Origin of the sequence: Mesorhizobium sp. B3-1-7, from assembly GCF_006439385.1 — a bacterium.
Lineage (GTDB): Bacteria > Pseudomonadota > Alphaproteobacteria > Rhizobiales > Rhizobiaceae > Mesorhizobium.
In genome coordinates, this window is the sequence record NZ_VFTL01000028.1 from 1 (window position 1) to 56,553 (window position 56,553).

52 protein-coding genes (1 of these 52 only partly in view) are annotated in these 56,553 nt (G+C 63.9%); 32 read left to right on the top strand and 20 right to left on the bottom strand.

Annotated features, from left to right (window positions below; all coding sequences use genetic code 11):
• Positions 1 to 74: 74 nt before the first annotated feature.
• Genes FJ417_RS22190 through FJ417_RS22200 form a run of 3 tightly spaced genes read left to right on the top strand, consistent with a single transcriptional unit; the run spans position 75 to position 3,691 of the window.
• A complete protein-coding gene (locus FJ417_RS22190; RefSeq protein WP_140784916.1) occupies positions 75 to 1,451 on the top strand; it encodes an aspartate aminotransferase family protein in 1,377 nt (458 codons plus the stop codon).
• Positions 1,452 to 1,462: 11 nt separating this feature from the next.
• Complete coding sequence (locus FJ417_RS22195; protein WP_140784917.1) at positions 1,463 to 2,869, top strand: glutamine synthetase family protein; 1,407 nt, start codon at positions 1,463 to 1,465, stop codon at positions 2,867 to 2,869.
• A gap of 48 nt (positions 2,870 to 2,917) precedes the next feature.
• Positions 2,918 to 3,691 (top strand): UdgX family uracil-DNA binding protein, encoded by a 774-nt coding sequence (locus FJ417_RS22200; RefSeq protein ID WP_181183274.1) that lies wholly within the window; start codon positions 2,918 to 2,920, stop codon positions 3,689 to 3,691.
• Between the two features lie 279 nt (positions 3,692 to 3,970).
• Here the strand turns inward: FJ417_RS22200 and FJ417_RS22205 are convergent, their stop codons facing one another.
• The 4 genes from FJ417_RS22205 to FJ417_RS22220 all read right to left on the bottom strand — a co-directional run bounded on the left by FJ417_RS22205 (position 3,971) and on the right by FJ417_RS22220 (position 8,348).
• The gene (locus FJ417_RS22205; protein ID WP_140784919.1) at positions 3,971 to 5,230 is read right to left on the bottom strand and encodes a glycerate kinase; all 1,260 of its coding nucleotides are present in this window, start codon (positions 5,228 to 5,230) and stop codon (positions 3,971 to 3,973) included.
• The gene (locus FJ417_RS22210; RefSeq protein WP_140650681.1) at positions 5,227 to 5,730 is read right to left on the bottom strand and encodes a heme-degrading domain-containing protein; all 504 of its coding nucleotides are present in this window, start codon (positions 5,728 to 5,730) and stop codon (positions 5,227 to 5,229) included. Before FJ417_RS22210 ends, FJ417_RS22205 begins: the two co-directional genes overlap by 4 nt.
• Before the next feature lie 75 nt (positions 5,731 to 5,805).
• Complete coding sequence (gene guaD, locus FJ417_RS22215; RefSeq protein WP_140784920.1) at positions 5,806 to 7,119, bottom strand: guanine deaminase; 1,314 nt, start codon at positions 7,117 to 7,119, stop codon at positions 5,806 to 5,808.
• A 2-nt stretch (positions 7,120 to 7,121) separates the two neighbouring features.
• Positions 7,122 to 8,348: a urate hydroxylase PuuD gene (locus tag FJ417_RS22220; protein WP_140784921.1), complete on the bottom strand. Its 1,227-nt coding sequence runs from the start codon at positions 8,346 to 8,348 to the stop codon at positions 7,122 to 7,124.
• A gap of 155 nt (positions 8,349 to 8,503) precedes the next feature.
• Here FJ417_RS22220 and FJ417_RS22225 point away from each other — a divergent pair, with 155 nt between their 5' ends.
• The 3 genes from FJ417_RS22225 to FJ417_RS22235 all read left to right on the top strand — a co-directional run bounded on the left by FJ417_RS22225 (position 8,504) and on the right by FJ417_RS22235 (position 12,025).
• Complete coding sequence (locus tag FJ417_RS22225) at positions 8,504 to 9,424, top strand: LysR family transcriptional regulator (protein WP_140784922.1); 921 nt, start codon at positions 8,504 to 8,506, stop codon at positions 9,422 to 9,424.
• A gap of 394 nt (positions 9,425 to 9,818) precedes the next feature.
• Positions 9,819 to 10,778, top strand: coding sequence for an LLM class flavin-dependent oxidoreductase (locus tag FJ417_RS22230; RefSeq protein WP_140784923.1), 960 nt, complete (start codon positions 9,819 to 9,821; stop codon positions 10,776 to 10,778).
• Complete coding sequence (locus tag FJ417_RS22235; protein WP_140784924.1) at positions 10,775 to 12,025, top strand: LLM class flavin-dependent oxidoreductase; 1,251 nt, start codon at positions 10,775 to 10,777, stop codon at positions 12,023 to 12,025. The genes FJ417_RS22230 and FJ417_RS22235 overlap by 4 nt, the downstream gene beginning before the upstream one ends.
• Positions 12,026 to 12,031: 6 nt before the next feature.
• Here FJ417_RS22235 and FJ417_RS22240 read toward each other — a convergent pair whose 3' ends face one another.
• Complete coding sequence (locus FJ417_RS22240) at positions 12,032 to 12,862, bottom strand: PhzF family phenazine biosynthesis protein (RefSeq protein WP_140784925.1); 831 nt, start codon at positions 12,860 to 12,862, stop codon at positions 12,032 to 12,034.
• 222 nt (positions 12,863 to 13,084) lie between these two features.
• On the opposite strand from FJ417_RS22240, the gene dps reads away from it, so the two are divergent.
• The gene (gene dps / locus FJ417_RS22245) at positions 13,085 to 13,573 is read left to right on the top strand and encodes a DNA starvation/stationary phase protection protein Dps (RefSeq protein WP_140784926.1); all 489 of its coding nucleotides are present in this window, start codon (positions 13,085 to 13,087) and stop codon (positions 13,571 to 13,573) included.
• A 30-nt stretch (positions 13,574 to 13,603) separates the two neighbouring features.
• Here the strand turns inward: dps and xdhC are convergent, their stop codons facing one another.
• The 4 genes from xdhC to uraH form a co-directional block, all read right to left on the bottom strand.
• Positions 13,604 to 14,506: a xanthine dehydrogenase accessory protein XdhC gene (gene xdhC, locus FJ417_RS22250; RefSeq protein WP_140784927.1), complete on the bottom strand. Its 903-nt coding sequence runs from the start codon at positions 14,504 to 14,506 to the stop codon at positions 13,604 to 13,606.
• Positions 14,507 to 14,660: 154 nt separating this feature from the next.
• Complete coding sequence (xdhB, locus tag FJ417_RS22255) at positions 14,661 to 17,024, bottom strand: xanthine dehydrogenase molybdopterin binding subunit (protein ID WP_140784928.1); 2,364 nt, start codon at positions 17,022 to 17,024, stop codon at positions 14,661 to 14,663.
• A gap of 211 nt (positions 17,025 to 17,235) precedes the next feature.
• Positions 17,236 to 18,711, bottom strand: a complete 1,476-nt coding sequence (gene xdhA, locus FJ417_RS22260) for a xanthine dehydrogenase small subunit (protein ID WP_140784929.1) — start codon at positions 18,709 to 18,711, stop codon at positions 17,236 to 17,238.
• A gap of 3 nt (positions 18,712 to 18,714) precedes the next feature.
• Positions 18,715 to 19,089, bottom strand: a complete 375-nt coding sequence (gene uraH, locus FJ417_RS22265; RefSeq protein WP_140647132.1) for a hydroxyisourate hydrolase — start codon at positions 19,087 to 19,089, stop codon at positions 18,715 to 18,717.
• A gap of 168 nt (positions 19,090 to 19,257) precedes the next feature.
• Here uraH and puuE point away from each other — a divergent pair, with 168 nt between their 5' ends.
• Genes puuE through FJ417_RS22285 form a run of 4 tightly spaced genes read left to right on the top strand, consistent with a single transcriptional unit; the run spans position 19,258 to position 22,661 of the window.
• Entirely contained in the window at positions 19,258 to 20,682 is a 1,425-nt protein-coding gene (puuE, locus tag FJ417_RS22270) for an allantoinase PuuE (RefSeq protein WP_140784930.1), read from the top strand.
• 21 nt (positions 20,683 to 20,703) lie between these two features.
• Positions 20,704 to 21,564 carry a bifunctional allantoicase/(S)-ureidoglycine aminohydrolase gene (locus FJ417_RS22275; protein WP_140784931.1) on the top strand — a complete coding sequence of 287 codons (861 nt, stop codon included), beginning with the start codon at positions 20,704 to 20,706 and terminating at the stop codon, positions 21,562 to 21,564.
• Positions 21,561 to 22,052, top strand: a complete 492-nt coding sequence (locus FJ417_RS22280; protein ID WP_140650709.1) for an ureidoglycolate lyase — start codon at positions 21,561 to 21,563, stop codon at positions 22,050 to 22,052. The genes FJ417_RS22275 and FJ417_RS22280 overlap by 4 nt, the downstream gene beginning before the upstream one ends.
• A gap of 15 nt (positions 22,053 to 22,067) precedes the next feature.
• Positions 22,068 to 22,661 carry a nucleoside deaminase gene (locus FJ417_RS22285; protein ID WP_140784932.1) on the top strand — a complete coding sequence of 198 codons (594 nt, stop codon included), beginning with the start codon at positions 22,068 to 22,070 and terminating at the stop codon, positions 22,659 to 22,661.
• 10 nt (positions 22,662 to 22,671) lie between these two features.
• Here the strand turns inward: FJ417_RS22285 and FJ417_RS22290 are convergent, their stop codons facing one another.
• Complete coding sequence (locus FJ417_RS22290) at positions 22,672 to 22,983, bottom strand: BrnA antitoxin family protein (protein ID WP_140647137.1); 312 nt, start codon at positions 22,981 to 22,983, stop codon at positions 22,672 to 22,674.
• On the bottom strand, positions 22,970 to 23,224 hold the full coding sequence (locus tag FJ417_RS22295) for a BrnT family toxin (protein WP_140784933.1): 255 nt from the start codon (positions 23,222 to 23,224) through the stop codon (positions 22,970 to 22,972). The genes FJ417_RS22290 and FJ417_RS22295 overlap by 14 nt, the downstream gene beginning before the upstream one ends.
• A gap of 185 nt (positions 23,225 to 23,409) precedes the next feature.
• On the opposite strand from FJ417_RS22295, the gene FJ417_RS22300 reads away from it, so the two are divergent.
• The 10 genes from FJ417_RS22300 to FJ417_RS22345 all read left to right on the top strand — a co-directional run bounded on the left by FJ417_RS22300 (position 23,410) and on the right by FJ417_RS22345 (position 36,457).
• On the top strand, positions 23,410 to 25,395 hold the full coding sequence (locus FJ417_RS22300; protein ID WP_140784934.1) for a CocE/NonD family hydrolase: 1,986 nt from the start codon (positions 23,410 to 23,412) through the stop codon (positions 25,393 to 25,395).
• Between the two features lie 147 nt (positions 25,396 to 25,542).
• Complete coding sequence (locus FJ417_RS22305; RefSeq protein ID WP_140784935.1) at positions 25,543 to 27,132, top strand: ABC transporter substrate-binding protein; 1,590 nt, start codon at positions 25,543 to 25,545, stop codon at positions 27,130 to 27,132.
• A 100-nt stretch (positions 27,133 to 27,232) separates the two neighbouring features.
• Positions 27,233 to 28,192, top strand: coding sequence for an ABC transporter permease (locus FJ417_RS22310; RefSeq protein WP_140647141.1), 960 nt, complete (start codon positions 27,233 to 27,235; stop codon positions 28,190 to 28,192).
• A gap of 58 nt (positions 28,193 to 28,250) precedes the next feature.
• Positions 28,251 to 29,072, top strand: coding sequence for an ABC transporter permease (locus FJ417_RS22315; protein ID WP_140647142.1), 822 nt, complete (start codon positions 28,251 to 28,253; stop codon positions 29,070 to 29,072).
• Complete coding sequence (locus FJ417_RS22320; protein WP_140647143.1) at positions 29,072 to 30,757, top strand: ABC transporter ATP-binding protein; 1,686 nt, start codon at positions 29,072 to 29,074, stop codon at positions 30,755 to 30,757. Before FJ417_RS22315 ends, FJ417_RS22320 begins: the two co-directional genes overlap by 1 nt.
• 115 nt (positions 30,758 to 30,872) lie before the next feature.
• Entirely contained in the window at positions 30,873 to 32,462 is a 1,590-nt protein-coding gene (locus FJ417_RS22325) for an ABC transporter substrate-binding protein (RefSeq protein ID WP_140784936.1), read from the top strand.
• Between the two features lie 81 nt (positions 32,463 to 32,543).
• Positions 32,544 to 33,383 carry an alkaline phosphatase family protein gene (locus tag FJ417_RS22330; protein ID WP_140784937.1) on the top strand — a complete coding sequence of 280 codons (840 nt, stop codon included), beginning with the start codon at positions 32,544 to 32,546 and terminating at the stop codon, positions 33,381 to 33,383.
• A 395-nt stretch (positions 33,384 to 33,778) separates the two neighbouring features.
• Positions 33,779 to 34,345: a sigma-70 family RNA polymerase sigma factor gene (locus tag FJ417_RS22335; RefSeq protein ID WP_140647146.1), complete on the top strand. Its 567-nt coding sequence runs from the start codon at positions 33,779 to 33,781 to the stop codon at positions 34,343 to 34,345.
• The gene (locus tag FJ417_RS22340; protein WP_140784938.1) at positions 34,342 to 35,010 is read left to right on the top strand and encodes an anti-sigma factor; all 669 of its coding nucleotides are present in this window, start codon (positions 34,342 to 34,344) and stop codon (positions 35,008 to 35,010) included. Before FJ417_RS22335 ends, FJ417_RS22340 begins: the two co-directional genes overlap by 4 nt.
• Positions 35,000 to 36,457 (top strand): S8 family serine peptidase, encoded by a 1,458-nt coding sequence (locus tag FJ417_RS22345; protein ID WP_140784939.1) that lies wholly within the window; start codon positions 35,000 to 35,002, stop codon positions 36,455 to 36,457. The genes FJ417_RS22340 and FJ417_RS22345 overlap by 11 nt, the downstream gene beginning before the upstream one ends.
• 46 nt (positions 36,458 to 36,503) lie before the next feature.
• Here the strand turns inward: FJ417_RS22345 and FJ417_RS22350 are convergent, their stop codons facing one another.
• The 3 genes from FJ417_RS22350 to FJ417_RS22360 form a co-directional block, all read right to left on the bottom strand.
• Positions 36,504 to 37,850, bottom strand: a complete 1,347-nt coding sequence (locus tag FJ417_RS22350; protein ID WP_140784940.1) for an FAD-binding oxidoreductase — start codon at positions 37,848 to 37,850, stop codon at positions 36,504 to 36,506.
• Positions 37,851 to 38,086: 236 nt separating this feature from the next.
• Complete coding sequence (locus tag FJ417_RS22355) at positions 38,087 to 38,581, bottom strand: DUF417 family protein (protein WP_140784941.1); 495 nt, start codon at positions 38,579 to 38,581, stop codon at positions 38,087 to 38,089.
• A gap of 347 nt (positions 38,582 to 38,928) precedes the next feature.
• Positions 38,929 to 39,951, bottom strand: a complete 1,023-nt coding sequence (locus FJ417_RS22360) for a substrate-binding domain-containing protein (protein WP_140784942.1) — start codon at positions 39,949 to 39,951, stop codon at positions 38,929 to 38,931.
• A gap of 358 nt (positions 39,952 to 40,309) precedes the next feature.
• Between FJ417_RS22360 and FJ417_RS22365 the strand changes: the two genes are divergently transcribed.
• The 5 genes from FJ417_RS22365 (at position 40,310) to ugpC (ending at position 46,813) form a co-directional block, all read left to right on the top strand.
• Positions 40,310 to 41,662: an ABC transporter substrate-binding protein gene (locus tag FJ417_RS22365; protein ID WP_140784943.1), complete on the top strand. Its 1,353-nt coding sequence runs from the start codon at positions 40,310 to 40,312 to the stop codon at positions 41,660 to 41,662.
• 166 nt (positions 41,663 to 41,828) lie between these two features.
• On the top strand, positions 41,829 to 42,842 hold the full coding sequence (locus tag FJ417_RS22370) for a sugar ABC transporter permease (protein ID WP_140647153.1): 1,014 nt from the start codon (positions 41,829 to 41,831) through the stop codon (positions 42,840 to 42,842).
• A 1-nt stretch (position 42,843) separates the two neighbouring features.
• The gene (locus FJ417_RS22375) at positions 42,844 to 43,998 is read left to right on the top strand and encodes a carbohydrate ABC transporter permease (protein WP_140650738.1); all 1,155 of its coding nucleotides are present in this window, start codon (positions 42,844 to 42,846) and stop codon (positions 43,996 to 43,998) included.
• A gap of 4 nt (positions 43,999 to 44,002) precedes the next feature.
• Positions 44,003 to 45,667, top strand: a complete 1,665-nt coding sequence (locus FJ417_RS22380) for an alpha-glucosidase (RefSeq protein ID WP_140702209.1) — start codon at positions 44,003 to 44,005, stop codon at positions 45,665 to 45,667.
• Positions 45,668 to 45,700: 33 nt separating this feature from the next.
• Entirely contained in the window at positions 45,701 to 46,813 is a 1,113-nt protein-coding gene (ugpC, locus tag FJ417_RS22385; protein WP_140784944.1) for a sn-glycerol-3-phosphate ABC transporter ATP-binding protein UgpC, read from the top strand.
• Between the two features lie 94 nt (positions 46,814 to 46,907).
• On the opposite strand, the gene FJ417_RS22390 is transcribed toward ugpC, so the two are convergent.
• Entirely contained in the window at positions 46,908 to 47,141 is a 234-nt protein-coding gene (locus tag FJ417_RS22390; protein WP_140784945.1) for a DUF680 domain-containing protein, read from the bottom strand.
• Positions 47,142 to 47,211: 70 nt separating this feature from the next.
• On the bottom strand, positions 47,212 to 47,418 hold the full coding sequence (locus FJ417_RS22395) for a DUF680 domain-containing protein (protein ID WP_140650748.1): 207 nt from the start codon (positions 47,416 to 47,418) through the stop codon (positions 47,212 to 47,214).
• Positions 47,419 to 47,964: 546 nt separating this feature from the next.
• Here FJ417_RS22395 and FJ417_RS22400 point away from each other — a divergent pair.
• The 6 genes from FJ417_RS22400 to FJ417_RS22425 are packed head-to-tail and all read left to right on the top strand — an operon-like array spanning position 47,965 to position 53,256.
• Complete coding sequence (locus FJ417_RS22400; protein ID WP_246687516.1) at positions 47,965 to 48,474, top strand: PqqD family peptide modification chaperone; 510 nt, start codon at positions 47,965 to 47,967, stop codon at positions 48,472 to 48,474.
• A gap of 36 nt (positions 48,475 to 48,510) precedes the next feature.
• The gene (locus FJ417_RS22405; protein WP_140784947.1) at positions 48,511 to 49,587 is read left to right on the top strand and encodes a serine kinase; all 1,077 of its coding nucleotides are present in this window, start codon (positions 48,511 to 48,513) and stop codon (positions 49,585 to 49,587) included.
• On the top strand, positions 49,556 to 50,308 hold the full coding sequence (locus tag FJ417_RS22410) for a glycosyltransferase (protein ID WP_181183276.1): 753 nt from the start codon (positions 49,556 to 49,558) through the stop codon (positions 50,306 to 50,308). Before FJ417_RS22405 ends, FJ417_RS22410 begins: the two co-directional genes overlap by 32 nt.
• Before the next feature lie 46 nt (positions 50,309 to 50,354).
• Positions 50,355 to 51,107 (top strand): glycosyltransferase family A protein, encoded by a 753-nt coding sequence (locus FJ417_RS22415; protein ID WP_140784948.1) that lies wholly within the window; start codon positions 50,355 to 50,357, stop codon positions 51,105 to 51,107.
• Positions 51,107 to 51,784 carry a glycosyltransferase family A protein gene (locus FJ417_RS22420; RefSeq protein ID WP_140784949.1) on the top strand — a complete coding sequence of 226 codons (678 nt, stop codon included), beginning with the start codon at positions 51,107 to 51,109 and terminating at the stop codon, positions 51,782 to 51,784. The genes FJ417_RS22415 and FJ417_RS22420 overlap by 1 nt, the downstream gene beginning before the upstream one ends.
• Positions 51,784 to 53,256, top strand: a complete 1,473-nt coding sequence (locus FJ417_RS22425; RefSeq protein WP_140784950.1) for a nucleotidyltransferase family protein — start codon at positions 51,784 to 51,786, stop codon at positions 53,254 to 53,256. Before FJ417_RS22420 ends, FJ417_RS22425 begins: the two co-directional genes overlap by 1 nt.
• A gap of 13 nt (positions 53,257 to 53,269) precedes the next feature.
• Here FJ417_RS22425 and FJ417_RS22430 read toward each other — a convergent pair whose 3' ends face one another.
• From FJ417_RS22430 to FJ417_RS22445, 4 genes are all read right to left on the bottom strand, one after another.
• The gene (locus FJ417_RS22430; protein ID WP_140784951.1) at positions 53,270 to 54,016 is read right to left on the bottom strand and encodes a ferredoxin reductase; all 747 of its coding nucleotides are present in this window, start codon (positions 54,014 to 54,016) and stop codon (positions 53,270 to 53,272) included.
• 24 nt (positions 54,017 to 54,040) lie between these two features.
• Positions 54,041 to 54,652: a molybdopterin-dependent oxidoreductase gene (locus tag FJ417_RS22435; RefSeq protein ID WP_140784952.1), complete on the bottom strand. Its 612-nt coding sequence runs from the start codon at positions 54,650 to 54,652 to the stop codon at positions 54,041 to 54,043.
• Positions 54,653 to 54,764: 112 nt separating this feature from the next.
• Complete coding sequence (locus FJ417_RS22440; protein WP_140784953.1) at positions 54,765 to 56,303, bottom strand: DegQ family serine endoprotease; 1,539 nt, start codon at positions 56,301 to 56,303, stop codon at positions 54,765 to 54,767.
• 186 nt (positions 56,304 to 56,489) lie between these two features.
• On the bottom strand, positions 56,490 to 56,553 hold the 3' portion of the coding sequence (locus FJ417_RS22445; protein WP_140784985.1) for an MBL fold metallo-hydrolase. 668 nt of this gene lie beyond the right edge of the window; the window shows 64 of its 732 coding nt (coding positions 669-732); the start codon falls outside the window, past its right edge — the gene reads right to left on this strand; its stop codon occupies positions 56,490 to 56,492.

Below are 56,553 nucleotides of genomic sequence, written 5' to 3' on the forward strand. Positions count from 1 at the left end.
GCCTACTGCCTACTGCCTACTGCCTACTGCCTACTGCCTACTGCCTACTGCCTACTGCCTACTGAGGGGGCTTCATGCATTCAATCGACCAAACTTCCATCGGCGGCATCGACGTCGCCCGCATCGCCGAATTGCGCGAGACAGAGGCGGCCGCCTTCCGTAAGGCACGGCCGAAATCCGAGGCGAAGCTGGGCAACGGCATCGCCGGATTTCTCGGCGGCGTGCCGATGCACTGGATGACCGACTGGCCGACGCCGTTCCCGATCCTGGTCGAGGGCGCGAAAGGCGCCACCATCACCGACATCGACGGCAACAAGCTCGACGATTTCTGCCTCGGCGACACCGGTTCGATGCTCGGCCATTCGCCGCCGGCGGTCGCCCGCGCCATCCGCAGGCAGTCCGGGCGCGGGCTGACCTATATGCTGCCGAGCGAGGATGCGCTGGCGATTGGCGCGCTGCTGCAGCAGCGCTTCGGCCTGCCCTACTGGCAGATCGCCACGACCGCCACCGACGCCAATCGCTTCGCGCTGCGCGTCGCCCGTGCCGTGACCGGGCGGGAGAAGATCCTGGTCTTCAACGGCTGCTATCACGGCTCGGTCGACGAGACGATGGTGCGGCTGATCGACGGCAAGCCTGTGAACCGGCCGGGCCTGGCCGGCGAATTCCGCGACCTGACACGGGCAACGAAGGTTGTCGAATTCAACGATGTTGCCGCATTGGAAGCAGCACTGGCTGACCGCGACGTCGCCTGCGTCATCGCCGAGCCGGTGCTGACCAATTCCTGCATGGTGCTGCCGGAACCCGGCTTTCACGACGCGCTGCGACGTTTGACCCGTGATGCCGGCACTCTGCTTCTGATCGACGAGACGCACACGATTTCGACCGGCCCCGGCGGCTATACGCGCAAGCACGGGCTGGAGCCGGACCTGTTCGTGCTCGGCAAGCCGGTGGCGGGCGGCGTGCCGGCGAGCATCTGGGGCATGAGCGAGGAGGTCGCCACGCGCTACGGTGCCTACAACCGGGTGAAGGAGCCCGGCTATTCCGGCATGGGCACGACGCTGTCGGCGAACCCGCTGCAATTCGCGGCGATGCGGGCGACGCTGGAAGAGGTGATGACCGAGGAGGCCTATGCGCATATGGACCGGCTGGCGCGCCGCCTCGACGCTGGACTGACCTCCGTCATCGCGCGCAACAAGCTGCCCTGGCATGTGGCGCGTGTCGGCGCCCGCGTCGAGTTCATCTGCGCGCCCGGGCCGCTCGGGAACGGTGACGAGGCGGAAAAGGCGCATGCGCCGGAGCTGGAAGCCGCCATCCATGTGGCGCTGGTCAACCGCGGCGTGCTGATCGCGCCGTTCCACAACATGATGCTTATCTCGCCGGCAACGACTTCAGTGCAAGTGAGCCGGCTGATCGCCGCCTTCGCCGCGGTTGCGGCAAGGCTTACGGCGTGAGAAAAGCGGCGATGGACAATCCGAACGCCGTAACAACTTCGCCCTCCGGCTCGACGCCCGCCGAGGCGAAAGCCTTTCTCGACGCGCATCCCGAGATCGAGGCTTTCGACATCGTGCTTACCGACGCCAACGGCATCGGTCGCGGCAAGATCGTGCGCCGGCACGAGCTGATGGGCATTTTCGAGAGCGGCCGGCATCTTCCGATCTCGATCCTCGGCCTCGACATCACCGGCGAGGACGTGCACGAAACCGGGCTGGTCTGGGACACCGGCGACGGCGACCTGCGCGCATGGCCGATCCCAGGCACGTTGGCGCCGCTCTTCGGCACCAACCCGCCGCGCGGCCAGGTGCTGATGTCGATGCACCACCTCGACGGCGAGCCGATGACCTCAGACCCACGGCTGGTGCTGGCAAGGCAGGTGGAACTGCTGGCGGCACGCGGCCTGCACCCGGCCGGCGCCTTCGAACTCGAATTTTTTCTCCTTGCCAACGAACGCGACGCGGACGGCAAGGTGCAAGCCGCCCGCGCGGTGCTCGACGGCCGCCGTTCGGCCAAGACCGAGGTCTATTCGGTCGACCATCTGCACGGCATGGAGCCGCTGTTTTCCGACATCTACGCGGCCGCCAAAGCGCAAGGCATTCCGGCCGAAACCGTCATTTCCGAATACGCGCCCGGCCAGTACGAGCTGACGCTCAACTACCGCAAGAACGTGATGCGGGCAGCCGACGACCTCGTCATGCTGAAGCGGCTGGTCAGGGCACAGGCGCGCCGGCACGGCGTCACCGCCTGCTTCATGGCCAAGCCGATCGAGGCCTATGCCGGCTCGGGCATGCATTTCCATGTCTCGCTGCAGGACGATGCGGGCCGGAACGTCTTCACTGAGGCCGCCGGTGAAAAGTGGTCGCCAACACTGCTCAATGCGCTTGGCGGCCTCATCCACACCATGGCGGAATCGATGCTGGTGTTTGCCCCGCATGCCAATTCATGGCGGCGCTTCGTCGCTCAATCCTACGCGCCGGTGGCGCCGACATGGGGCGTCAACAACCGCTCGGTGGCGCTGCGCGTGCCGGCGGGCGACGCCAAGAACCGCCGCATCGAGCACCGGCCGTCGGGCGTCGACGCCAATCCCTACCTGATCGCCGCAACGGTGCTGGCCGGCATCGTCAAAGGCCTGGGTGAGGGTCTGGACCCCGGCCCCGAGACGACCGGGAATGGCTACGAGCAGGCCCCGGAGAAGTCGACCATGCCGGCCGACTGGCGCGCCGCGATCGAGGCGGCCAGGGGCTCCGATTTCCTGAAATCAGCGCTCGGCGCCGACCTGCATCGCACCTTCGTGGCGATCAAGCAGGCGGAATATCTGCGTGTCGCCCGCACCGTCAGCGAGCTGGATTATCATCTCTATCTGCACGAGGTGTGAGCACAGGGCCTGACAGGCGCGGCGATCGCGCTTTGGCGACGGCAGGAGATGCCGAAGAAATATTGGCGGAACCTTCCCGTGGCCTCGCTCATTCCAGATTTGATAGCAGGAGCAGACAGAGCCGCGTCAGAGATGATCGCCCGGATGCCAACCACTCCAGCACCGCACCATGCCAAGGTGAAGGTCAAGCATTGGCCGACGCCCGAGCCGGCCGATGTGGTGGCGCCTGAAGCCGAAGACATTCCGGAGTTGCGCGAAGAGGCGAAAGGCTGCCGCCGCTGCCCGCTTTGGCATGACGCAACGCAGACCGTGTTCGGCGAAGGACCGGAAAGCGCGGACGTGGTCTTCGTCGGCGAACAGCCCGGCGATCAGGAGGATCTGGCCGGCAAGCCATTTGTCGGCCCGGCCGGCAGAATATTCGACAGCACCCTGGACGACGCCGAAATCGATCGCCGCAAGGTCTATGTGACCAATGCGGTGAAGCACTTCAAATTCGAACCGCGCGGCAAGAGGCGCATCCATTCGAAGCCCAATGCCGGCGAAATCCAGGCCTGCCGCTGGTGGCTGGACAAGGAGCTCGACCTCGTCAAGCCGAGCCTCGTGGTGGCGCTCGGCGCGACGGCGGCGCAGTCGCTGCTCGGCAAGGCCGTGCCGATCACCAAGATGCGCGGCGATGTGATCGAGCGCGAGGATGGCTTGCGCGTGTTTGTGACCATCCACCCCTCCTTCATCCTGCGCATCCGCGATCGGGAGGACAAGGAGGCCGAGAGGGACCGCTTTCTGCAGGATATGCGGAAGGTGAAAGGGCTGATGAGAGCGTGATCAATTTAGGCGCCCGAACGAGCCTCGCGTAGACGCACGTATCCTGCGACTTAGGAGATTGGCCGAAACGCTCGTCGCTTCGTCATCCACGGGCGGAGCAAGGAGCGTAGCGACGCGCGCAGACCCGAGGATCCATTCCGTGACGCATGAACGCCGCAACGGTGCAGAGTTCTGCTCCGCTGCATCCTACGGCTCAGGTCACGGAATGGATTCCAGGGTCTTCGCGACGGAGCTTCGCTCCTGCTTCGCCCTGGAATGACGACCTTTGAAGCTTTGCCGCTAGCGGATAAGAATCGCCCTCAGATCATTCACGTTCGTCCCGGTCGGACCCGGGACAAACAGATCCCCAACCGCGTTGAACGCCGTCCAGGCGTTGTTGCCGGCAAGCATTGCCTTGGCGTCGACACCTGCCGCGCGCATGCGCGCCACTGTCGAGCCGTCCGCGAAGGCGCCGGCATTGTTCTCGGAGCCGTCGATGCCGTCGGTGTCGGCGGCCAACGCATGTATGCCGTTCACGCCGTCGATGCCGATAGCGAAGGCAAGCAGGAATTCCGAGTTGCGGCCACCCTTGCCCTTGGCGCGCAAGGTCACAGTGGTCTCGCCGCCGGACAGGATCAGCACCGGCTTGGCGAAGGGGCGGTTGCGGGTCGCCACCTCGCGCGCGATCGCGGCATGCACGCCGCCGACCTCACGCGCCTCGCCTTCGATCGAATCCGAGAGGATGACGGCCTCGATGCCTTGCCGCTTCGCTTCGGCGGCAGCCGCTTCCAGCGACACGCCGGCAGAGCCGGTCAGGTGCACCTCGTTGCCGGCGAAGCGCGGATCGTCGGGACGCGGCGCGTCAGCGGCCGGCGACTGAATGTGCGCCATCACCGAAGCCGGCAGCTTCATGCCATAGGTGGCGATCGACGCCAGCGCATCCTCGCGGCTGCCTGTATCGGGAATGGTCGGTCCCGAAGCAACCAGCGCCGGGTTGTCGCCCGGGATGTCGGAGACGACCAGCGACACCACGCGCGCCGGATGAGCGGCCGCGGCCAGGCGTCCGCCCTTGATGGTCGAGACATGCTTGCGGATGGTGTTCATCGCCGCGATCGGCGCGCCGGAGGCAAGCAGCGCCTCGTTGACGGCGATCTCGTCGGCAAGCGTCAATCCGGCAGCGGGCGACGGCAGCAGGGCCGAGCCGCCGCCGGAGATCAGCGCCACCACCAGATCATCAGCGGTTAAGCCCTGTACCTTCTCAAGCAGCCGGCGCGAGGCTTCCAGGCCGGCGGCATCCGGCACCGGATGCGCCGCCTCGATGATTTCGATACGCTCGCATCTGGCACCGTAACCGTAGCGGGTGACGACAAGGCCGTCGATGGGACTGTCCCAGACCTTCTCGAAGGCTGCCGCCATCTGCGCCGAGCCTTTTCCCGCGCCGATGACGATGGTGCGGCCCCTCGGCTTCGCCGGCAAATGACTGCGGATCGTCCTTTCCGGGTCGGCGGCGGCGACGGCGGCGTTGAAGATCGACGTCAGGAAGCTTTTCGGGTCGGTCATTTTTCTTCCGGCGGCAGCGCGAGCCCGCTCGCATCGATGCCAAGATGAGCGCAAAGCGCGTCGACCACGACGCCATGATCCTCGCGTTCCGGCAGGCCCGAGACCGCGATGACACCGATGACGCCGGCGCCTTTCACCGTGACCGGGAAGCCGCCGCCGGCCAACACATAGTCCGCGATATCCAAGCCTTCACCGATTTTGAAGGTGCGGTCCGGTCGCTGCTGCTCCAGCACCAGGCGATAGGTGCTTCTCAGATAGCGCTTCACGACGTTGATCTTGCGCCGCGCCCAGTCGGGATTGGAAGCATTCGAGCCGGGCATCGCGGCGTAGAAGAGCGGCCGGTCGAAGGTCCTGATGTCGACGATAACAGGCAGGTTTTCCTTTAGCGCCCGATCCCTGATGGCAGAGCCGATCTTGAAAGCGACGGCCTCGTCGAAGGCCGGGAAGACCAGCGTGGCTTCCTGTTTCTTGATCAGAGCGATGTCGTCGGCGGTGGCCATGGCGTTCCCCTGTCAGCGTCGAGGCACGCTTTGGCCGATGACTGACGCCGGGTCAAGCCGAGAGCGCATCAAAGCTCACGCCGCAATGGCGCTCTTCGCCGGCCGCCCCGCCACATAGACCTCGCGCACGGCGCGGTCGTCGCCCAGCGTCTGCAGCAGGAAGAGTTCTTCCGCCAGCGTTTCCACCGTCTCCATCCTGAGCCGCATGCCCGGCGTGGCGTGAGCGTCGAGCACGACGAGATCGGCATCGGTGCCTTCGTCCAGCGTGCCGACCTTGTCGGCCACCGACAGCGCCTCGGCATTGCCGCGCGTCAGCTGCCAGAAGGACTGGAAAGGGTTGAGCTTCTCACCGTTCAGCGCGATGACCTTGTAGCCTTCATCCATGGTGCGCAGCATCGAATAGTTGGTGCCGCCGCCGACATCGGTGGCGGCCGCGATCCTGAGCGGTGCCTCGCGCCGACGATAACGCTGATAGTCGAACAGGCCGGAACCGAGGAAGAGATTGGAGGTCGGGCAGAACACGGCGATCGAGCCCGATCGCGACAGCGCATCGGCCTCACGCTCGGAAAGATGGATGCAGTGGCCGAACAGGCTCTTCTTACCGAGCAGGCCGTAATGCTCATAGACGTCGGTGTAGTCGCGCGACCAGGGATAGAGCTCCTGGGTGAAGGCGATCTCGGCGTGGTTTTCCGACAGATGCGTCTGCATGTGGAGATCGGGATATTCGCGGCACAGCGCGCCGGCCATCTCCATCTGCTCGGGCGAGGAGGTGATGGCGAAGCGGGGCGTGATGGCATAGAGCTGGCGGCCCTTGCCGTGCCATTCGGCGATCAGCGCCTTGGTATCGTCATAGCCGGTCCGAGGCGTGTCGAGCACGCCGTCCGGCGCGTTGCGGTCCATCATCACCTTGCCGGCGATGTTGAGCATGTTGCGTTCATGCGACTCGGCGAAGAAGGCTTCGGCGGAAGATTTGTGCACCGAGCAATAGGCAGCGACCGTCGTCGTGCCATGCCGCAACATCTCGTCGAGGAACAGCCTGGCGATGCGGCGCCCGTGCTGCGCGTTCTGGAATTTCGATTCTTCCGGAAACGTGTATTTGTTCAGCCAGTCGAGCAGCTCGGCGCCGTAAGAGGCGATGATCTGCATCTGCGGCACATGCACATGGACGTCGAGGAAGCCCGGCAGGATGAGATGCGGACGATGGTCGATCGTCTCGACGCCGGCGCCCGCCTTCTTCAAGACCTCCGCATAGGAGCCGGCGGCAACAATCTTGCCGTTGTCGATCAGCAACCCGCCGTCCTCCTCGTAGCGCCAGGCGGAATGGTCGTCTATCGCTTCGGGCCAGCGCAGGAAAGACAGCGTGCGGCCGCGCAGAAGTTTCGATGTCATGCTCACTTTCCGGCGCCTTCGAACCAGGCGACCAGAAGGGCCCGTTCCTGGTCGGTTATGTGGCTGACGTTGGCGGGCGGCATGGCATGCGCCCGGCCAGCCTGGATATAGATCTCGCGCGCATGCTCGGCGATGCGCTCGTCGGTGTCGAGCAGCACGCCCTTCGGCGCATGGTAGATGCCTTCATAGACCGGCTCTTCCGTATGGCACATGGAGCAGCGCCCGAGCACGGTGTCGCGCACGGCCGGGAAGTGGGCCGAAGCGATGTAGACCTGGGCGGCGGCCGACGCGGCGGAAGCCTTCGGCTCGCCGGTCAGCACTTTCGGCACGGTCGACAGCCAGATGATGATCATGAACAGCACGGCGGCGCCCAGCCAGGTCCAGGTCGGGCTGCCCTTTCGCGCATGCACCGTGTTGAAATAGTGCCGGATCAGCACGCCGATGATGAAGACCAGCGAGGCGATGACCCAGTTGAACTGGGTGCCAAAAGCCAGCGGATAGTGGTTCGACAGCATCAGGAACAGGACCGGCAAGGTCAGGTAATTGTTGTGCAGCGAGCGCTGCTTGGCGATCTTGCCGTATTTCGGGTCGGGCTTGCGGCCGGCGATCAGGTCGGCGACGACGATCTTCTGGTTGGGGATGATGACCATGAAGACATTGGCCGACATGATCGTGGCGGTGATGGCGCCGAGATGCAGGAAGGCGGCGCGGCCAGTGAAGAGGTGTGTAAGCCCCCAGGCGATGAACACCAGCACGCAGTAGAGCACCAGCATCAGCCCGGTATCGCTTTTACCCAACGGTGAGCGGCAGAGCAGGTCGTAGACGATCCAGCCGACGCCGATGGTGGCCAGCGACAGAAGGATGCCGACCGGCACCGAGATGTTGAGCACGTTGGGGTCGATCAGGAAGAGATCGGCACCGGCATAGTAGACCACGCAGAGCATGGCGAAGCCCGACAGCCAGGTGGCGTAGGATTCCCATTTGAACCAGGTGAGGTGCTCCGGCATCTCGGCCGGGGCCACCAGATATTTCTGGATGTGGTAGAAGCCGCCGCCATGCACCTGCCATTCCTCGCCGAAGGCACCGGCAGGCAGGCCGGGACGCTGGCGCAGCCCAAGGTCGAGGGCAACGAAATAGAAGGACGAGCCGATCCACGCGATGCCAGTGATGACATGCAGCCAGCGGACCGCAAAACTCAGCCAGTCCCAGAAAATCGCGAAATCCGTCATCGAGTGGCCCCTGGGAACTCGTCCTTGCCGATGAGAGGGACTTTACGGGCTGGCGCGCAAACGAAAAGAGGCGAGGTGCGCGATGACTTTCAAAAAAAAATAAAAAATACTAGGCTTGCTTCGTTCAGCCTTTTCAGAGCCACGGAAGCCGCCGCATGGCCTATCTCGACAACATCGCCGTCTTCGTCCGTGTCGTCGAGCTCGGCAATCTGTCGGCGGCGGGGCGCGACATGCGCATTTCGCCGGCGGTCGCCTCCAATCGCATCAAGGAACTGGAGAAGCATCTCGGAGTCAGGCTGTTCAACCGCACGACAAGGCAGTTGATGCCGACCGAGCACGGCACGGTGTTCTATACCGGCGCCAAGCAGGTGCTGGACGCGATCACCGAAGCGGAAGCCGCGGTCGCGGCACTTTCCGGCCAGCCGCGCGGCACCATCAGGGTGACGGCGCCGCTCGGCCTCGGCCGGCGGCTGATCGCTTCCGGCATTCCGGATTTCCACGACAAATACCCCGATATCGAGGTGCGGCTCAGGCTCTCCGACCACAATGTCGATATCATGAAGGAAGGCATAGACGTCGCCTTCCGGCTCGGCATCATCGAGGATTCGAGCCTCAGGATGCGCGGCATCATGGAATGCGAGCGCGTGCTGGTGGCGGCGCCGAAATATCTGGAAGCCCGTGGCGAGCCGGCCGAGGCGCAGGAACTGATCGGCAAGAAGCACGACTGCCTGATGCTGCGTTACGCCGGCGCGCGCGAATATGTCTGGACGCTGCAGACGCCGAGCGGACCGCAAAAATTCGAGGTGCACGGTCCCTACGACACCGACGACGGCGACGTGCTGACCGGCTGGGCCTTGTCGGGACGTGGCATCATCAACAAGCCGCGTTTCGAGGTCGAGCCGTTCATCCGCGACCGGCGCTTGAAGGTGATCCTGCCCCAGGCGCCGCCGACGCCGGTGCAGTTCGCCGCCGTCTATCCGCACAAGAAGCTGCAGGACCCGAAGGTGCGGCTGCTGCTCGACTTCATGGCCGAGCGCTGCCAGCGGCTGATCAAGGACCTCTTGGCCGGAAAGTAAGGGCTGGTAGCGTTGTATCGCGATTGGCCTAAGCGTCCGTGACGTCGTCATCCACGGGCGGAGCGATGCGAAGCGGAGCACTGACCCGAGAATCCATTCCGTGACTTTGATCGTAGAGTACTGCGGAGCAGAATTCTGCACCGTCGCAACGCTTCGAAGTCACGGAATAGATTCTATGGTCTGCGCCGCGTCTGCTCCGCCATAGAATGACGACGTGACGGGCGTTCAGGCTAATCGCCTTCGGGCCGTCAAGACCTCCATCTCGACACACGCGAAGGCTGGCTGGCAAGTGACAATCCGGTGGCCCACTTGCTCCCGTTGCCTTGCGCGAAAGCGAGCCTAGGTTGGTAGCCAAAACGGCTGCCGATTTTCAAGGCGACCGAAGGACCGCACCATGCATCTCGCCATTTCGCTCAACATCGCCGCCGCCGACGGACAAGACGTCCTCGACTTCGGCCAGATCACCGCCTTGGTGCGGAACGCGGAGGCGGCGGGCGTGGACATGGTCATCATTTCCGACTCCGCCGATAAGCCATCGAGCAGCCCGTTCGAAGCGACCACGCTGCTGGCCGCCCTGGCGACGGTGACCGACAAGATCGGGCTCGTCGCCAGCGCCTCGACGCTCGCGCATCAGCCCTACAACCTGGCGCGCCGCTTTGCCTCGCTCGACATCATCAGCCATGGCCGCGTCGGCTGGAACGCCACGACGGCGCAGAACCCGCGCGAAGCTGCGAATTTCAGCCGGCCGGAAGGTTTCTCCGACGATGATTTTCGCCGCCGCGCCTGGGAGTTCATCAACATTGTGCGGCTCTTGTGGATCGGCTGGGAACATGACGCCTTCTTGTTCGACAAGGCATCAGGCCGCTTCCACGATCCAGACAAGATGCACCCGGCGAACTTCACCGGTGAATTCTTCTCGGTGCGCGGGCCGCTCAATGTCGCCCGTTCGCCGCAAGACGTGCCAGTGCTGGTGATGTCCGGCTTGGCAGGGACGGAGCTCGATTTCGCCAGCCGCCGCGCCGATGTCGTGCTGCTGGACAAGCTTGAACCGTCGGGCGCGAGAGCGACCCGCGATGAGATCAAACGCAGGGCGCACGAAGCAGGGCGCGACCCGGTGGCGATCAAGGTGCTGGCGGTGGCCGATGGGGGGCCCGAACACGATGGCCGTAGTCTGGAGGACCTATGCCTCTCATCCGGCTGCGACGGCATCGTTCTGACTGTGCAGCCGCGGGCTGCCGCCGTGGAGGCTTTTGTCGAGCGATTGCTGCCGGAACTCAAGCGACACGGATTTGCCAAGGCACAGGGCAAAACGCTGCGCGATCGCCTTGGGTTGAGTGAGGATAGCAAGCCATGAGCGCGCGTCAGATGAAGCTCGGCCTGTTTTTGTGGGCGACCGGCCATCACATCGCCGCCTGGCGTCATCCGGACGCGCATGTGAGAGCCGGCATCGACATCGACCATTACATAAAGCTGGCGCAGACGGCCGAAGCGGCGAAGTTCGACATGGTGTTCTGCGAGGACGCCGCCGGCCTGCGCGAGGCCAATATCAACATCGCCAGCCAGACCTCGCGCTCGATCGGCTTCGAGCCGATCAGCCTGCTTTCGGCGCTGGCTGCGCAGACCGATCGCATCGGCCTCGTGTCCACGGCATCGACCAGCTACAACGAGCCCTACGGCCTGGCGCGGACTTTTGCCTCGCTCGACAATCTGAGCGGCGGTCGGGCCGGTTGGAACCTCGTCACCTCGGCCAGTCCGATCGAGGCCGCGAATTTCGGCGCGACGGGTTTGCGGCCGCATGCCGACCGTTATGCGCGGGCGCGGGAATTCGCCACGGTGATCACCGGGTTGTGGAATCGGCGCGTCGCCGGCCATGACGGCGAGAGCTTTTCGGTGCGCGATCCACTCGACATCCCGCCCTCGCCGCAAGGCGCGCCGGTGATGGTGCAGGCGGGCGCCTCCGACGACGGCAAGGATCTTGCCGCGCGCACCGCCGATGTCGTGTTCTCGGCGGCGCAGACTTTCGAGGAAGCCAAGGCCTTTTACGACGACCTCAAGGGGCGGCTCGCCGCCTATGGACGACAGCCGGACGACGTGAAGATCATGCCTGGCGTCGCGCCGGTCGTGGCCGCCACGAAAGCCGAGGCGCAGGCCAAATACGACGCGCTGCAGGAATTGATCCCCGACGATGTCGGCGTGGCGCTGCTCTCCAGCTATCTCAGCATTTCCGACCTCGGCCGCTATCCGATCGATGGGCCGCTGCCCGAACTGCCGGAAGGCGAAGGCATGAAGAGCCGGCAGGCGCTGGTCATCGAGCAGGCGCGTCGCGATGGCCTGTCGATCCGCCAGCTCGCGCGCTATTTTGCCGGCGCGCGCGGCCATTGGCGGATCGTCGGCACGGCGGAGCAGATCGCCGACGAGTTGCAGGCCCGCTTCGAAGGCGGCGCCGCCGACGGTTTCAACGTGATGCCGTCCTGGTTCCCGGGCGAGCTCGACGCCTTCGCGACGCTGGTCGTGCCGGAACTGCAGCGACGCGGGCTGTTCCGCAAGGACTATGAAGGGCGCACGCTGCGCGAACATCTCGGCCTCAAGCGGCCGATCTAAGTTTGCTCAATCCATCAGCCGGGCTGCTCCGGACACCCTGATCGAGCTGCCGGCGGTCGGCGGAATATCGGCATGGAGGCGCGAACGCATGCCCATGTCCTCGCCCTGGACGATGTCGATCGAGCCGCCATGCCGCCAGCCGAGATCGCGCAGATAGCCGGCAAAGGCCGCGGTCGCCGCCCCTGTCGCTGGATCCTCATAGACGCCGCCGGAAGCGAATGGATTGCGCGTGTGGAAGAGGCGCGGCGTCTCGGCGTGGGCGAGGAGGATCGTGACCAGGCCTTCGCGCCGCATGAAGGACTGGCCTTGCCTCAGATCATAGGCCATGGCGGCCAACGCCTCGCGCGACTTCAGCGCCAGCACGAGATGATCGGCGCCGCCATGGATGACCGCCGGCGGAATGGCGCGATCGAGATCGCCCGGCTCATAGCCGAACAAGGCGAGCGCCTCGCCGGCCAGTTCCTTCGGCGCCGGCCGGCTGCGCGTCGGCGGCGACCGCAGGGCGGCGGCAAAGTTGGCGCCATCGCGAAAACCTTCGACGGTGATGTCGGCCTGGTTGAGGGTCAGCCTGAAAGTGCCGTCGCCGAACTTTCCGACCAGCGCGGCGCCGAGCGCGATGGTGGCGTGGCCGCAGAACGGTACTTCCGACTCCGGCCAAAAGTAGCGGACGCGCCATTGATCGCCTTCGGGCGCGGCAAAGGCGGTTTCCGAAAAGCCGACTTCGGCAGCGACGCGCTGCATGTCGGCCGCATCGGGCAAGGCTTCGCCAATCACCACGCCGGCCGGATTACCGCCGGTGTTGCCATCTGAAAATGCTGCGATCTTCAATACATCCATGTTCCGGCCTCGTTGTGAGTGGGCGCAACAAACACGTTTCGGGCCGTCTTGGGAAATGAAGAAAGCGGCGAGCAGCGGTGAGCGCCAGTCACATCTGCGATCGGAGCCAGCGCTTCAATCCAATGCGGAACGAAATTCGACCCATCGCCGTTTTGACGATTGGCGGTCGTTCGGGCCGTCCTTCAGTTCCCAGCCATCGATGCAGCGCGACAGGAGCCAACCATGGACGCCATCGTCACCAAGAACGACCTCAAAGCCGATGCCAAGAAGGAATCGATCGACCTGCTCAACGCCAGGCTTGCCGACGCCATCGACCTGGCCCTGATCACCAAGCAAGCGCATTGGAACGTCAAAGGCCCGCAATTCATCGCCATCCATGAGATGCTCGATGAATTCCGCGAGGAGATCGACGGCCATGTCGACATCGTCGCCGAGCGCGCCGTCCAGCTCGGCGGCACCGCGCATGGCACCTCGCAGGACGTGTCGAAGACGACCAGGCTAAAACCCTATCCGACCGACATCCACAAGACCAAGGATCATCTGGCGGCGCTGATCGACCGCTATGCGGCGGCGGCCAAGCTGACCCGCGAAGCGATCGACGAGGCGGACGACGCCGGCGATGCCGACACCGCCGATATCTTCACCGCCTATTCTCGCTCGCTCGATAAATTGCTGTGGTTCCTCGAGGCGCACACGCAGGAAAAGGAATAACCGGGAACTGTTTTTGCTTGGCCGGCCGGATCAGCCGGCCATCGCCTTTTCAGCACTGGCCGCGCTTGGCGTGTCCGAGGCACGCGACACCAGCGCGGTCATGATTTCGGCGGCGGCAAGCGCGGCGATCACCGGCGGCCGCTTGTCCTTCACCGCATTGCCGCCGATCGGCGAGATGAGGCGATTGAATTCGGCCTCGCTGCCCTCGGCCGACTTCAGGAACCAGCTCTTGAAAGTAGCCTTCTTTGTCTTCGAGCCTATCATGCCGACATAGGCGGTATCTCCGCGCTTCAATGCTTCGGCGACGATCAGGAAATCCAAGGCATGGTCATGCGTTAGGATGGCGAAGGCCGACCCAGCCGGCGCCTCGCGCACTACTGCTTCGGGCATCGGCGTCAGCCGGGTCTCCACCGTTTCCGGCATGCCTTCCAGCGCGTCGGCGCGGGTTTCGACGACGACGACGTGGGTCGGCAGCAGCGCCAGCGACGCGGCCAGCGCCTGGCCGACATGGCCGCCGCCAAAGAGATAGACATGCGGAAGATGCGCCTCTTCGGCTTCGGCGTTGGCGATCAGCCTTTCTTTGATTGTCCTATCGACCAATCTGATCAGCACCTCGACACGCCCGCCGCAACATTGGCCGATTTCCGGCCCGAGCGGCACGTCGAGCGTCGCGCACACCTCATCGACCTCTATGCGGGCCTGTTCACCCTCCCCGTTGTCGCGAGGCGAGGAGCGCAGCATCTGCCGCGCCTTGTCGATCGCCATATATTCGAGCTGACCGCCCCCGATCGTACCGAAGATCGATGACGAAGAGACAAGCATAAAGGCGCCGGCCTCGCGCGGTGTCGAGCCTTTGGTGGCCGCGACCTCGACGAGAGCGACCCGGCCAGCTTGGCCGAAAAACGTCTTCAGGCTTTGCACTTTCGAGTTCATCGTCTGCATTCCTAGATCGTGATGGCGTTTCGTTGAACCGCCCTCACGATCTAACTCTTTGTTGGAGCATGATCTTTCTCCGAAAACCGGTTCCCACTTTTCGGGATCATGCCCTAGCGCCAAAATATAGTGTTTTTCGGCCGAATTGCACGTTTTAGGCCGGCTTTTCGGCTTCCCGCTTCAACCGCTCGATCGCCGTCAGCACCCGCTCCGGCGTCGCCGGCGCGTCGAGGCGCGGACAGATCTTGTGGTCGGCCACGCTCGCGACCGCGTCCGACAGCGCATGCAGCACCGACATGCCGTGCGGCAGCGGCGGCTCGCCCACGGCCTTTGAGCGATGGATGGTCGGCTCATAGGCCGACGACCAGTCGGTCAGCTTGACGTTGAAGATCTTTGGACGGTCGGAAGCGAGCGGGATCTTGTAGGTCGACGGCGCATGCGTCCGCAGCCGGCCGCTATCGTCCCACCACAATTCCTCCGTCGTCAGCCAGCCCATGCCCTGGATGAACCCGCCCTCGATCTGGCCGAGGTCGATCGCCCGGTTCAGCGAGCGGCCGGCGTCGTGCAGGATGTCGGTGCGCTCGACGACATACTCGCCGGTGAGCGTGTCGACCGAGACCTCCGAGCAGGCCGCGCCATAGGCGTAATAGTAGAAGGCATGTCCGCGGCCCTTGCTGCGGTCCCAATGGATCTTCGGCGTCTTGTAGAAACCGGCCGCCGAGAGCTGGATGCGGTTGACATAGGCCTGCTTAACCAGATCGTTGAAGGCCACTTCCTGATTGCCGATGCGCACCCGGTTGGGCAGGAACACGACCTGGTCGTGCGGCACCTGGTATTTGTCGGCGGCGAAGTCGGTCAGCCGCTTGCGGATCTGGCGGGCGGCGTCCTGCGCCGCCATTCCGTTGAGGTCGGCGCCGGAAGACGCGGCCGTCGGCGAGGTGTTCGGCACCTTGGCGGTGGTGGTCGCGGTGATCTTGACCCGGTCGAGATCGATCTGGAATTCTTCCGCCACGACCTGCGCCACCTTGAGATGCAGGCCCTGGCCCATCTCGGTGCCGCCATGGTTCATGTGGACCGATCCGTCGGCATAGACATGCACCAGCGCGCCGGCCTGGTTGGCCTCCGTCTTGGTGAAGGAGATGCCGAACTTCACCGGCGTCATCGCCAGCCCGCGCTTGACGAACCGGCTGTTGTTGTTGAAGGCGCTGATCTCGCGGCGGCGCCGCGCATAGTTCGCGCTTTCCTCCAGTTCGGCGACGATGCGCTGGATGATGCAGTCCTCGACCTTCTGGTGGTAGGGCGTGATGCTGCGCTCGCCGATCGCCTCCATGGGATCGTAAAAGTTCAGCTTGCGGATTTCGAGCGAGTCCTTGCCGACGGCGAAGGCCACCTCGTCGATGACGCGCTCGGCGCCGACCATGCCTTGCGGGCCGCCAAAGCCGCGGAAGGCGGTGTTGGAGACGGTGTTGGTGTAGAGCGGCGCCGACTTGGCGTGCACCGCCGGATAGAAATAGGCGTTGTCGCAGTGGAACAGCGCGCGGTCGCCGACCGGACCGGACAGATCGGCGGAAAAGCCGCAACGCAGCGCATAGGTGAAGTCGACGCCGAGGATGTTGCCGTCGTCGTCGAAGCCGACTTCATAATCGATGGCGAAGTCGTGCCGCTTGCCGGTGGCGGTCATGTCCTCGTCGCGGTCGAGCCTGATCTTGACCGCGCGCTTCAATTTCTTGGCGGCAATGGCGGCGATCGCCGCGCATTGGTTGGCCTGGGTTTCCTTGCCGCCGAAGCCGCCGCCCATGCGGCGCACTTCGACCGTGACAGCATGGCTCGGCACGCCGAGCGCATGCGCGACCAGATGCTGCGTCTCGCTCGGGCCCTGCGTCGAGCAATAGACGATCACCTCGTCGTCCTCGCCAGGGATTGCCAGCGAAACCTGGCCCTCGAGATAGAAGTGGTCCTGGCCGCCGAGCCACATGCGGTTCTTGATGCGGCGGGGAGCCGCCGCGATCGCCGCGGCGGCATCGCCGCGCTTCAGGACCAGCGGCGTGGTGACCTGCCTGTCCTTGACCGGATCGAGGTTCCAGATGTCGATGACGGCCGGAAGCTCGTCATACTCGATTTTTGCGAGACGCGCGGCGCGGCGCGCTTCCTCGCGTGTCTCGGCAACCACTGCGAAGATCGGCTGCCCGTAAAACTGCACGTTGGCTTCGGCGAGCACCGGATCGTCATGCATGTTGCTCGGCGAGACATCGTTCCCGCCGGGGACATCGGCATAGGTCAGCACATCGATCACGCCGGGCGCCGAGCGCACGGCCGACAGGTCGACGCTCTTCAACGCGCCGTGCGCGACCTTGGAGAGGCCGAGGCCGACATGCAGCGTGCCGGCGGGCTCCGGCATGTCGTCGATATAGACGGCGGTGCCGCTGACATGCTTGTGCGCGGAATCGTGCCGCTGGCCGGTGGCAACGCCGCCGACGATCTTTTCAGCCTTGAAGCTGGGTGTGGCGTGCTTGTTCATTCAGCCTCCTTTCCTTCTCCCCGTTCACGGGGAGAAGGTGGCCCGAAGGGTCGGATGAGGGGCAGCGCTGACGTTGACGAATTCGCGCGAGACGATCGACGATGGCGCTGCCCCTCATCTGCCTGCCGGCATCTTCTCCCCGTGAACGGGGAGAAGGACGCTACTCGCGACCGCCCGGCGCTTTGCCTCGATATGTTGGATTGCGGACGCATCAGGCCGCCTCGTTGCGCGAGACCTGGAACGGCGCCTTCGTTCCGGTCGTCTCGATATAAAACCGTAGCAAAAGGTTCTTCGCTGCCAGCGCCCGGTATTCGGCGGTCGCCCGCATGTCGGTGAGCGGCGAAAAATCCTTGGTGTATTCGGCCGTCGCGGCCCCCACGGTCGCTTCGGTCCAGGGCTTGCCGGCGAGCGCCTTTTCAACCGCGCCGGCGCGCTTCGGTGTCGCCGCCATGCCGCCATAAGCGATGCGGATGTCGGCCACCGTGCCATCCTTGGCCAAGGTCAGGTAGAAAGCCCCGAGCGTCGCGGTGATATCCTCGTCACGGCGCTTGGTGACCTTGTAGACGGCAAACTTCGTTCCTTTTGCCGGCACGGGCACTTGGACTGCTTCGACGAACTCGCCGGGCTGACGGTCCTGCTTGCCATAGGCGATGAAGAAGGTTTCGAGCGGTATCGTGCGACGCGCCTTGCCCTTGCGGAGTGTCAGTTGCGCGCCGAGCGCGATCAAGGGCGGCGGCGTGTCGCCGATCGGCGAGCCGTTGGCGATGTTGCCGCCGATCGTGCCCATGTTGCGCACCTGTTCGCCGCCGATGCGGTCGACCAGCGGTCCCAGTGCCGGGATGCGCTTCGACAGCGTCTCGAAGGCTTCGGTGTAGGTGACGCCGGCGCCGATGGTGATGACGCCATCCTTCTCCGACGTCGTACGCAAGCCGTCGAGGCCGCCGATGAAGATCGCCGGCGAGATGTCGCGCATGAGCTTGGTGACCCACAGGCCGACATCGGTCGAACCGGCGACGATGGTGGCGCCCGGTTCGCTTTCGAGCAAAGCGGCGAAATCGTCGACGCTGGCCGGCACGATCAATCGCGCCTTGCCCGACCCGATCTCGACCCTGGCGCCATCACGCAACACCTTCAGCCGCGCGGTGATGTCCTTGCGCTCCACCGCCAGCGGGTCCTTCGACGCCTTGCCGTAGCTCGAAATGGCGTGCGCGGCGCGCATGATGGCCTCGTAGCCGGTGCAGCGGCAGAGATTGCCCTGCAGCGCCTTTTCGATCGCGGCGTTGGACGGATCGGGGGTCTTCATCCAGAGGCCATAGAGCGACATGATGAAGCCCGGCGTGCAGAAGCCGCATTGCGAGCCGTGGAAATCGACCATCGCCTGCTGCACCGGATGCAGTTTCTCACCGTTGCCGCGCAGGTGTTCCACAGTCACGACATGCGTGCCGTCGAGCGAGCCCATGAAGCGGATGCAGGCATTCACGCTTTCGTAGACGAGACCTTCGGCGGAGAGCTTGCCGACCAACACCGTGCAGGCGCCGCAGTCGCCCTCGGCGCAACCTTCCTTGGTGCCGCGCAGCGAGCGGCTGAGCCGCAACCAGTCGAGCAGCGTCGCATCGGGCGCGACGTCCTTCAGAGCCACGTCGCTGCCGTTCAGGATAAAGCGTATTTGATTGCGGGTCTCAGCCATGTCTCAGCTCCCCCGATAGGTCGAGTAGCCATAGGGCGAAATCAAAAGCGGGACGTGATAATGCCGCTGCTCCGCCATGCCGAAGCGGATCGGCACGATATCGAGAAAGGCGGGTTGGGGCAGGTCGATACCCTGGCCGCGCAGATAGTCGCCAGCGGCGAAGACCAGCTCATATTCGCCGGTAAGGAAATCGGCGTCGGCCAGCAGCGGCGCATCGCAGCGGCCGTCGTCATTGGTGGTCACGGTCTTGAGACGCGTGCGGCTCTGGCCTTCGATGCGGAAAAGCTCGATCGACAGTCCTTTTGCCGGCCGGCCGGTCGCGGTGTCAAGCACATGGGTCGTCAGACGCCCGCCATCGGCTTTCGACGTTTCTGCCACTGGCCGCCTCCCATCCCGGTACGTTTCAGGTCGATTGTGCGCCAATTAAAGGCGATGCATAAGCCCCGGTCGAGCGGAGCGCGGCAAAAAGCACTTTCAAAAATTTTCGGGGGAATGCGTGCGCACTCCTTTCGATATCTTCATCTCAACCATCGGGCAGGAGTGGCAATGCGTTACGATCGGGACATGCGCGGTTATGGGGCCAATCCGCCGGACCCGAAATGGCCCGCCGGCGCGCATGTCGCGGTGCAGTTCGTCGTCAACTATGAAGAAGGCGGCGAGAACTGCGTGCTGCATGGCGACAAGGCTTCGGAGGCCTTCCTTTCGGAGATCGTTGGGGCGGCTCCCTGGGTCGGCCAGCGCCACTGGAACATGGAATCGATCTACGAGTATGGCGCGCGGGCCGGCTTCTGGCGGCTCTACCGGCTGTTCACCGAAGCGCAGGTGCCGGTGACCTGCTACGGCGTCGCCACGGCGTTGGCGCGCTCGCCCGACCAAGTGGCTGCCATGCAGGAGGCTGGTTGGGAGATCGCTTCGCACGGGCTGAAATGGATCGACTATCGCGACCATGCGGCCGAGGACGAGCGGCGCGATCTCGAAGAGGCGATCAAGCTGCATTACGAGGTCACCGGCGCGCGCCCGACCGGCTGGTACACCGGCCGGACCTCGGTCAACACGGTGCGGCTCGTCGCCGAGGAAGGCGGCTTCGACTATGTCTCCGACACCTATGACGACGAACTGCCCTATTGGTTCGACCGCGACGGGCTGGAGAAACCGCAACTCATCATCCCCTACACGCTCGACGCCAACGACATGCGTTTTGCGACGCCGCAGGGCTTCAACTCGGGCGACCAGTTCTTCGCCTATCTGAAGGACAGTTTCGACACGCTCTATGCCGAGGGCAAGGCAGGCCGGCCGCGCATGATGAATATCGGCCTGCACTGCCGGCTGGTCGGCCGTCCCGGGCGGGTGGCGGCATTGAAGCGCTTCGTCGATTATGTGAAGTCGCACGACAAGGTATGGCTGACGCGGCGCGTCGACATTGCCAAACACTGGCGCGAAACGCACCCCTACGAGGCGCCGGCGCTGCGTCCGTCGCGGATGGAATTCGAGGAATTCGTGCATGCCTTCGGCGGCGTGTTCGAGCATTCGCCCTGGATCGCCGAACGCGCCTATGAATTGGAGCTCGGCCCTGCGCATGACAGCGCCGGCGGCCTGCACAACGCGCTCTGCCGCGTCTTCCGCGCGGCGAGCGAAGCCGAACGCCTTTCCGTGCTGAACGCCCACCCGGACCTCGCCGGCAAGCTGGCCAAGGCCAGGCGCCTGACGCCGGAATCAGCCAAGGAACAGGCCTCCGCCGGGCTCGACGCGCTGACCGACAAGGAGCGCGAGCTGTTCTCGAAACTCAACGCCGCCTACGTCACCACCTTCGGCTTCCCCTTCATCATCGCGGTCAAGGGCAAGACCAAGGACGAAATCCTGGCGGAGTTCGAGGCGCGGATCGGCAACAGCCGCGGCACCGAGTTCGAAACCGCCTGCAGACAGGTCGAACGCATCGCCCTGCTTCGGCTGAAAGACATGCTTCCATTGTAATGTTTTGAGGGCCAGGACCCCATGGATATGATCAAGACTGCCGAGCGAACCTATTACGCCCCGCATGGCGGCCATCCCGGCCAGAACGAGCTCTTGACCGGCCGCGCCGTCTTCACTGAAGCCTATGCTGTCATCCCCAAGGGCGTGATGCAGGACATCGTCACCAGCCCGCTGCCGTTCTGGGACAAGACGAGGGCCTGGATCATCGCAAGGCCACTGTCGGGCTTCGCCGAGACCTTTTCGCAATACATCGTCGAGGTTCTGCCCGGCGGCGGCAGCGAGCGGCCGGAACTCGATGCCGCCGCCGAGGGCGTGCTGTTCGTGGTCGAGGGCGAGCTCAGCGTATCGCTTGCCGGCAAAGAACACGTGCTTGCTCCCGGCGGCTTCGCCTTCCTGCCGCCATCCAGTGGCTGGACGGTGCGCAATGAAAGCGGCACTGCTGCCCGCTTCCACTGGATCCGCAAGACCTATGAGGCTGTCGACGGCCTCGACGCGCCGGAAGCCTTCTTCTCGAGCGACCAGGATGTGGCGCCGAGCCCGATGCCGGGCACGGAGGGGCGCTGGGCAACGACCCGCTTCGTCGACCCAGCCGACATGCGCCACGACATGCACGTCACCATTGTGACGCTGAAGCCGGGCGCGGTCATCCCCTTCGCCGAGACGCATGTCATGGAGCACGGGCTCTATGTGCTCGAAGGCAAGGCGGTCTACCGCCTCAACCGGGACTGGGTCGAGGTCGAAGCCGGCGACTTCATGTGGCTGCGCGCCTTTTGTCCGCAGGCCTGCTATGCCGGCGGCCCCGGTAATTTCCGTTATCTGCTGTACAAGGACGTCAACCGTCATGCCAGGCTTGGCGGCTATCTTGGGGGCAAGGCGCGGTGAGCCGCATCGTCGCCCGACCGCTGACCCGCGAGAACTTCGCGCCCTTCGGCGACGTCATCGACATGGGTGGCGACAACAGCTACCCGATCAATGGCGGCCGGGCGATGCGCTATCACGACCTCGCCACTGCGGAGGCCGCCGGACCGAATGCGCGCGTGCTGATTTCGATGGTGCGCGGTACGCCTTACGAAATGCCGCTGAAGCTCACCATGGTCGAGCGCCATCCGTTCGGCAGCCAAGCCTTCATCCCGCTGTCGCCACGCCCGTTCCTGGTCGTCGTCTGCCACGACACCAAGGATGGGCCGGGTGAGCCGCATGCCTTTCTCGCCGGCCCCGGACAGGGCATCAATTACCGCCGCAACCTGTGGCACGGCGTGCTCACCCCGATCGGCGAGGAACAGGATTTCCTCATCGTCGACCGCGGCGGCGAGGGTTCCAATCTCGAAGAATTCCATTTCTCGCACCCTTACGAGATCCACCTCCCCTGAAAGCTCGCGATTTCCATGACCGACATTTCGCTGATCGACCGCCTGCTCGACGTGATCGAGCACGACATCGTGCCCAAGACCGCCGAAGGCGTCGCCCATGGCAACAAGCTGTTCGGCGCCGCGATCCTGCGGAAAGACGACCGCTCGCTGGTGTTGGCCGAGACCAATAACGAGATCGAAAACCCGCTCTGGCATGGCGAGGTGCATTGCCTGAAGCGCTTCTACGAAATGCCAAAGGCCGAGCGCGTCGACACCAAGGACGCGCTATTCATAGCCACCCACGAGCCCTGCTCGCTCTGCCTGTCGGCGATCACCTGGACCGGCTTCGACAATTTCTACTACCTGTTCAGCCATGAGGATTCACGCGACAGTTTTGCAATCCCGCACGACCTCAAGATCCTGAAAGAGGTCTTCACCCTCGACCCCGGCGGCTACAATGCCGAGAACCCCTACTGGAAAAGCTTCTCGATCCGCAGGCTGGTGCGGGCGTTGCCTGAGGCCGAACGCAACCGTCTGGAAGCGCGCATCGGCAGGATTTCGACGCGTTATGACGAGCTGTCGGGCGCCTATCAGGCCAGCAAGACCGAGAACGACATTCCGCTGAACTGACGCGTATAGCCTACCTTACCTTCGCGTTTTTCAGCACTTCATTTATCCTTGCCTGCCAGCCCTTGCCGGTCGCCTTGAATTTTCTGACGACATCCTGGTCCAGGCGGATGGAGACGACTTGCTTTGGTTTCTCCAGGGTCGGTCGGCCACGGGAACGCCTTATGCTCTCGAAAAGCTCCGGGAGCACTTCCGCGAAAGGCTTGGCTTGTGTCAGCTGTTCGTCGGTCGCCTCCCCGTCCTCGGGATCAGCAGCAATCTGTCTTTGAATTTCGGCTTCCTCGGCATCGGTAAGCCGCCGAATGTGTGACTTAGTGTTGCTCATACACGGACCTTTCCTTTCGGCTGGCATGACGCATCGAGATCACCGAGATCGCTTCGGAACCAAGCGGCTTGAAGATCACGGCGAGAATGATCTCTCCAAATTCTCCAATCGCCTTCAGCCGACCGGCTTTGGCCGGGAGGACGATTGACGTGGCAAAAAACTCGATATCGAGATCGGAGAAGTCGAGACCCCGGTTTGCGAGGTTCGTCACCCGTTTTGGCTCATCCCAAACGATTTTCAGGCGAGATCATCCAGTGTGTCTGCGTCAGGCCACGTGAATAAACGTAATACACAAATTAATCGAGAGATACAAGAATAAGCTGGATGATCGGAGGGTGCGTTCGCTAACGACCCAGGTCGCATATTTCGCTGCTCCAGTCGCGAATGGCGATTGAAAGTCGCAGCGCAGCGGGGCGTTATGCGCCCATGAAAACCGTCACCGAATTCCCCCGAAAAGCCGTCGAATTTCCCGATATGGGCATCGTCATGCCGGACGGCTGCCGGCTGTCGGCGCGCGTCTGGATGCCCGAGGACGCGACGGACAATCCGGTGCCGGCGATCCTCGAGCACCTGCCCTACCGCAAGCGCGACGGCACCATTTTTCGCGACCAGCTCACCCATCCCTATTTCGCCGGCCACGGCTACGCCTCGATCCGCGTCGATATGCGCGGCAATGGCGATTCCGAAGGGCTGATGGACGACGAATATTCCGAGCAGGAACTGCAGGATGCCTGCGACGTCATCGCCTGGGCGGCGGCGCAGCCCTGGTGCAACGGCAATGTCGGCATGATGGGCATTTCCTGGGGCGGCTTCAACTGCCTGCAGGTGGCCGCGAAACAGCCGCCGGCGCTGAAGGCGGTGATCAGCCTGTGCTCGACCGTCGACCGCTATGCCGACGACATCCATTACAAGGGCGGCTGCCTGCTCTTGGAAAATTTCGGCTGGGCCTCGACGATGCTGTCCTATTCGTCGCGGCCGCCGGACCCGGCGATCGCCGGCGGCAATCGCTGGCGCGACCTGTGGCTCAGCCGGCTGGAGAACCAGTCTTTTCTCCTGCCGCTCTGGCTCAGCCACCAGCATCGCGACGCTTATTGGAAGCGCGGCTCGATCTGCGAGGATTTTTCGGCGGTGAAAGCGGCCGTGCTGTCGATCGGCGGCTGGCATGACGGCTACCGCAACACCATCTCCAATCTCGTCACCAGCATCCAATCGCCGGTCAAAGGCATCGTCGGCCCCTGGATCCACAAATACCCGCATTACGCCGGGCCCAATCCGGCCATCGGCTTCCTGCAGGAGGCGTTGCGCTGGTGGGACCACTGGCTGAAGGGCGCGGAGACCGGCGTCGAGGCCGATCCGGACTATCGCGCCTATGTCATGGACAGTGTGCGGCCGGCGCGCTGGCATCCCGAGCGGCCGGGCCGCTGGGTCGCGGAACAGGAATGGCCGTCCTCAAACATCAAGGTCGAGGCGATCGAACTCATTTCCGCGGGCGCAAAGCCGTCGATCGTCGCGTCGCCGCAGACCTGCGGGCTTGCCGGCGGCGAGTATTTTCCCTTCACCTTCGGACCGGAATTGCCGGGCGACCAGCGTCCCGATGACGCGCTTTCGGTTTGTTTCGACCAGCCTGAGCTCGGCGAGGCGATCGACATCGTCGGGGCGCCGGAGCTCGAGGTCCGGGTTGCTTCCGATCGACCCCAGGCCAACATCACGGTGCGCCTCTGCGACGTGCATCCCGATGGGGCCTCGGAGCTGATCTCCTATGGTGTGCTCAATCTCACGCACCGAAACTCGCATGAATTTCCGCAAGCGCTAATTCCCGGCGAGACGGTTTCGGCGCGCGTCGTGCTCGACCAATGCGCCTACCGGGTGCCGGCCGGCCACAAATTGCGCATCGCCGTTTCGACCGCCTACTGGCCGATGATCTGGCCCTCGCCGGAGTCAGCGCGGCTTGATCTCGCGAAGGCGACGCTGAAGCTGCCGTTGCGCCCGCTGGCGAAAGGCAATGAGGTTTCGTTTCCAGAGCCGGAAGGCGCGACACCCTGGGCGACCGAGACGATTCGGCCGGCGAGTTCCGAACGCCATGTCGGCCGCGACGAGAAGACCGGTCTTGTCACGCTTTCCATAACCGACGATTTCGGCGAGGTGCGCGACCTCGATCATGGGCTGGTCAATGGCAGCATCGTGCGCGAGACATGGACGATCCATCCCGATGACCCGCTGTCGGCCACCGGAGCCACGCATTGGACGCAGGCATTGTCGCGCAATGAATGGTCGGTGCGGACCGAAACTTTTGCCGAGATGCGATCGGACGCCGCAAACTTCATCGTCAGCGCGAGAATCGAAGCCTATGAGGGTGAAAAACTGGTCTTCGAGCGCGGCTTCGAGCAGGCGATTCCCCGCGCCCTGGTTTGAGCCAGGGCAGATTGGGCCAAATGCGACGTGCGATTTACGCCACGGTATGTCGCATTCGGTCTTGCCTGCCGCTTTCCCTTACGGTCATTATCTCCTCCAATAGCAAGAAACGACCCTAAGGTCGGATATCCAGAGTGAGGAACCGTAATGTCCAACGAACTCGACTATCTCAGCCGGCGAGTCGCGGCCGGAAAACTTAGCCGTCGCGATTTTCTCGGTCGCGCCGCGGCGCTCGGCGTCGCCGCCACCGTTGCAAACTCGCTGCTCTCCAAGGCCGTTCGTGCGGCCGGTCCGGTCAAAGGCGGCACGTTGAAGGCCGGCCTGCAGGGCGGTGAATCCACCAACAGTCTCGATCCGGCGACCTTCCTTAGCCAGGTTCCGTTCGCCTTCGGCAAATGCTGGGGCGAAACGCTGGTCGAGCTCGCGCCGGGCGGCGGCGTCGAATACCTGATCGCCGAAGAAATCGGCTCTTCGGACGACGCCAAGACCTGGACGATGAAGATCCGCAAGGGCGTCCAGTTCCACAACGGCAAGGAAGTAACGCCGGACGACGTGGTGGCGACGCTGAAGCGCCACAGCGACGAGAAGTCAAAATCCGGCGCGCTCGGCGTCCTGAAGAGCATCGACACCATCAAGGTCGATGGCGGCAATGTCGTGGTCACGCTGAAGGACCCGAATGCCGACATGCCTTACCTGATGGCGGACTATCACCTGATCATCCAGCCGAATGGCGGCATGGACAAGCCGGACGCTGGCATCGGCACCGGGCCGTACAAGATCACCGGCAACCAGCCCGGCGTGAAGCACACCGCCGCGCGTTTCGACCACTACTGGCAGCCCGACAAATACGGCCATGCCGATCAGGTCGAGATCGTCGTCGTCAACGATCCGACGGCGCGCATGGCCGCGCTCCAGGGCGGCCAGGTCAACATGATCAACCGCGTCGAGCCGAAGATCGTCGACCTGGTCAAGCGGCTGCCCGGCGTCACCATCCGCGCCGCCTCGGGCCGCGGCTTCTATCCCTTCAACATGTTCTGCGACACCGCGCCCTTCGACAACAACGATCTCAGGATGGCGCTGAAGCTCGCCATGGACCGCGAGGAGATGCTGACCAAAATCCTGCGCGGCTACGGTGAGGTTGGCAACGACATGCCGGTCAACAAGGCCTACCCGCTGTTCGCAGGCGATTTCGAGCAGCGCAAGTTCGATCCGGAAAAGGCGGCCGCGGCTTACAAGAAGTCGGGCCATAGCGGCTCGATCCTGCTGCGCACCTCCGACGTCGCCTTCCCGGGTGCCGTGGACGCCGCCCAGCTTTATCAGCAGAGCGCGGCCAAGGCCGGCATCAAGATCGAGATCAAGCGCGAGCCGGGCGACGGTTACTGGACCGAAGTCTGGAACAAGCAGCCCTTCTCGCTCTCCTACTGGGGCGGCCGTCCGACCCAGGACCAGATGTATTCGACCGCCTATCTGTCGACCGCCGACTGGAACGACACCCGCTGGAAGCGCCCGGACTTCGACAAGATGGTGCTTGCGGCGCGCGGCGAGCTCGACGAAGCCAAGCGCAAGAAGATCTACCGCGACATGGGCGAGGTCATGCGCGACGAAGGCGGCCTGATCGTGCCGTTCTTCAACCAGTTCGTCGACGCGACCGGCAAGGGCGTCGAAGGCTGGATCGATAACCCGGCGCAGGAACTCAGCAACGGCCATGCCCTGATCGAGTGCTGGCTGCAGGCCTGATGAAGGATAAGGGAAGGGCTGGCCCAGGCCGGCCCTTCCCCGTTTTCATGACCCGCCCGAAAGGCGGGCGTCGTCCCTTCTTCACCGTTGCAGGTAGCCGATGTCGTCTCCGATCCTGAGATTGGTCGCTCAGCGCGTCTTGCTGGGCCTGGTTCTTCTTTTGGCCGTTTCGGTGCTTATCTTCGCCGGCACGCAGATTCTGCCGGGCGACGTCGCCCAGGCGATCCTCGGCCAGTCGGCGACGCCGGAGGCGCTGGCGAACCTGCGCGAACAGCTCGGGCTGAACGATCCGGCGTGGCTGCGCTACGTGCACTGGCTGTGGGGCATCCTGCATGGCGACTTCGGCACGGCGCAGTCGAGCGGACTGGACATCGCGACCTCGATCAGCACCCGGCTGAAGAACACACTGTTCCTGGCGGCTTGCGCCGCGATCGTCGCCGTGCCGCTGGCGATCGTCCTCGGTCTGATCGCGGTGCGCTACCGCAACGGCTTCGTCGACAAGTTGATCTCCGGGCTGGCGCTGGCCTCGACCTCCTTCCCGGAATTCTTCATCGGCTATGTGCTGATCTATTTCTTCGCCGTGAAATGGCAGATCTTCCCCAGCATCTCGACGGTGGATGACTCGACTCCCTTCCTCGAAAGGTTGCAGGCCGTCGTGCTGCCCGCGACCGCGCTGACGCTGGTGGTGCTCGCCCATATGATGCGCATGACGCGCGCGGCGATCCTCAACGTCATGCAGTCGGCCTATATCGAGACGGCAGAATTGAAGGGGCTGAAGGCCTTCGACATCATCCGCAAGCATGCTTTCCCGAACGCGATAGCGCCGGTCGTCAACGTCGTCATGCTCAACCTCGCCTATCTTATCGTCGGCGTCGTGGTGGTGGAGGTGATCTTCGTCTATCCGGGCATGGGACAGTATCTGGTCGACCATGTCGCCAAGCGCGACGTGCCGGTGGTGCAGGCGGTCGGCCTGATCTTCGCCGCAGTCTACATCACGCTCAATATCGTCGCCGATATCGCCGCCATCGTGGCCAATCCGCGGCTTAGGCATCCGAAATGACGGGGGCATCCGAAATGACGGGCCGGATGCAAGACGACCAAAGGGGGAACTGAGGCGAATGGCGCTACGACAAATCCCGTTCACCGCCTGGGTCGGGCTTATCCTGACCGGCTTCTTTGCGTTCTGTGCCATCTTCGCGCCTTGGGTCGCGCCGCACGGCAATGGCGAGATCGTCGGCGACGTCTGGGAGCCGATGTCGGCCGCCCATTGGCTGGGCACCGACAATCTCGGCCGCGACCTTATCTCACGCATGATCTACGGCGCGCGCATAACCATGGAGATCGCGGTGGCGGCGACTGCGCTGTCCTTCTCTCTGGGCTCGATCCTCGGCTTCACGGCGGCTGTCTTCGGCGGCTGGTTCGACACGCTGCTGTCACGCTTCGTCGACCTATTGATGTCGATCCCGACGCTGATCTTCGGCCTCGTCGTGCTATCGGTGCTGCCTACGACCACGCTGACGCTGATCCTGGTCATGGGCATTCTGGACTCCACCCGCGTCTATCGCCTGTCACGCGCCGTCGCCGTCGACATCAACGTCATGGACTTCGTCGAGGCGGCCAAGCTGCGCGGCGAAGGCAAGGCCTGGATCATCTTCCGTGAGATCCTGCCCAATGCGCTGTCGCCGCTGGTGGCGGAGCTTGGCGTGCGCTTCATCTTCGCCGTGCTCTTCCTGTCGGCGCTGTCCTTCCTCGGGCTTGGCGTGCAGCCGCCGGATTCGGACTGGGGCGGCATGGTCAAGGAAAACAAGGACGGCATCGTGTTCGGCATTCCGGCGGCGCTGATCCCGGCCGCGGCGATCGCGGTGCTGGCGATCTCGGTCAACCTCGTCGCCGACTGGGTGCTCAACCGCACGACGAGCCTGAAGGGAGGACGTGGCTGATGGCTGGCAATCAAGCAAGGTCCGGGCAGGCGAAGTCCGGGCAGGCAAGCTCGGGCAAGCTCCTCGACATCCGCAACCTGCGCATCGAGGCGACCGTCTATCCGCCGGGCGAGACGCCGAAGACCATCACGCTGGTCCACGATGTCTCGCTGACGCTCGAAAAGGGCAAGGTGCTCGGCCTGATCGGCGAATCCGGCGCCGGCAAATCGACCATCGGCCTGTCGTCCATGGCCTATGGCCGCGGCGGCGTGCGCATCACCGGCGGCGAGGTGATCCTCAACGGCCGCGACATCATGAAGGCCGGACCAAGAGGCGTGCGGGCGCTGCGCGGACGCGAGGTGTGCTATGTCGCGCAGTCGGCGGCGGCGGCGTTCAATCCGGCGCACAAGCTGATCGACCAGGTGGTCGAGGCGACCCTGTTGCATGGTACCGCGAACCGCGCCGAGGCCGAGAAGCGGGCCATTGCGCTGTTCAAGAAGCTTAGCCTGCCCAACCCCGAAACGATCGGCGAGCGCTACCCGCACCAGGTCTCCGGCGGCCAATTGCAGCGCGTGATGACAGCGATGGCGCTCTGCTCGGAGCCCGACCTCATCGTCTTCGACGAGCCGACCACGGCGCTCGACGTGACGACCCAGATCGACGTGCTTGCGGCGATCAAGGACGCCATCCGCGACACCCATGTGGCGGCCCTCTACATCACTCACGATCTTGCCGTCGTCGCCCAGGTGTCGGACGAAATCATGGTGCTGCGCCACGGCCGGCTGGTGGAGTGGGGCGGCACGCAGCAGATCATCAAGGAGCCGCGCCAGGAATATACCAACGCGCTGGTTTCGGTGCATGAGATCGAGCACCAGGAACAGCAGCCCGGCGCAACGCCGTTCCTGTCGGTGAAGAATGTCACCGCCGCCTACGGCGGCGGCCATGTGAAGGTCCTGAAGAACGTCTCGGTCGACATCTATCCCGGCCAGACTCTGGCCGTCGTCGGCGAGAGCGGCTCCGGCAAGTCGACGCTGGCGCGCGCCATCACCGGGCTTTTGCCGCCCGAGCAAGGCACGGTGACCTTCGATGGGCGCCCGCTGGCCAACCGGCTTTCCGACCGGCCGAAGGAGGATCTGCGTCAATTGCAGATGATCTACCAGATGGCCGACGTAGCTATGAACCCGCGCCAGACGGTCGGCACCATCATCGGCCGGCCGCTGGAGTTCTATTTCGGTATGAAGGGACGCGAGCGCGACAAGCGCGTCGCCGAACTGCTCGACGAGATCGAGATGGGCAAGGGTTTCGTCGACCGCTACCCGGCCGAGCTGTCCGGCGGCCAGAAGCAGCGCGTCTGCATCGCCCGCTCGCTCGCCGCCAAGCCGAAGCTGATCATCTGCGACGAGGTGACATCGGCGCTCGACCCGCTGGTCGCCAACGGCATCCTGAAGCTGCTTCTGAACCTGCAGCAGCACGAAAAGGTCGCCTATTTGTTCATCACGCATGACCTGGCGACGGTGAAGTCGATCGCCGATTCGATCGCGGTGATGTATCGCGGCGAGGTCGTGCGCTACGGCTCCAGGAGCAAGGTGCTGACGCCGCCCTTCGACGCCTATACGGACCTGCTGCTGTCCTCCGTGCCGGAAATGGAGATCGGCTGGCTGGAGAAGGCGATCAAGGGCCGGCGCATGGCGAGCGCCGGAAATTAGCCCACGAAAGTCAGCCCGGACCAGAAGCTGTCATGCGGCTGCAATGCGCAGCAGGAAAGATCGGCCGCGGGCGGGTAGAGCCCGCAGCAAACCAATCTCAAAAAGGGGGCAGGACATGCAGACCGAACTCGACCATCTCGCCGCACTCGCCGGCAAGGGCAGGATCTCGCGGCGCGATTTTCTCGGCCGCGCGGCGGCGCTCGGCGCCTCGGCGGCGCTGGCTACGACGCTGGCTGGCAAGGCTTTTGCCGCGACGCCGATGAAGGGCGGTATCATCAAGGCCGGCCTGCAGGGCGGCGAATCGACCAACAGCCTCGATCCGGCGCTGAACCTCAGCCAGGTGACCTACAATTTTTGCAAGCAGTGGGGCGAATTCCTCGTGCGGCTGACGCCCGAGGGCGGCGTCGAGAACCTGATCGCCGAGGAGATCGGCGCCTCGGCCGACGCCAAGACCTGGACGATGAGGATCCGCGACGGCATCGAATTCCACAACGGCAAGACGGTAACGGCGGAAGACGTTGTCGCGACGCTCGAGCGCCACGCCGACGAGAAGTCGAAATCCGGCGCGCTCGGCGTTCTGAAGAACATCAAGACCATCAAGGCCGATGGCAAGGACGTGGTGGTGACGCTCGGCGACGCCGATGCCGACTTCCCCTATCTGATGGCCGACTACCATCTGGTCATCCAGCCGAATGGCGGCAAGGACAACCCGAATGCCGGCATCAGCGCCGGTCCGTACAAGGTCAGCGTCAACCAACCCGGCGTGAAGCATGGCGGCGAGCGCTTCGCCAATTACTGGCGCGGCGACAAGGCCGGTCATGCCGACCAGATCGAGATCGTCGTCATCAACGATCCGACGGCCCGGCTTGCGGCGCTGCAGGGCGGCCAGGTGCATCTCATCAATCGGGTCGAGCCCAAGGTCGTTGACCTGGTGAAGCGCATGCCGGGCGTCAGCATTGAGAACGTCGCCGGGCGCGGCTACTACCCGTTCAACATGTTCTGCGACACCGCGCCCTTCGACAACAGTGACCTCAGGATGGCGTTGAAGCTGGCGATGAACCGCGAGGAGATGCTGGACAAGATCCTGCGCGGCTATGGCTCGGTCGGCAACGACTTCCCGATCAACGAAGCCTATCCGCTGTTTTCCGCCGACATCGAGCAGCGCAAGTTCGATCCCGAAAAGGCGGCCGCAGCCTATAAGAAGTCGGGCCATAGCGGCTCGGTCCTGCTGCGCACCTCGGACGTCGCTTTCCCCGGGGCCGTGGACGCCGCCCAGCTCTACCAGCAGAGCTGCGCCAAGGCCGGCATCAAGATAGAGATCAAGCGCGAGCCGGGCGACGGTTACTGGTCGGAAGTGTGGAACAAGCAGCCCTTCTCGCTCTCCTACTGGGGCGGCCGGCCAACGCAGGGCCAGATGTATTCCACTGGCTATCTGTCGACCGCCGACTGGAACGACACGCGCTTCAAGCGGCCTGAATTCGACAAGATGCTCTACACGGCCCGCGCCGAGCTGGACCAGGCCAAGCGCAAGGCGATCTATCGCGACATGGCTATGCTGATGCGCGACGAAGGCGGCCTGATCGTGCCGTTCTTCAACCAGTTCGTCGACGCCGCCAACACCAAGAAGGTCAGCGGCTGGGTGAAGAACCCGAATGGCGAGATGATGGACGGCTATGCGCTCAACGAGTGCTGGCTGAACGCCTGATATCGGGCTAGTCCTAAGAAGCGCCGCGTGTCGCCTGGCACGCGGCGCTTCTGTTTTCGATGCATGATCATGGGAACCGCCGTGGCGCTCAAATCCAAACTGCTGCTCATCATCCTCGACGGCGTGCCCTACCGGAACTGGCGCCGGCTGATGGGCAACCTCGAGGGCTGGGCGCAGTCCGGCGAAGCGCAGGTCTGGAAGATGCGTTCGGTGCTGCCGTCGACCTCGGCCTGCTGCTACGCCTCGATCCACACCGGGGTCACGCCGCAGGTGCACGGCATCCTTTCCAACGAGAACCGCTTTCGCGTCACGCAGCCGGATATCTTCTCGGAAGTCAGCAAGGCCGGCGGCAAGACCGGCGCCGTGACCCATTCCTACTGGTCGGAATTCTTCCGCTCGTACCCGTTCGACCTGGTCGAGGACATGGAATTCGACGAGCCCGATGGGCCGATCACGCATGGCCGCTTCCACACCATGACCGGCTACAATCTCAAGAACCAGATGACGCCGAGCGACGTCGACCTGTTCGCGACGCTGACCATGCTGGCGAAGCGCCACGGCATCGATTACGGCATCCTCCACACCTGCACGCTGGACTCGATGGGCCATCGTTTCGGCCATGACTGTCACGAGATGGACCATGCCTGCTACGCGATGGACGCGATGCTGGCAGCCTTCCTGCCGCGATGGCGCGCAGCCGGCTATGAAGTGATCGTGACGGCCGACCATGGCCAGACAGACCGCGGCCATCATGGCGGCCATGACGACGAGATGCAGGATTTCGCGCTCTATTATTTCGGCCCGGCCAAGGGGCCTCAAGCCGACACGCTGCTCGATCAGCTGCAGCTCGCGCCGACGGTGCTGAGCCGGCTTGGGGTGGCGATACCGGAGACGATGAAGGCGAAGGTGTTCTTGGTTTAGTTCCCCCTTCTCCCGTTGCAACGTTGGAGATTGGCGAAGGCCAAGCAACTTCGTCATCCACGGGCGGAGCGGGAGCGAAGCGGACGCGCAGACCCGAGGATCCATTCCGTGACCTCGCGCGAGGGGTGCAACTGAGAAAGTTCTGCAACGGGATCAATGCCTTGACGTCACGGAATGGATCCTAGGGTCTGCGCCGCGTCGCTTCGCTCCTTGCTTCGCCCTAGGATGACGAAGCAATAGGCGTCTCGGCCTATCGCCGGGAAGGAGTAGGAGAAGCGCCCCCTCTGGCAACCTCCCCTCTCTTCAGTTAGCCTCCGAAAATTCCTTGGCGGAGGATGAACCTTTTTGGACCGATCAGCGACAGAGCTTCGAGGAGCCAGGCGGCTCGACCGGCCATGAACGCGGCGACGGAAACCGATCGCGCGCTTGTGGACCGGGTCGCGAAGGGCGACCGGGCCGCCGTCCGGCTCCTGTTCATGCGTCACCACGCGCGGATCTACCGCTTCGTGGCGCGCCAGACGGGATCGGAAATGATGGCCGACGATATCGCGAACGAGGTCTTTCTGGAGCTGTGGAAACAGGCGCCCAGCTTCGAGGGGCGCTCTGAAGTTTCCACGTGGCTGCTCGGCATCGCCCGCTTCAAGGGGCTGTCCATGCTGCGCAAGAAGAAGGAAGACTGGATCGACGACGACGACGCGGCGCAAGTTCCCGACGGCGCCGACACGCCGGAAGTCGTGACCATGAAGGAAGACAAAGCCGCCGCCTTGCGCCGCTTCATCGATGCCTTGCCGGAAGAACACCGCACGGTGATCGACCTTGCCTATTACCATGGCCAGTCGGTGACCGAGATCGGGGAGGTGCTCGACATCCCGGTCGCGACCGTCAAGACCAGGATGTTCTACGCCCGCAAGAAACTCGGCGAAGCCCTCAAGGCCGCCGGTTACGACAGGGGTTGGCCATGAGCGCCGCAGAAAAGATGTCGCGCCGCGACGAGATGGAAACGCTGCTGCCGTTCTACCTGAACGGCTCGCTGGAAGGCGCCGAGCTGGAGGCCGTCGAGGAATGGCTGGCCACCGATCCGGCAGCGATGAATGCGCTTGGCGAAGCGGAGGCCGAGTTCTCCGGTGCCGCCGCCGCCAACGAGGCGATCCGGCCGCCCGCCGACGCGCTCAGCCGGTTCGCCAAGGCGCTCGACGCCGAGGCCGGCCCGGCGCGCGCGCCGGCCGGCCAATCGTGGCTCGCCAAGGTTTTCGGCCGGGTGACGGCAATGCCTGCCGGCATCGCCTGGGCCGCGGCCGCGGCGCTGCTTGCGCTGGTCATCGTGCAATCGTTCGAACAGCCGGGCGGCAAGGGCAGCGATTTCGAAGTGGCCGGCGCTCAGGACGATCTCGCCAAGCTGCCTTTCGCGCTGGTCAAGTTCAAGCCGGATGCCAAGATGGCCGATATCGCCGCCTTCCTCGGCCAGAACGGGTTGAAGATCGCCGGCGGGCCGACCGCCGACGGCGTCTTTCACCTGACCATTCCGGCGAGCAGCGTGGCCGATTACGACAAGCTCGTCGGCCTTATTGCGGCCCAGCCTTTCGCCGATACGGTGATCCAGGGAAGGAAACCGGTCGATGGCGGCTAAGGCGGTCATTCTGCATGCGGCACTCCTCGCGGCGGCGGCCTTTGCCGCCGCCCCTGCGTTTGCGCAGACCAACGATCCGAATCTTTCGCAGACCCAGGTCGACTGCCTGAACCGCACGACAGCGGCGGGCGTCGGGTGCGACAAAAACGGCGGCACCGCGAATAATGGCGAGAAACCGGGAGCTGGCGGCGCCACAGGCGGCGCGGTGTTCCTGCCGGCGCTGATCGTCGACCTGTTCCCGAACACGCCCGCCGGCGCGGCTCCGCAAACGCCCGCGCCGTCCAATGGAACATCGTCGTCGAACGGTTCCGGCAACACGCCGCCGCCAGCGCCGACGCCGAACGGACCCGTCGCGGTGCCTCAGGGCCTCAATCTGGCGGAGCCGCCGCGTGCGATTGCCGGCGAATTCGTGCCCGACGAGGTGCTGGTGACCGTCGATGGCGATGCCGGCGTGGTGCAGCAGATCGCCAATTCCTTCGGCCTGCAGGTGCGCTCGCAGCGCCAATCGCGGCTGCTCGGCACCACTTTGGTGCGCTTCGGCATCACCGACGGGCGGCCCGTCGGCGTGGTGCTGGCGCAGCTTGCCGCGGACGGGCGCACGCAGCGCCGCGAACCGAACCACATCTACACGCTGCAGCAGGCGGCCGGCGTCGTGAATTACGCCTTCGACCGCATCGCGCTCGATTCAAAACAGGCGAGCGGCGAGAATGTGCGCGTCGCCGTCATCGACACCGGCATTGACGACACCAATCCGGCGCTCGCCGGCGTCATCGCAGAGCAATACGACGCGATGCCCAACGTGCCGATCGAGAAGCGCGACCACGGCACCTCGGTCGACGGGCTGATAGCCGGCGTCGGCCCGCTGGAAGGCATGGCGCCGGGGGCGAAGATATATCACGCGCGCGCCTTCGAAGGCGGCAAGTCGACCATGGATGTCATCCTGTCGGCGCTGGACTGGGCCGCCGAACAGGACGCGCGCATCATCAATATGAGCTTCGTCGGGCCGAAGAACGACCTGCTCGGCACCGCCTGCCGTAACGCCCGGGCGCTCGGCATCGTGCTGGTCGCGGCCGCCGGCAACAACGGGCCGAAGGCGCCCTATGGCTATCCGGCCGCCTTCGACGGTGTCATCGCCGTCACCGCCACCGACGCCAAGGATGGGCTGATGCCGCAGGCCAATCGCGGCGCCTATGTGTTCATCTCGGCGCCGGGCGTGGAGATGGTGGCGCCGAGCGGCGCCGGCTCCGACGTGGTGACTGGCACCTCCTTCGCCGCCGCGATCGTGTCCGGCGCCATCGCCAATTTGATCCACGCCGCGCCCGACCGTTCGGCCGACGAGATCGAGAAGGCGCTGGCGGCAACGGCCAAGGATCTCGGGCCCAAGGGGCGGGACAATGATTTTGGCTATGGGCTGATCGATACGAAAGCGGCTGAGGCGGCGAAGTAGTGAATCCGGGCAGTCGACCGACTGTTGCCGACTGCGCGCGACCGGTTCAAAGAGCCGGACCCAGCCGGACGGGGCTTCCATCGTAGAAACGCGACAGCCGAAAACGGCTGAGGTCGTGGCCGGTTTCATTTCCCTGGATCATGTCGGAGACGACGCGACCGATGCCAGGTCCGATGCCGAATCCGTGGCCGCTCATTCCCGTCGCGACGAAAAGACCGCCGACTGCCTGGACCCGATCGACAACGGGGACGACGTCGGGCATGGCGTCGATCATACCGCCCCAGCCGGCCTTCAGGCGAACCGTCTCGAACCGGGGGAAAAGCTGTTTGAAATTGCGCTCGATCGAGCGAAGCTTTGCCGGCTCAGAGGCTGGGTTGAGCACGCGCATTCTTTCGAAAGGGCTTGCGGAATCCGGCGCCCAATCGCGCGGGGTCGACCAGCCATCGGGGTAGCCCGATGGAGCGAACGGAAAATAGCGCGTTCCGAACGGATTGTCCCTGAGGGCGGGAAGATATTGGGTGGCGTGCCGGAATGCGTCAGGCCCCAGGTAAAGCAAGTGGCTGCCGCCTGCGGCGAGCGTGTATCCGCCATCCTGCCTGCGCCGGAAAGCGATGTGGTCGTCGGCCGCCGCACCTGAATAGACCTCAGGCATGGGTTCTGTGGCAGCTGTGGTCACCCTGACGCTGAGCTGGGGGATGGCCACGCCGTGTCTTCGCAAGAAGAGGGATGACCAGGCGCCGCCCGCGACCAACACGGTGGAGGCCCCGATATATCCCGCCTCGGTCCACACGCCTTTGACCCTGCCGGCCGAGAGTTCGAGGGTCCGCGCGGCGCAATTCTCGACGATCCTGGCGCCTTTTCGAACGGCAAGCCGCGCTAACGCCGGCACCGCCAACCAAGGTTCCGCGCGCATGTCGGAGGGCGTCGTCATCGCACCCTTGAACCTGCGCGACATGCCGCTGATGAGTTTCGCGGTTTCGTCGGCGTCCAGAAGGCGCGTGTCGAGCTCATGGATCGCGGCGATCCTCATGAATTCTTCGAACTTGGCCATGTCCTTGTCGGCATTCGCCAGGTAGGTCACGCCTGTCTGGTTCAACCCGATGTCTTCGCCGCATTCCTCGGCCAGTTGCCGCCACAGGCGGGAAGCCTCGATGACGATCGGCAGTTCATCCGCGTCTCGTCCCTGCTTTCTGATCCACCCCCAGTTTCGCGAGGACTGTTCAGCCGCGACGCGGCCTTTTTCCAGCAGCGTCACCGGAATGTTCCGGGCCGCGAGGAAAAGGGCCGTCGTTACGCCGATAATACCGCCACCGACGATCACCACTTCTGAAGCGTTCGGCGGAGGACCAGGGTATTGGATTGGATCCGCTTCGGTGAACGGGAATGTGGGCAATGGCGCACTCTGGAGGATTGGTTGACGGTTCTGGCTTACCGGTTGTCACCGTCCAAGATCAGGAGCAGCCGAAGGCAGACCGTTGTCCCACGACAGCAAAAACAGTCCAGAAGGAGGCGGTCAGCGAAATCTCGGATCATGACCCACATCGGCGCCCAAGTGGCTTATCTCGCGAATGTCGCAGAGCGCTCACCCCTAAGCGCAACCTCGATGTTAGGCTCCAATGAGTATAACATCTATTGTTGTTTCCCACGTAGGCGGGCCAAAGACGTTGGAAGAGAGTTTATAAATAAAACCAGACAAACACAGAGAAGTACTATGTCTTTGTAGAGAAACTCTCCCGCTAGATTCCACGCAATGGGATCGGTGGAGATGCTCCATACTACAACACCAGGTGTTGTAAAGAAAAATGACCAAGTGATAAAAAACGTGCCGACCCCGATCAATGCGCCCAGGGCAGACAAGACGGGCACAAAAGCCCCCAAGGCGAGAAGAACGGCTGTCGCCAACTCGATGCAACCCAGAAGATAGGCCTCGCCTCTAATTCCAAAAATCTGTAGCCAAGAAACGAACGGACTGTGTGAGATGTATAGAGCGATTCCTTGCGCTGACTGCGGTGTGAACTTCTGGATCCCGAACGACACGAAAATCAGCACCATTACCCATCTGAGGATGGCGAGCGGCCAATAAGAGCCGAAGCCTGTCTCAGCGATATTGAACTCTCTGTGCATGCCGTGTCCTTTGCCGGAAGCGATATGTCATACCAAGGAGCGGCAGCCGGCCGTGAGTTTGGCAAGCTGCCGGCTCTTGAGGGGCCGTCCAGCTTACTTCGTCGGTAGAGAAATTTCGTTACATCCCAAACTCGAAGAAATGGGGTCCGCCCTTATCGGCACTATAGGCCATCCCGGTGACTGCTCGTTTGAGAGCTGATTGGCATTTCGGATAGTTCTGCTCTCGCGAAATTGAGAGAACGAGAATCACGAAAGCGACCCGATGACTGAAATGAGGTGCAAAGCTGCCGCTCAGCTCGGGGCGGACGTCGGCTCACTTGCGTCATTCGAGCGTTTGAATTCGCTCCCTATACCGGCGCCCCCGCCACCGATCCCCGCACCACTAGGTCCACTGGCCAGACCTCGCCGCGAGCCCCTTCCTCCAGCCCTGATATCCGCGCCGCCAGGCGCTCGGCGACACGCGCGCCGGCAAGCCGGATCGAGGAGCGCGTGGTCGACAGCGGCACCGGGAAGTTCTCCGGCCGCAGCCAGGGGAAGACGTCGTCATGGGCGACCAGCGACAGGTCGCCCGGAATTGTGAGACCCAGATCGCGCACGGCGCGCACGACGCCGAGCGCCATGATGAGACTGGAGCAGACGATCGCCGTCGGCGGCTCGTTTTCCTCGAGCAGGCGGCGGGCGGCGCGGTAGCCGTTCTCCTCGGTCATCGCCACCGAACGGATGTGGCGCTCGCCGAGTGTGAGCCCGCTTGCGGCAAGCGCCCGGCGCACGCCTCGCTCGCGGTGGATGGCGAAGGTCTCGCGGTCGTTGCCGTTGATCAGCGCCAGGCGCTTGTGGCCGAGTTGGATCAGCAGTCTCGACGCTTCGTGGAAGGCGCCCTCATTGTCGATGTCGAGATAGGGATAGTCGAAGTCGAAGCCTTCGCTGCGGCCATGGACGAGGAAAGGGATGCCCAGCGTGTTGACCAGCGCCAGCCGCTTGTCGGCCGGCCGCGGCGAGGACAGGTAGACGGCGTCGACCTGGCGGTTGGCGACGATGCGTCGGTAGGTCGTTTCTTCGTCGTCGGCATCGGCAGGCGAAAGCACGAGGTCGAGCTCGTGCGCGCGGGCATAGTCGCCAAGGCCGGAGAGGAATTCGACGAAGTGCGGGTCGATGTCGACGGCGGCGCCCGTCGGCAGCACATAGCCGATCATCCCCGACTTGCCGGTGGCGAGCCGGCGCGCACTGGGGTTCGGCCGGTAGCCATGGCGCTTGGCCGCGTCCATCACCCGGCGCCGGGTTTCCTCATTCACCTCGGGATAGCCGTTCAGCGCCCGGCTCACCGTGGTCTGCGAGAGTGACAGCATATGCGAGAGTTGCTTGAGGTTCATCGGAGGCCTCCAGCCTCAAAGCGCTTTCAAATTGAATCGATCCGATGATTGTTGGCGAGATCGCCAAGCATGACGACCTTAGAGGGCCCTAGGCGCCGTTTGAAGCAAAAATTGCTCTTGCGGCCCAAAAAATTATGCTGCAGTGCACTTTTCTCACTCTATCCCGGGAGATTTAAATCGATTTATAAACTCTCCCACTTGACTCTCGAGCAATTCAGTGGCGAGATCAAAATAGCCAAAGCGCTTTGGAAGTCTCTTCGAAAGGTTGCGGTTGCCCTTTCGCTGAGTCACAGTTCCGCGGGCGTCGGCGGGCGAAATGGAGGTTTCGTCCTGTTTGTGACCACTGGGAGGACTTGCGATGAAGAAAATTCTCTTGGGTGCGGCGTTCGCGGCACTCACCCTCAGCCTGCCGGCGCAAGCCGAACTGAAGTTCAAGCCGGGCGAGGATCCGAAGTTTCACTGGGCGAACTACGACGACCTCAAAAAGGTCGATCTCAAGGGCGAGACGCTGACGATCTTCGGGCCGTGGCGCGGCGAGGACGAGACGCTTGTGCGTTCGGTCCTCGACTATTTCGCCGAGGCCACCGGCGCGGAGGTGAAATATTCCTCGTCCGAGAACTATGAGCAGCAGATCGTCATCGACACCCAGGCCGGCAGCCCGCCCAACATCGCCGTCCTGCCGCAGCCCGGCCTGATACAGGATCTTGCTTCCAAGGGCGTGCTGACCCCGCTGGGCGACGACGTCGCCGCCTGGATCAAGGAAAACTACGCCGCCGGCGACTCCTGGGCCAAGCTCGGCACCTATAATGGCAAGGACGGCAAGCCCGGCTTCTACGCCTTCCCCTACAAGATCGACGTGAAGGGGCTGGTCTGGTACTCGCCCGACAATTTCGACGAGGCCGGCTACAAGGTGCCGAAAACCCAGGAAGAACTCGCCGACCTCGAAAAGAAGATCATCGCCGACGGCGGCAAGCCCTGGTGCATCGGGCTCGGTTCGGGCGGCGCCACCGGCTGGCCGGCGACCGACTGGGTCGAGGACATCATGCTGAGAACCCAGCCGCCGGAAGTCTACGACAAGTGGGTGAAGAACGAGATTCCGTTCACCGACCCGGCCGTGGTCAGCGCCATCGACATCTTCGGCAAGATCGCCACCGACGACAAGATGGTGGACGGCGGCGCCAAGGCGGTCGCGGCGACCGACTTCCGCGACAGCCCGAAGGGCCTCTTCACCGTGCCGCCCAAGTGCTACATGCACCATCAGGCATCGTTCATCCCCTCCTTCTTCCCGGAAAACGTGAAGCTCGGCCAGGACGCGGACTTCTTCCCCTACCCGCCTTACGCCTCCAAGCCGGAACTGGGCACGCCGCTGGAAGTGGCCGGCACGCTGGTGATGATCACCAAGGATTCCAAGGCCTCGCGCGAGTTCATCAAATTCCTCGAGATGCCGCTCGCGCATGAATTGTGGATGGCGCAGAAGAGCTTCGTCACCCCCTTCAAGTCAGCCAACAAGGACGCCTATGGCAGCGACGCGCTGAAGAAGCAGGGCGAGATCCTGGTCGGCGCCACGACTGTCCGCTTCGACGGGTCCGACCTGATGCCCGGCAAGGTCGGCGCGGGCTCGTTCTGGACCGGCATGATCGACTTGGTCGGCGGCAAGTCCGCGCAAGACGTCGCCGCCGACATCCAGAAAAGCTGGGATGCCATCAAGTAAGCATCCTGAAATCCTCCTAATCCTCCACCTGGATCCGGGCCACGGTCCGGATCCGACCGGCGGTCAACGCCGGAAGCCTTCGCGTTTCGATTGTTCCGAATAACCGAAAGTCGGTGCATCCGATCGCCAGCCCTGGCTGGCCGGTCATGCGCAGGGAGAGGGACCCATGGCGACTCAGATTTTCTCGGCCATATTCGTCATCATCATCGGCGTCGGCGGCTGTGTCGCCTATTTCTGGGGCGCCAACAAACTGCTCGATCTCGTCTTCCCGTCACGCGGCGTCTCGGGCACCGCCGCCGTCGACAATTTGCGCCGGCAGGGACTGGTGCGGCCCTGGCTGTTCGTCGGCCCGGCGATGATCATCCTTACCATCTATCTGATCTACCCGGTCATCGAGACGCTGAGGCTCTCCTTCCTCGATCGCGGCGGCGAGAATTTCGTCGGCCTCGCCAATTATGAATGGGCGCTCGGCGATCACGATTTCCGCAATTCGATCCTGAACAATGTGCTTTGGCTGGCGGTGGTGCCGGCGGCCTGCACCTTCCTTGGGCTGATCATCGCCGTGCTCACCGACAAGATCTGGTGGGGCACGATCGCCAAGAGCCTGATCTTCCTGCCTCTCGCCATTTCCTTCGTCGGCGCCAGCGTGATCTGGAAGTTCATCTACGAGTATCGCGGCGAGGGCCAGGTGCAGATCGGCCTGCTCAACGCCATCATCCAATATTTCGGCGGCCAGCCGCAGGTGTGGATATCGCTGCCGTTCTGGAACAATTTCTTCCTGATGATCATCCTGGTCTGGATCCAGACCGGCTTTGCGATGGTCATCCTGTCGTCGGCGCTGCGCGGCATTCCGGAAGAGACGCTGGAAGCGGCCGTGATCGACGGCGCCAACCCGTTCCAGATCTTCTGGAAGATCATGGTGCCGCAAATCTGGGGCACGATCGCTGTGGTGTGGACCACCATCACCATCTTGGTGCTGAAAGTGTTCGACATCGTGCTGACCATGACCAACGGCCAATGGAACAGCCAGGTGCTCGCCAATTTGATGTTCGACTGGATGTTCCGCGGCGGCGGCGATTTCGGCCGCGGCGCGACGATCGCCATCATCATCATGATCGCGGTCATCCCGATCATGGTCTGGAACATCCGCCAGGCCAACAAAGAGACGGGAGGGCACTGAGATGGCCGCCAAGACCGGAAAATCCTTCGCCGGCCGCTTCGGCGTCCACATCGCCGTGCTCGTCTTCGTGGTGATCTGGACCATTCCCACGCTCGGCATTCTCGTCTCGTCGCTGCGCGACAAGGACCAGATCGTCGCCGCCGGCTGGTGGAACTCCTTTGCCAGTTCCAGCCAGAGCGAGGCCGGGCGGCTTCCCGCAGCCTCGGCGCAAACCCAGAAGGACGGCAAATACGTCATCGAGGGCAACATCTTCGGCGACGGGCCCAAGCGTGAGATCAGCGCCTTCGGCGTGAAGTCGTCCGCGCCGACGCAGTACAAGGCCGGGACGGTTGCCGAGCTCAATGATGGCGCCACCTTGCAGATGAACGCCGACGGCACGTTTATCCTGTCCTCGGTGAAAGCCTTCGAGGGCGACCGCGGCCAACGCGTCTATTTCGCCTCCTCCGCGCCGCCGAAATTCACCACGGACAACTACGATGCCGTGCTGTTTTCCGAAGGCATCGGCCGCTCGTTCATGAACTCACTGACGGTGACCATCCCGGCAACGATCATCCCCATCCTCATCGCAGCTTTCGCGGCCTATGCATTGGCCTGGATGCGCTTTCCGGGCCGGGCGCTGCTGATTGCCGTCATCATCGGCCTGCTGGTCGTGCCGCTGCAGATGTCGCTGATCCCGCTGCTCAAGCTCTACAACGGCGTCGGCACTTTCTTCGGCGTGCCATCCAAGACCTATCTCGGCATCTGGCTGGCGCATACCGGCTTCGGCCTGCCCTTCGCCATCTACCTGCTCAGGAGCTACATTGCCGGCCTGCCGCGCGAGATCATGGAATCGGCGCGCATCGACGGCGCCAGCGACTTCGAGATCTTCGTCAAGATCGTGCTGCCGCTGTCCTTCCCGGTGCTTGCCTCCTTCGCCATCTTCCAGTTCCTGTGGGTATGGAACGATCTCCTGGTGGCGATGGTTTTCCTCGGCACGGCGCCCGATCAGATCGTGCTGACGGCCAAGCTCAACGCGCTGCTCGGCTCGCGCGGCGGCAACTGGGAGATCCTGACGACATCGGCGTTCATCACCATCATCGTGCCGCTGATCGTGTTCTTCTCGCTGCAGCGCTATTTCGTCCGCGGGCTGCTTGCCGGCTCGGTGAAAGGAGGTTGAAGACATGCAATCGGCTTTGAAGGCGACTTCGAGACCAGACCCCGCCGTCGACCGCGACTGGTGGCGGGGCGCGGTGATCTACCAGATCTATCCGCGCTCCTACCAGGACTCCAACGACGACGGCATCGGCGACCTGAAGGGCATCGTGCGGCGCCTGCCCTACATCGCTTCGCTCGGCGTCGATGCCATCTGGATCTCGCCCTTCTTCAAGTCGCCGATGAAGGATTTCGGCTACGACGTGTCGGATTATTGCGACGTCGACCCGATGTTCGGAACGCTCGCCGATTTCGACGCGCTGGTGACGGAAGCCCATCGGCTGGGCCTCAAGGTGATGATCGACGAGGTGCTGTCGCACACCGCCGACATCCACCCCTGGTTCAAGGAAAGCCGCTCCAGCCGTAACAATCCGAAAGCCGACTGGTATGTATGGGCGGACGCAAAACCCGACGGCACGCCGCCCAACAACTGGCTGTCGATCTTCGGCGGCTCGGCCTGGCAGTGGGACACCAGCCGCCAGCAATATTACATGCACAATTTCCTGGCCGAGCAGCCGGACCTCAACTTCCACAACCGGCAAGTCCAGGACGCGCTGCTCGATATCACCCGCTTCTGGCTGGAGCGCGGCGTCGACGGCTTTCGGCTGGACACGATCAATTTCTACTTCCACAGCCAGGGGCTGGAGGACAATCCGCCGCTGCCGCCGGAACAGCGCAACGACCAGACGGCGCCGGCGGTCAATCCCTACAACTACCAGGACCATCTCTACGACAAGAGCCGACCGGAGAACCTCGGCTTCCTGGAGCGCTTCCGCGCGCTTCTCGACGAATATCCGGCGCAGGCCGCCGTCGGCGAGGTGGGCGACTCCCAGCGCGGCCTGGAAGTGGTCGCCGCCTACACCGCCGACGGCAAGCGCGTGCATATGTGCTATTCCTTCGACTTCCTGGCGCCGGAGAAGATCAGCGCGGCGAAAGTGCGCGCGGTGCTGGAGGCTTTCGGCACGGTCGCCAGCGACGGCTGGTCGTGCTGGGCCTTCTCCAACCATGACGTGATGCGGGTCGCCTCGCGCTGGGCCGCCAACGAGGCGGATCCGCCCGGCTATCTGAAGGTGATCTCGGCGCTTCTGATGTCGCTGCGCGGCTCGGTGTGCATCTATCAAGGCGAAGAGCTCGGCCTTGGCGAAGCGGAGTTGAAGTTCGAAGACCTGCAAGATCCCTACGGCATCCGGTTCTGGCCGGAGTTCAAGGGCCGCGACGGCTGCCGCACGCCGATGGTGTGGGACGCGGCTGCCAAGAATGGCGGTTTCTCGACCGCCAAGCCGTGGCTGCCAGTGCCGGGCAAGCACCTGTCGCAGGCCGTCAACGTGCAACAGGGCGACGCAAGCTCGCTGCTCGAACATTACCGCCGCTTCCTCGCCTTCCGGCGCCAGCATCCGGCGCTGGCCAAGGGCGACATCGACTTCATCGAAAGCGATGGCGACACCGTCGCCTTCACGCGCCGCGAGGGCAATGAGCGGATCGTCTGCGCCTTCAACCTCGGCGGCAAGCCCGCCGAGGTCGATCTCGGCCGTGGCTCGCTGCAGCCCTTGCCGGGGCACGGCTTTTCGGGACAGACTGGCACCGGGCCGGTCCGCCTCGGCGGTTATGGCGCCTGGTTCGGGCGTGTCGACTGAACATTGCAACGGAAATCATTGGGAGGAGAAAACATGGCCGATGTCACGCTGAACCAGGTGAAGAAATCATACGGCAACCTCAACATTCTCCATGGCATCGACCTCGACATCAAATCGGGCGAGTTCATCGTCTTCGTCGGACCGTCGGGTTGCGGCAAATCCACCTTGCTGCGGTCGATCGCCGGCCTCGAGGAAATCACCTCGGGCGAGCTGAAGATCGACGGCGAGGTGGTGAACGACGTGCCGCCGTCGAAGCGGGGCATCGCCATGGTGTTCCAGTCCTATGCGCTCTATCCGCATATGACGGTCTACGACAACATGGCCTTCTCGATGAAGATCGGCAAGGAAAGCAAGGCCGAGATCGACAAGCGCGTGCGCCAGGCGGCGGAGATCCTGCAGCTGACCAAATATCTCGACCGCCTGCCCAAGGCGATGTCGGGCGGCCAGCGCCAGCGCGTCGCTATCGGCCGCGCCATCGTGCGCAACCCGAAGGTGTTCCTGTTCGACGAGCCGCTGTCGAACCTCGACGCCGCGCTTCGCGTCGCCACCCGCATCGAGATCGCCAAGCTCAAGGAATCGATGCCCAACACCACCATGATCTACGTCACGCACGACCAGGTCGAGGCGATGACGCTGGCGGACCGCATCGTGGTGCTGAAGGAAGGTTATATCGAACAGGTCGGCACGCCGATGGAGCTCTACAAGCGTCCGGGCAATTTGTTCGTCGCCCAGTTCATCGGCTCGCCGGCAATGAACATATTGCCGGCAAAGATCGAGAAGGCCGGCAATCCGACCGTGGTCAGCCATGTCGGCGGCCGCAAGGCGACGGTGCCGATCGCGACGCCGGCCTCGGCGAATGGCGCCGCGGTCAGCTTCGGCGTGCGGCCGGAGGATCTCGCGATCGCGACCGGCGAAGACTATCTGTTCGAAGGCAAGGTCGACTATATCGAGCAGCTTGGCGAGGTTCAGCTCATCTATGTCGATATCGGCCGCGCCGACCTGCCGCTGGTGGCCAAGCTGCCGGGCAATGTCGAGGTCAAGCGCGGCGAGACCCTGCGGCTCAACGCCAGCGGCGGCGATCTGCACATCTTCGACGCCGACGGCCATTCCTTCACGCTGCATCGCGAGGAAGCAAAGGCTGCCTGACGGTTAGCCGCTCCGGCTGACGCATAGCCGTTGCGGAAAAGAAGAACGGCGGGCCAAGGCCCGCCGTTCTTCGTTCGTATATCGTCTAAAGTTGTTAGCGGCCGAAGAGGCTACGGTCGCTGCCCTGAGGGGCCGACTTGTGAACGTCGTTCGACGAGTTCAACAGCTTGTAGACCGTCGAGTCGGTATTGATCGACGACGTGCGCGTGGTGTCGACGGCGGGAGCCGTCTGGCTGGCGCCTACGTTACCGGTATGGCCGCTCTCCGCGGCAAAAGCAGTGCCGGAAACGGCCAACAGGGCGGCCGTGGCAAGAACGATCTTCTTCATTTCAGTGCTCCTGAATCTTGTGATCCGACCGATGCGGCGGGCTAGCCCGCCGCCGGTTCAAGGTCGGTTGTTAGTTGTTGCCGAACAGGTTGTGGTCGGCGCCCGTCGTGGCAGGCTGCTGAGTGGCCGGCGCAGGCTGGTGGACCGAAGCCGTGTAGGAAGAGTCGACCTTGGCGGCCGCCTGATTGGCTTCGTTCGGGTTGTAATGGTCGCTACCAGCGAAGGCGCTGCCAGAAATTGCCAGAAGGGCTGCGGCAGTGAGAACAATCTTTTTCATTTTTACTACTCCAGTATCTTAAGTCAGTCCGTCTAGCGGCGTGTCTTGGGAATGAAATCGCGTCGTTCGGACAACGCTGATTTGGGTGAACCGAGTGCCGGATTCCAATCACGAAGTTTTTCCGTCTGGACCATGAATCCGCATCTTGAAGTTTTCATAAGCATGCCTATGACCTTATTTTTATTGAATAAAATCAATGTGTTATTTCAATTTGGCGGTTGGCTCACCAAATGTATCGGAGCACCGATGTTCACACCATGCTGCACGCACCGTCAACAGAAACGAACCGTTCAGTTCGATTTTAGAATCTCCTAATAGTCACTTTTCGATACTATTAACCATTCTACCCCCGTTCCAAGGGCCGATTCGGCCCGCATCGGGCCCGTGTTCCGACCGAAGGCCAAAAGCGGCGTTCGTGCCGAGAGCGCCGCGGCTGCCCCCTTGTCGACGCTCGTCGACGCTCGAGATCGAGACTCGAACCGCGAACTAAACCCCGAGATGGTCGAGATGGCGCCAGCACGCCTTGCCTTGCCAAGCAAGGACCGAGTGTTTACAGGCGTTGTCCAGGGGTCAGGCAACGATACGACCGGCGCAGCCGCCGGCTGGAATTGCAGCGGGGTCAACGACATGCCTCTTTCCGACGTCTATGCCGTTGCGAGCAAGGACATTGTCTTCGAATCCTTCGACGGCGAGGCTGTCGTGCTCGACCTCTCCAACGGCAAGTATTTCGGCTTCTCCGATTCCGGCAGCAAGGTATGGCAGGCGCTGGCCTCGGGTGTCGGTACCGAGGCGCTGATCCGATCGGCGGCGGGCGCTGCCAGGATCGACGCCGCCGCGCTCGAGTCCTTCATTGGGCAGTTGGTCGAGTTTGGGCTGCTGGCGCCTTCCGCCGCGGCGCCGCTGCCCTCTTCCGACGATTTGCCGGCGGCGCTGGCGGCGGCGCGCGAGCCGCTCAATGTCAGCGTCCATGACGATCTTGCCGACCTCATCACCGTCGATCCGATCCACGAAGTCGAGGAACCGCTCGGCTGGCCGGCCGTCAAGCAGGTTTCCTGAGCGACCGGCGAAGGGCGAGGTCAGCTGGAACAGACCATGCCACGCGTCACGCTTGAGACCCTGCCGGACTACGCCCGCTTCCTCTTTGCCGCCGCCGAGAGCGCGGCCGGGCAATTCCCGGTCCAGCGGACTGTCCGCCTGCCAGGGCTGGAATTGATCGCGCATCTCGAGCCCGGCGCGCTCGCGGATGCCCTTGGCCAGGCTTTCATCGAAGCCGGCGGCGATCCGCGGGACTCCCGCCAATGCCATGTCTTCATCGGCCATCCAGGCGTCGGCGGCATGCCGGTGCCGGCACGCTGGGGCGATGCGCATTTCACCGAACACGGCTTTGCCCAGAAACTCGCCGAGGCGGGGCTGCGCGGCCATCATTACCACGATCTGGATTTCTGGCAGGTCTACGACCCCGACCGACGGATCGGCGTCCAGCTGATGCGGTCCCCCGACGCGTTTCCGCCCTGGGAGCAAGGGGCGCCGCTGCGCGCCTTCCTGCATTGGGAGTACGCCGCGGGCGGCATGCGCCTTGCCCATGCCGGCACGCTGGGCCTCGATGGCAAGGGCGTGCTGCTGGCAGGCGCCGGGGGCGCGGGAAAATCCGGAACCGTCGTTGTGGGACTGCTCAACGGGCTGGACAGCGTCGGCGACGACTATGTGCTGATCGACCTTTCCGGCGGCGTGACCGCGCGACCGCTGTTTTCGATCCTGAAACAGGATCCGCAGGGTTTCGCCCGGCTCGGGCTGGGAAGGCGGCTGGGAACCGACCGACCGCTCAACTGGCAAGGCAAGCATGCCTTTCACATTAACGAGATCGCGCCTCGGCCAGTACGCGCGAGTCTGGACATTTCTGCGTTGATGGTGCCACATGTCAGTGGCGGAAAGACGAGTTCAATCGCACAGATTTCGCGCAAGGATGCGCTCATCGCGCTGGCGCCCTCCGGCATTGCCCAGATGCCTGGGGAGCGGGAAAGCGGGTTTCGCTTCTTCAGCGATCTCACACGCTTGCTGCCATGCTACCGGCTTTACCTCGGGACGCATCCGGAGGAGATCGCCGGCACGATTGCGGATTTCCTTGCGCGGGCGCCCGATGAAGCTGAGCGTGATCATGCCGGTCTATAATCGCGAGCGCTTCGTCGTCCCGGCCCTGCGCTCGCTGCTGCGACAGCGCGACGCCGTCGACCTCGACATCATCGTGATCGACGACGGCTCGACGGACGGGTCGGCCGAGGCGGTTCGCGCGATGATGGACGAGAACGCCTGCATACGCCTGTTCCAACACGCTCATATGGGTGTTGCCCGAGCCCGCAATGCCGGGCTGCGGCAATTGCCGGCGGACGCCGGCTTCGTGTCCTTCCTCGATTCCGACGACATTTCCCTTCCCGGCCGGTTCGAGGCCGACCTCGCTCATTTCGAAACGCATCCCGGCCTCGATCTGACCTACTCGCTGATGGCGCTGGTCGACCGGATCGACGACGAGACGTTGGAGCCGGCCGCGAACAGCCGTATCATGACGCTTCGCGGGCTCTCGCTGTGCACCGCCCTGTTCGGCCGGGCGCTTGTCGATCGCATCGGCTGGTTCGACGAGGAATTCGAGTTGTCAGAGGACACAGACTATCTGCTACGCGTCTTCGAAACGGGTCCCCGTTACGAGCTGCTGGACAACGTCGCGATCTACTACCGGCGTCATGCAGGGAACGCGACACGGCAAAATGACGGCAGGCTCCGCGACCATCTGCGGGCGATCCACAAAGCGATGCGGCGGCGCAAGGCGGATCCGTCGCTGCGCGAGGCTCCGGGCATTTTCGAGTATAAGAGCCCACCCAGCTGGCAGGGTATGTGATGGACGCCGGGGGGCTGGACCGCACAAGACAGTTCGGGGGTCACGGATGAAGCTCTCCGTGATCATGCCGGTTCACAACCGCGAGACTTACGTCGGCGCAGCACTCCGCTCGCTGCTCCGGCAGCGCGACGCCGCCGATCTCGATATCGTCGTGATCGACGACGGCTCGACCGACGGTTCGGCTCAAGCCGTGCGCGCGATGATGGACGAAGCATCCTGCATCCGACTGTTTCAGCAGGAGAACATGGGCGTGACCCGGGCGCGCAACAGCGGACTGAGACAGCTCGAGCCGGAGGCGGAGCTGGTGTCCTTTCTGGATTCCGACGACATCTCGCCAGCCGGGCGCTTCGCCGCCGACATAGAGCTTTTCCGGAAGGATCCCGCTCTCGATCTTACCTATTCCAGGATGATGCTGGTCGACAGGATCGATGACCAGACGCTGGAGCCGGCACAAGACTGCAACAGCATCACCATTCGCGGCATCCATCTGTCGGCCGCGATCTTCTCGCGCCGTTTGGTCGACCGGCTCGGCGGTTTCGACGAGGACTTCGTCCAGGCCGAAGATACGGACTTTCTGCTGCGCAGCTTCGAGGTCGGCCCCCGATACCTGCTCCCGGACACGCTGGCGCTTTATTACCGGCGGCATGCCGGCAACATGACGAGGCAGGAAGACGTCCAGGCGCGCGAGTTCATGCGCGCGATCTACAAATCGATGAAGCGCCGCAGGGCCAACCCGTCGCTCAAGCCGATCGAAGGCATTTTCGAACTGAAGAAACTCGCGGACTGGCGGTTCATGTGATGAGCGGATACGGCGTCGTCATTCCGGCCTACAACGCCAGCGCCACGATCGCCGAGACGCTGCGATCGGTGGCGGCGCAGACGACGCGGCCCGAGCTGGTCGTGGTGGTCGACGACGGCTCGACCGATGATATTGCCACTGCTGTCGACGGCATCGACCTGCCGCTCAAGCTTTTGCGCCAGGACAATGCCGGGCCGGGCAGCGCGACCACCCGCGGCATCGCCGCGCTGTCGACGCCCTTCATCGCCACGCTCGACGCCGACGACCTTTGGCTGCCCGGAAAGATCGCGACGCAGCTTGCCCATCTCGAACAGCTTCCCGGGACATCGGGGGTCTTCACCCATATACGCAGTTTTCGCGACGGAGAGCCCGATGCGATGGCCCCGACCGCAACGCCCGGCTGGTCGCGCTCGACGATGCTGATGCGCCGAGCGGCCGCGGAGAGCGTCGGACCGATGATCGACCCGCCGGGCGGCCGTGGCGAGATGATCGACTGGATCGCCCGGGCGCGGGAAAGCGGTTTTGTCCTCGACATGATGCCTGACATCCTGGCGCTGCGACGCATCAGGCCGGGAAGCCTGTCCTACGGGCGCGATACGGCACGCGACCGCGGCTACCTGGAAGTGGCACGGCTGGCCATGCTGCGACGGGCGCAAAGCAAGGCCAGCTCCAGCTGATGGCGAATATCCGTCACATCGGCAAGCGTTTTCCAGACTATGGCTGGTCCTGGCCGACCGGCTCGCTCGACCAATTGCTCAAGGCAGCGCTTCTGCCCGACGAAGAGGCGGCGCGCCTTTGCGCCGAAAGGTGGCTGGACGAGAACGACATCGACCGTGTCTCCTTCCGGGAACACCGGCTGCTTGCCGCTATTTCAGACAGGTTCGGACGCAAGCTTGCCGGCCACGCCGCCTATCCGCGCCTCGTCGGCCTGCAGAAGATGCTTTGGACCAAGTCGCGCATGGCCATGCGCGAGGCGGAGCCGGCGTTGAAGGCGATGGTCGATGCCGGCTGCGCGGTTATGCTGATCAAGGGCGCCAGCCGCGTTGCGCTCGACGCCGCCGCGCAGCGCGGGCGCGTGGCGCATGACATCGACATACTGGTGCGGCCGGACGATATGCAGCCGGCTTTCGATGTGCTGCGCGACCGCGGCTGGCAGATCGCCACCGGCGTTTCCCCGCAATACCTGCGCACAAGGCTGGCATCGCTGCGCTCGATGAATTTCTTCAAGGGCAATTATGGCGACATCGACCTGCATCAGCTCGCCTATGACGGCTCGCAGCAGAACGCCGAGGACGACCTCGCGATCTGGCGCCGCGCGATTGCCGCCAGGTTCAGCGACGTCAGCGTGGTCGTCCCCTCGCCCGCCGACCGCATCGCGCTCGCCATCGCGCATGGCGGCCTCGACGCGCATACGCATAGCGACTGGCTGGTCGACTGCACCGTGGCCATCGAAGGCGGCGATGTCGACTGGGCGCTATTCCTCGACGTCATCGCCAGGCGCGGTCTCGCCGTCGCCGCGGCGGTCGCGCTTTCCTACCTCGCGCTGGAGATCGGCATCGCGGTGCCGGAAGCCGTCCTGACGCAGGTGGTGGGCATGGCCGACCGGCGCGGCGCGGCGCGCCTGTCGTCCATCCTGCAGGCCAAGCCGCGTACCGATTTCGGCGCGCTGACCTGGCTGTCGCGGGGGTTTGCAAAGCAGCTGCGCCTGCGGCGCAAGAAAGGCCGGCTGAAGCAGACCGAGCCGGACATCGTGTGGCGCGGCAAGTCGATGGTGGCGAAGGCAGCCGGCGGGCCTGCTGCATTTGTGCTCTCGCAAACCCTGGATGAGCCGCAAGGCGAAATCAGCGAGATGATGCTCGATCTCATCGTGCGCATCGTCGTTCCGCCGGTCAGGCGACGCATCGAAATGGAGATCAATGCGGGCGACCGGCATGTGGCCCGGCTGCGCTCGATGGCGATCAGCCGTTCCGGCGGGGAGCGGATGCTGCGCTTTCGCGGCAAGGTGAAGCTTGACCGGACGGGACGGACCCTGGTGCTGGAGGCGCGGCCGTCACGACAGTTTCGCGTCTGGGACAACGAGCAGGCCGTCGCCACCTATGGGGCGCTGCCTTTCCAGCTCGTTTCGGCAAGATTCTCCCGACCCGGCTGAGACGAGGCTCGTCTCAGACGCCATAACGCTCGGTGCGGATCAACCCCGCCGGAACGCCGGCGCCGATCAGCGCGTCGGCGGCGGCCGACACGAATGCGTTCGAGCCGCAGACATAGGCGAGCCTCGGCGTCTTCGGCAGACGCTCGATGGCCTGCGCCATCATGCGGGCGTCGACACGCCGGGAATAGTCGGACGGCCGCCTGGCCGGCTCGCGGGTCAGCGTCAGCACCAGATCGAATCCGTCGCGACGATCGTCGAGGCCGACCAGCTCGTCACGGAAAATCACCTCGTCCCAGACCCGCGCCGAGAACACCAGCGCGACGGGCACCGCATTGTTGCGCAGCGTGTGATGGCGCAGCATCGCCATCAGCGGCACGACGCCCGAGCCGCCGCCGACCAGGAGGATCGGCCCGCCGTCGCTCTCCTCCCAGATGAAATGGCCGCCCAGCGGCCCGCGCAGCTCGATCTCGTCGCCGACGGCCGCCACGTCGTGGAAGAAGGGCGAGACCTCGCCGTCGTCGAGCCGTTCGATCGCGAGCTCGATGCCGCCACCTGCTTCCGGCGCCGAAGCGATGGAATAGGAGCGGCGCGCCTGATAGCCGTCCGGCGCCGTCAGCCTGATATCGACATGCTGCCCTGCAAGATGGGCGAAGGGCCGCGACGGCTGGAACCAGAAGCTGGTGACGCGCGGCGTGCGCTTTTCGATGCGGGCGATCGTGGCTGCCTGCCAGGGTGATTGCGGCGACGGCTCGGCGGTCATCGATTGCTGCTCACAGATCGCCCCTCACGGATCACTGGAATAGCGCTGCTCGCGCCAGGGATCGCCATACATGTGATAGCCGCGCAGCTCCCAGAAGCCCGGCTCGTCGCGTTCGGTGAACTGCAGCCCGTTCACCCATTTGGCCGATTTCCAGAAATAGAGATGCGGCACCAGGAGCCGCGCCGGCCCGCCATGATCTGATGTGATCGGCTTGCCCTCATGGAGCAGCGCCACCATCGCCTTGCCGGTGACGAGGTCCTTGGTCGGGACATTGGTGGAATAGCCGTCGAAGGACAGCGCCAGCGTATAGGCGGTCGGCGGCTCGATGCCGGCGTCGGCAAGGATGTCGTCGATCATCACGCCTTGCCACGGCGTGTTGAACTTGGTCCAGGCCGTCACGCAATGGATGTCGCGCGTCATCTTGCTCTGCGGCAGTGCGTTGAATTCGGCCCAGTTCCATTTCTTGATTGGCCGTGGCCCCTGCTTGAGGGTGAAGGACCAGTCCTCGGAGCGCACCCGCGGCGTCGGCCCGGCCGATAGAACCGGGAAACCCTGCTCCAGATACTGGCCGGGCGGAATGCGCGCGTCGGTGTCGGAAGGAGGACGCCGTCCGGAAAAGAAACCACGGGTCACCATAGAGACATCTCCTGCGCCGGCAGAAACAATCGGCGCAGTGTTCTCGAAGATATCGCCACGGGCAACAGGAATCTCGGCGGCCTGCCGGTTTCCGGCAGGTCGCCATGCATTGTCAGCCGGCGGCGAAAGGCACCGCCACGAAGATCTGCGCGTCACCGCGATCGATCAGCAAAAGCACCGACTTCTTGCCGGACTTGCCTGCCTCGGCGATCGCCTGGTTGGCCTGCCTGGCGGTCTTCACCGGCATCTGGTCGACGCCGACGATGACATCGCCGGGCTGGATGCCGGCGACCGAAGCCGCCTTGTCCGGATTGACCCGCTCGACCACCGCGCCGCGCTGGTTGCCGGCAAGGTTGAGCTGGTCGCGGATATCGGGCGTGAGGTCGGTCAGGCCGAGGCCGAGCGAGGGAACGCGCAAGCCCTGTTCGGCCGACGGGCTGCGGCCTTCATTGCCGTTCGACGCCGTCTTCTGATCGTCAGCGTTGCGGCCGACATCGGCGGAAATCTGCATCGCCTTGCCCTTGCGCCAGACATCGAGCGTTTCCTTGGCGCCCGGCGACACGTCGGCTACGGCGCGCGACAGATCCTTCGGATCCTTGATCTCCTGGCCGGCGAAGCCGGTGATGACGTCGCCGGTCTCGATGCCCGCCTTGGCGGCGGGCGACCCGTCGGTGACCTGGGAAACCAGCGCGCCGCCCGGATGATCGAGGCCGATGGCGCTGGCGACATCCTGAGTGACCGGCTGGATCTGCACGCCAAGATAGCCATATTCGATGTCACCGCCCTTCATCAGCTTGGCGACGACCTTCTCAGCCTGGTCGGACGGGATGGCAAAGCCGACCCCGACACTGCCGCCATTGGGCGAATAGATGGCGGTGTTGATGCCGATGACATTGCCGTTGACGTCGACCAGCGGGCCGCCGGAATTGCCGTGATTGATCGGCGCGTCGATCTGGATGAAGTCGTCGAACGGGCCGCTATGCAGGTCGCGACCGCGCGCCGAAACGATGCCGGCGGTGACCGTGGTGCCGATGCCGAACGGGTTGCCGATCGCCAAAACCTGGTCGCCGGTCATCAGCTTATTGGAATCGCCCCATTTGACGGTCGGCAGAGGCTTGTCGGCCTTGATCTTGAGCACCGCCAGATCGTTCTTGGCGTCGTGGCCGACAAGCTTGGCGGGAAGCTCGGTACCGTCGTCGAGCGTCACCTTGATCGAGCTTGCGCCGTCGATCACGTGATTGTTGGTGACGATGGTGCCGTCCGCGCCGACGATGAAGCCGGAGCCAAGCGCCTCGGCGCGCTGCCCCTGTTGCTGCGGCGGCGACTTTGGCATCGGCATGCCCTGGTCACCGAAGAACTGCTGGAAGAACTGGTCGAAAGGCGCATTGCCGCCGAGCGGCGAGCCCTCGTCCTGTGGCTGCGCCTTCATCACCGAAGTGATGGTGACAACGGCCGGCTTGGTGACGGCGATGATCGGCGCGAAGGAGCCGTTTGGAGCCGTAATGCCGGCGACGGGCGTCTGCGTGGTCGCGGCCACGGTGCTGAGGCCGGCATTGCTCTGGGCGAAGGAGACGATGACGGGCGAAATGATCAGCGCGGCGCCCAACAGGGCGGCGACGCGATGTCTGCGAAGAATGCTTGAGGGTGACATGGTCGTTCTGTCCGGGCGAGCGTTGATCCGGCGTCGCGGGCGCTCCCACGGGATCGTCCGTCGACGTGCCGATGACCGGATTTGCCTGTCTCGCCGTGCATGGCAGCCGGCCGTCTCGACAGACACGCATCTAGGACGCCTAGTTGCCATAATTAGGGTTTTGAGGCGACCTTACGAAGATTTAATTCAGAGGGCGCTTACGAACCGCTCCCGGCGGCGCAGGTAGGACGAGGCCATTTCGCGCATGCGG

Excerpts from the sequence above, each read along its gene's own strand:
- FJ417_RS22190 (WP_140784916.1), top strand. The coding sequence starts at position 75 with ATGCATTCAATCGACCAAACTTCCATCGGCGGCATCGACGTCGCCCGC.
- FJ417_RS22195 (WP_140784917.1), top strand. The coding sequence starts at position 1,463 with ATGGACAATCCGAACGCCGTAACAACTTCGCCCTCCGGCTCGACGCCC.
- FJ417_RS22200 (WP_181183274.1), top strand. The coding sequence starts at position 2,918 with ATGCCGAAGAAATATTGGCGGAACCTTCCCGTGGCCTCGCTCATTCCA.
- FJ417_RS22205 (WP_140784919.1), bottom strand. The coding sequence starts at position 5,230 with ATGACCGACCCGAAAAGCTTCCTGACGTCGATCTTCAACGCCGCCGTC.
- FJ417_RS22210 (WP_140650681.1), bottom strand. The coding sequence starts at position 5,730 with ATGGCCACCGCCGACGACATCGCTCTGATCAAGAAACAGGAAGCCACG.
- guaD (WP_140784920.1), bottom strand. The coding sequence starts at position 7,119 with ATGACATCGAAACTTCTGCGCGGCCGCACGCTGTCTTTCCTGCGCTGG.
- FJ417_RS22220 (WP_140784921.1), bottom strand. The coding sequence starts at position 8,348 with ATGACGGATTTCGCGATTTTCTGGGACTGGCTGAGTTTTGCGGTCCGC.
- FJ417_RS22225 (WP_140784922.1), top strand. The coding sequence starts at position 8,504 with ATGGCCTATCTCGACAACATCGCCGTCTTCGTCCGTGTCGTCGAGCTC.
- FJ417_RS22230 (WP_140784923.1), top strand. The coding sequence starts at position 9,819 with ATGCATCTCGCCATTTCGCTCAACATCGCCGCCGCCGACGGACAAGAC.
- FJ417_RS22235 (WP_140784924.1), top strand. The coding sequence starts at position 10,775 with ATGAGCGCGCGTCAGATGAAGCTCGGCCTGTTTTTGTGGGCGACCGGC.
- FJ417_RS22240 (WP_140784925.1), bottom strand. The coding sequence starts at position 12,862 with ATGGATGTATTGAAGATCGCAGCATTTTCAGATGGCAACACCGGCGGT.
- dps (WP_140784926.1), top strand. The coding sequence starts at position 13,085 with ATGGACGCCATCGTCACCAAGAACGACCTCAAAGCCGATGCCAAGAAG.
- xdhC (WP_140784927.1), bottom strand. The coding sequence starts at position 14,506 with ATGAACTCGAAAGTGCAAAGCCTGAAGACGTTTTTCGGCCAAGCTGGC.
- xdhB (WP_140784928.1), bottom strand. The coding sequence starts at position 17,024 with ATGAACAAGCACGCCACACCCAGCTTCAAGGCTGAAAAGATCGTCGGC.
- xdhA (WP_140784929.1), bottom strand. The coding sequence starts at position 18,711 with ATGGCTGAGACCCGCAATCAAATACGCTTTATCCTGAACGGCAGCGAC.
- puuE (WP_140784930.1), top strand. The coding sequence starts at position 19,258 with ATGCGTTACGATCGGGACATGCGCGGTTATGGGGCCAATCCGCCGGAC.
- FJ417_RS22275 (WP_140784931.1), top strand. The coding sequence starts at position 20,704 with ATGGATATGATCAAGACTGCCGAGCGAACCTATTACGCCCCGCATGGC.
- FJ417_RS22285 (WP_140784932.1), top strand. The coding sequence starts at position 22,068 with ATGACCGACATTTCGCTGATCGACCGCCTGCTCGACGTGATCGAGCAC.
- FJ417_RS22290 (WP_140647137.1), bottom strand. The coding sequence starts at position 22,983 with ATGAGCAACACTAAGTCACACATTCGGCGGCTTACCGATGCCGAGGAA.
- FJ417_RS22300 (WP_140784934.1), top strand. The coding sequence starts at position 23,410 with ATGAAAACCGTCACCGAATTCCCCCGAAAAGCCGTCGAATTTCCCGAT.
- FJ417_RS22305 (WP_140784935.1), top strand. The coding sequence starts at position 25,543 with ATGTCCAACGAACTCGACTATCTCAGCCGGCGAGTCGCGGCCGGAAAA.
- FJ417_RS22310 (WP_140647141.1), top strand. The coding sequence starts at position 27,233 with ATGTCGTCTCCGATCCTGAGATTGGTCGCTCAGCGCGTCTTGCTGGGC.
- FJ417_RS22315 (WP_140647142.1), top strand. The coding sequence starts at position 28,251 with ATGGCGCTACGACAAATCCCGTTCACCGCCTGGGTCGGGCTTATCCTG.
- FJ417_RS22320 (WP_140647143.1), top strand. The coding sequence starts at position 29,072 with ATGGCTGGCAATCAAGCAAGGTCCGGGCAGGCGAAGTCCGGGCAGGCA.
- FJ417_RS22325 (WP_140784936.1), top strand. The coding sequence starts at position 30,873 with ATGCAGACCGAACTCGACCATCTCGCCGCACTCGCCGGCAAGGGCAGG.
- FJ417_RS22335 (WP_140647146.1), top strand. The coding sequence starts at position 33,779 with ATGAACGCGGCGACGGAAACCGATCGCGCGCTTGTGGACCGGGTCGCG.
- FJ417_RS22340 (WP_140784938.1), top strand. The coding sequence starts at position 34,342 with ATGAGCGCCGCAGAAAAGATGTCGCGCCGCGACGAGATGGAAACGCTG.
- FJ417_RS22345 (WP_140784939.1), top strand. The coding sequence starts at position 35,000 with ATGGCGGCTAAGGCGGTCATTCTGCATGCGGCACTCCTCGCGGCGGCG.
- FJ417_RS22355 (WP_140784941.1), bottom strand. The coding sequence starts at position 38,581 with ATGCACAGAGAGTTCAATATCGCTGAGACAGGCTTCGGCTCTTATTGG.
- FJ417_RS22360 (WP_140784942.1), bottom strand. The coding sequence starts at position 39,951 with ATGAACCTCAAGCAACTCTCGCATATGCTGTCACTCTCGCAGACCACG.
- FJ417_RS22365 (WP_140784943.1), top strand. The coding sequence starts at position 40,310 with ATGAAGAAAATTCTCTTGGGTGCGGCGTTCGCGGCACTCACCCTCAGC.
- FJ417_RS22370 (WP_140647153.1), top strand. The coding sequence starts at position 41,829 with ATGGCGACTCAGATTTTCTCGGCCATATTCGTCATCATCATCGGCGTC.
- FJ417_RS22375 (WP_140650738.1), top strand. The coding sequence starts at position 42,844 with ATGGCCGCCAAGACCGGAAAATCCTTCGCCGGCCGCTTCGGCGTCCAC.
- FJ417_RS22380 (WP_140702209.1), top strand. The coding sequence starts at position 44,003 with ATGCAATCGGCTTTGAAGGCGACTTCGAGACCAGACCCCGCCGTCGAC.
- ugpC (WP_140784944.1), top strand. The coding sequence starts at position 45,701 with ATGGCCGATGTCACGCTGAACCAGGTGAAGAAATCATACGGCAACCTC.
- FJ417_RS22390 (WP_140784945.1), bottom strand. The coding sequence starts at position 47,141 with ATGAAGAAGATCGTTCTTGCCACGGCCGCCCTGTTGGCCGTTTCCGGC.
- FJ417_RS22395 (WP_140650748.1), bottom strand. The coding sequence starts at position 47,418 with ATGAAAAAGATTGTTCTCACTGCCGCAGCCCTTCTGGCAATTTCTGGC.
- FJ417_RS22405 (WP_140784947.1), top strand. The coding sequence starts at position 48,511 with ATGCCACGCGTCACGCTTGAGACCCTGCCGGACTACGCCCGCTTCCTC.
- FJ417_RS22410 (WP_181183276.1), top strand. The coding sequence starts at position 49,556 with ATGAAGCTGAGCGTGATCATGCCGGTCTATAATCGCGAGCGCTTCGTC.
- FJ417_RS22415 (WP_140784948.1), top strand. The coding sequence starts at position 50,355 with ATGAAGCTCTCCGTGATCATGCCGGTTCACAACCGCGAGACTTACGTC.
- FJ417_RS22420 (WP_140784949.1), top strand. The coding sequence starts at position 51,107 with ATGAGCGGATACGGCGTCGTCATTCCGGCCTACAACGCCAGCGCCACG.
- FJ417_RS22425 (WP_140784950.1), top strand. The coding sequence starts at position 51,784 with ATGGCGAATATCCGTCACATCGGCAAGCGTTTTCCAGACTATGGCTGG.
- FJ417_RS22430 (WP_140784951.1), bottom strand. The coding sequence starts at position 54,016 with ATGACCGCCGAGCCGTCGCCGCAATCACCCTGGCAGGCAGCCACGATC.
- FJ417_RS22435 (WP_140784952.1), bottom strand. The coding sequence starts at position 54,652 with ATGGTGACCCGTGGTTTCTTTTCCGGACGGCGTCCTCCTTCCGACACC.
- FJ417_RS22440 (WP_140784953.1), bottom strand. The coding sequence starts at position 56,303 with ATGTCACCCTCAAGCATTCTTCGCAGACATCGCGTCGCCGCCCTGTTG.